Source organism: Blautia hydrogenotrophica DSM 10507 (assembly GCF_034356035.1).
GTDB classification, from domain to species: domain Bacteria; phylum Bacillota; class Clostridia; order Lachnospirales; family Lachnospiraceae; genus Blautia_A; species Blautia_A hydrogenotrophica.
Genome location: NZ_CP136423.1, coordinates 1,671,999 through 1,729,669, shown reverse-complemented (window position 1 = coordinate 1,729,669; position 57,671 = coordinate 1,671,999). Strand labels below are relative to the sequence as shown.

Genomic DNA, 57,671 nt, shown 5'->3' with positions numbered 1-57,671 from the left:
GCACCTGTTCTTTTTCAATACCGGCTCCGTTGTCCGTGATGCGAATCAGAGTTTTTCCCCCATCTTTGATCTCCACAGTCACCGCGGTCGCTCCTGCGTCGATGGCGTTCTCTGTCAGCTCCTTCACCACGGAGGAAGGACGTTCCACCACTTCCCCGGCAGCAATTTTGTCAATGGTGTTCTTATCTAATACAGCTATTTTCCTCATCCGTCATCCCTCATTTACCATCGGTTTTTAATCTTATTCTGCATCCGGTACAAAAAATTCAGAGCATCCATGGGAGTCAGATTGCTTACATCCAGTTCCCGAATCTCCTGGATGATATCGTCATCCTGCACGGTGTCAAACAGAGACATCTGTTCCATATCCACCTGGTCGTAGACGATGGAATCTTTCTTTTTAGGTGCTGTAAGGTCTCTGACTGTAGCCGTGATATCTGAATCTACCAGCTCCTCTACTAGTTCCTTCGCCCGGTCCAGCACAGATTCCGGCACTCCGGCAAGTCTAGCCACTTGAATTCCGTAGCTTCGGTCTGCCCCACCCTTGACGATCTTTCTGAGAAAGACGATATCGTCACCTTTTTCCTTGACTGCCACACAATAATTATTCACGCCGGAAATCTTTCCTTCTAACTCAGTGAGTTCATGGTAATGGGTCGCAAATAAGGTCTTAGCTCCTAAGATTTTGGGATTGCTAATGTGTTCAATCACTGCCCAGGCGATGGAAAGTCCATCGAAGGTACTGGTTCCACGCCCGATCTCATCCAAAATCAATAGACTCTTTGCGGTGGCATTTCTCAGAATATTGGCCACTTCTGTCATCTCCACCATAAACGTACTCTGTCCGCTAGCCAAGTCATCAGAGGCTCCTACCCTGGTAAAAATTCTATCCACAATCCCGATATTCGCCTTGTCCGCCGGCACAAAACTGCCTAGCTGAGCCATCAGTACAATCAATGCGGACTGTCTCATATAGGTGGATTTTCCCGCCATATTCGGTCCCGTGATCACAGAGATTCTTTTCTTATTGTTGTCTAAGTAGGTATCATTGGCGATGAACATGTCGTTCTCAATCATCTGCTCCACCACCGGATGCCGCCCGTTTTTGATATCGATCACTCCCTGCGTATTGATCTTTGGTCGGGTATAGTTGTTTCTCTCGGCCACCAACGCCAGGGATGCCAACACATCTAAAGTAGCCACTGCTTTTGCTGTCTTCTGAATACGAACCACTTCTCTCCCTACTGTGTCTCTGACCTGACAAAACAGCTCGTACTCCAAAGCATACAGTTTATCCTCCGCGCCCAGAATCAGATTTTCCAGTTCTTTTAACTCTGGAGTCACATAGCGTTCTGAGTTAGAGAGTGTCTGCTTGCGGATATAATCCTCTGGCACCTGGTCTTTGAAAGAATTGGTCACTTCCAAGTAATATCCAAACACTCGGTTATATTTGATTTTCATGCTTCGGATACCAGTGCGTTCTCTCTCCCTGGCCTCCAACTGTGTCAACCATTGTTTTCCCTCGGATTTGGAACGCCGGTAGTTGTCAACTTCCTCATTGTATCCATCTTTTATAATGCCACCATCTTTCATAGCCAAAGGCGGCTCTTCCACAATTGCCTTGGATACCAGATTTTCCAATTCTTCCATGGCATCCATCCGTTCGTGAATCTGCATTAACAGCGGCGAGTGAAATTCTCTCAGCAGCTCTCTCAGATAAGGCAGCATTTTCAAAGAAGAACGAAAGGCCACCAGGTCTCTGGGATTGGCAGATTTGTAGCTGATTCTTCCCACCAGTCGTTCCAGATCATAGATAGGGCCTAAGTACTCCCGGAGCTCTTCCCTCAGCAAAGCATTCTGATTCAACTCCTCTATGGCGTCCAGGCGTTCCTCGATTTTTTCCTTGTCGATCAGCGGCTGCTCCACATAACTTCTGAGCATCCGTGCTCCCATGGCGGTTCTGGTCTTATCCAACACCCCCAGCAGGGAACCCCTCTTTTTCTTCTCCCTCAAAGTCTCCACCAATTCCAGATTTCTCCTGGTGGAACTGTCAAGCAACATATATTTATCTGCTGAATAAGGACGTATGGAAGTCATATGGCTCATGGCCGTCTTCTGTGTCTCTGTCAGATACAAAAACAGAGCTCCCGAAGCAATCATGCCGCTGTCATAATCCTTCAGTCCAATTCCCTCTAAGGTTCCCACCTGAAAATGATCTTTCAGTGCCCTCTCACAGGTATCCTGGTCAAAATGCCAGGAGTCCAGCGCATGAATGCAAATTCCCATCCGATTTTTTAAATCGTCAGTATCCAGCCCGCTGACAAAGAAAGAGTCATTGCAGATAATTTCCGCAGGGACGAATTTATTGATCTCATCCAACAGCTTCTGTGCTCGATCTATTTCCGTGACAAAGCAATCCCCTGTTGTGATATCAGCAATCGCACAGCCAAAATGGTTTTCTGTGAACACAATTGACATGATGTAATTGTTCTTCGTCTCATCCAAAGAGACCGTGTCCAAGACAGTTCCCGGTGTCACCACCCGGACAACCTCTCTTTTCACCAATCCCTTTGTCGTCTTTGGATCGCCAACCTGTTCGCAGATCGCTACCTTATATCCTTTTTCAATCAGTTTATTCACATAGGTATCCGCGGCATGATAAGGGACACCACACATGGGTGCCCTCTCCTCTAAACCACAGTCTTTGCCCGTCAGAGTAATCTCTAATTCCTGAGATGCCAGTGTCGCGTCCTCAAAGAACATCTCATAAAAATCCCCCAGACGATAGAATAATATACAGTCTTTGTACTCTTCTTTTGTCTTTACGTATTCCTGCATCATTGGTGATAAAGCCATCAGATCTTTTCTCCTATATAGTAAAATCCTTTGCACTGTTCCAAGCGCACGGTCACAGTCTTTCCAATCAGCTCTTTTTCTCCTGGAAAGTGTACCAGCAAGTTCTGTCCCATCCTCCCAGTGAGAAGCCCTTCCCCGTGGTGGCTTACTTCCTCCACCAGCACTTCTTGGTTGGTTCCCAGAAATCTAGAAGACTCCTGACGTCCTCTCTCTTGAACCAGTTTTAACAGTCTGTCAAACCGCTCCTTTACCACTTCGTCTGGGACTTGATCTTCCATGGCCGCAGCCGGAGTCCCGCTTCTCTTAGAATAGATAAAAGTAAACGCTGTATCATAGCCTACCTGGTCCACGACCTTCAGCGTCTCTTCAAAATCACTCTCCGTCTCCCCGGGAAAACCCACGATCAGATCTGTGGTCAAAGAGATGTCTGGCATGGCAGCACGAATTTTCTCTACCAGTTCCAGATAGCGCTCCTGGTCATACCGCCGATTCATCTCTTTTAAGATTCGGCTGCTCCCGGACTGCAAAGGCAGATGCAGATGCCGGCAGATTTTTTGACTTTTCGCCATCACCTGAATCAGCTCGTCCGAGAGATCTTTCGGGTGGGAAGTCATAAAACGAATACGCTCTAGCCCCTCCACCTGCTCTACCTCTTCCAACAATCTGGCAAAGCTGACCGGCTCGTCTAAGGTCTTTCCATAAGAATTCACATTCTGGCCCAAAAGCATCACTTCCCGCACCCCATCGGCCACCAACTTTTCTATCTCCCGGATGATCGCCTTAGGCTCTCTGCTTCTCTCTCTTCCTCTCACGTAGGGGACAATGCAGTAACTGCAAAAGTTGTTGCAGCCAAACATGATATTGACTCCCGACTTAAACGGATACTTCCGGTCTGTGGGAAGATCTTCCACGATCTGGTCTGTCCCCTCCCAGATATCAATAATCATCCGGTCACTGGCCAACATATTCGCCAACAGCTCTGGAAACTTGTACAGGTTATGCGTTCCGAAAATCAAGTCTACAAAAGAATAGCTCTTCTTGATCTTCTCCACCACATGGGCTTCCTGCATCATACACCCACACAGTGCAATCCTCATGTGGGGATTCTTCTTTTTCAGACGATTCAGATGCCCCAGCCGTCCATAGACGCGCAGATTGGCGTTCTCTCGAACCGTACAGGTGTTATACAGCACGAAATCTGCTTCCTCGCTGTCACTTTTCTCATAGCCGGCCTGTTCTAAAATACCCACCAGTTTTTCAGAATCTCTGGCGTTCATCTGACAGCCAAAGGTATTCACACAGAAGGTCAGTTTTCTCCCCGCCTCCCTAGACAATTTTTCTACTTCTTTTCTGGCAACCTCCAAATATTCATACTGTCTTTTTGTCTCATTCATGTTTTTTCCTCTATTTTTTCTTAGTACAGGAATGCCGCCGACATTCCCACCCTTCTCGTCAATTCCAATCATTTGCCATTATATCAACCTGTCTGCCCGGTTGCAAGTTTTTTCCTCGGTTTTTCTCCTCCCCTGCCCTCCGACTGCAGAAATTCCAGAGGCACTGTGTGCAGTTCCTCGTAGATCTCCTGAAAATCTCTGGCCGACTCGATCTCCTGATCCTCCGCTGTCTCCACCGCGACCGCAGGATTTCCCGTCAGTTCGCTGTAGTATTCCAGAGAGCTGCTTCCCACATAGGTCGGAACCATCTCCTGAGATTTCTCTCTCATCTGGGAAAGTCTGCTCAAAGATCTGGCGATCTTTCGCCCCCTCTTGGAATATCTCAGCAGCAGCGTATTCCGGGAACGTCTACGTACGGTCTCCTTATTCCGAAAATCCAGATACCCCACGCTCTCGTATTCCTGAAAGACATGGAGCAGAGCACGGGTCTCATTTTCACTGGCTGCATGATCGTGGATAGAATGTCTTTGATACCCTTCTGTCGGAAAATTCCCCTGTAAATCCACGCCTCTGGCATTACATTTCCACGTCTCGTGCGGCTGCCGGAGCATTTTTAACATCTGCCGTAAAATCGGATTTCCGATAGCCGTGAATCCTCTTCGGCTGATCTCATAGCCATCGGGATTTACCAGCGGCACGATACAGATACTGGTACCATCCAACAGCTCTTCCACTGGATACTGGCGTTCAATCAACCGGCTACACTCATACGCCTGACAGTATTCCTCGGCCATCTTCACGAGAAATTCTGTGTTCCTCTTCTCTCGACCATAGATTCCGGCGGTACAGATGAGGACTTGCTCTCCTTTGCCGATTTCCAGCATAGGAATCATTCTCTCATCGTGACTTTGTCCAATCAAGCGAAATCGGGTAAAATCACGATAACGCTGGGACAGCTCTCGAAGCTGATAGTAAATAGATTCATAAGTACTGATTTGTAACCCTTCCACCGTCAAAACCTCCCTCAGTTCAAGACTCGCCACGAGTCTTGGCGCGGGATTCGGGTCGGCATTCGCCGACATCATTCATCTCCGAAACCCGGCATATTCTTTGCAGATGAATCTTATAGTATATATGCGGCACATAGGAAAAGTAGAAGAACAAAGTGGGCAGCCTCACTTTGTGCGCCGTCGCACCGCTAACATAACAAAGAGAGCACCCCAACTGTGTGGGATGCCCTGTCTCTCCTCTGAAAATAATCTTCTATTTTCTATCGTTACTCGTTCTCTCTCTTTCTTCTGCGTGTCACCACAAGGCCTCCGGCCAGCACGGAAGCTGCACACAATCCTGCCAGCGGAAGGATTGGAGTCTCGTCCGCAGTCTTGGCATTTTTTGATTTTTTTGCGCTGCTGGAGGTAACTGACTTTTTAGGTGTCAGAGTAGCTTTCTTTGTCGTCGTGGTGCTGATAACCTTAAACGTTTTCGTCGCAGTAGCCTCTTTATCCTCCGCCTTGGATGGATTAGCCGCATCTGCCTCATCCCAGCTGGTGGTATCGTCGCTCCACTCTTTTAACTCATAGTAAGCAATCAGGGTATATTCTCCCTCCGACGCGTTCATCTGCATCGTGCCTTCATACTCTCCCTCGCTGTTCACGACAAGATCATCAACTTTATACGTACTACTTCCCTTCTCTACACTGCATTTTACAGGAACATAAGCGGTATCTCCCACCTTTGGCTCCCTGTCCAGTCCTGCTCCTACTACAGTAAAAGTAGCTTTTGCGCCTTTTTTATAGGATGTTGCCAGCCCTTTAATTACATTCTTGCTCTTCTCTTTTGTAGCATCATAGCTGTCTGTTTGCGCTGGCGTTGTGGTTGGAGTCGTTGTCGGTGTGCCAGTCGGCACAACAGTAGTCATTACGCCGTCTTCAATAATGTATCCCGTACTGTCGTCTGAAACAATGGTTCCAGCATCAATCTGTACTTTATCGTTAGCTTTGGTGTACACAGTGACACCCTCCTCGTCCACCTTGCCGTCGTAAGTAACCCCAATCTTAGCAGCATCCTTCTTCAGATTTCCAGCTACCACAAAGGATTTGCCTTCCGCCAAATAGAGGTTACAGGCTGTCTTGCCGTCCTTGGTGTTTCCACTGATCTTGACATTGCCGGATACCTTCGTCTCCTTCGCTGCAATATCCACATAGACCGCCCCTTTGGCTGCCTTGTTATTCTCAATGGCTCCGCCTGCTAGTACCAGAGTTCCCTTGTTATAAATCGCCGCGCCGGCTGCAGCAGTGTTTCTGTTAATGGAACCGCCTGACATCTGTACGGTACCTTCGTTCTCAATAGCTCCGCCATTTCCTTCTGTGTTGTTGTTACCTTTCAAAATGGCGTTTTCAATGGTGAGTGTGCCTCCTGAGAGAACCTTGACAGACGCAGACTCTTTTGCGTTCTTCGTGTTCGCCGCCGCACCGTCGATAACTACTCCGCCTTTCAGACTGCAGGTTCCCTTCACTTCCAACAGGACTCCGGTGTAACCGCTGTTACGGGCGATCGTCAGGGTCTTTCCTTCTGGAACTTTGATCTCTGTATTCTCAGTAAGAGTGATCTTCTGCTCGACGAAGATCGTAATCTCCTTCTGACTCACAGTCTCAGCTTCTTTTAGAGCATCTTTCAGCTCAACTTCTGTTTTGACTGTATACTCTTTTTTGGTCTCCTCTGCGGGAGTATCTGTGTCTTCTGGATTTTCAGTGGAAGGTACAGTCGGCTCTTGTGTCTGCTCGTCTTCCTCCATTCCAGAATTCTCCTCTATTGTACTCTGCTCTACTGTACCGGCAGAAGAATTCACACTATTTTCTTCTCCGTCCTGTTCAAAACTAGAAGCAGCCTCATCTTCCAGTTCGCTTTCGCCTTCTGTCACGTTTTCTTCGGCATCTTGCTCCTGGGTACTCTCGTCTAGAGTTTCTTCGGCTGCACCATACACCGGCGCACCGCTGACTACCAAGATCGCCGCTAAAGTTAATGCATATAATCTAGCTTTTCTCATCTTACTTTTTCCTCCCCGGATTGTAATTCCATGTAGTCAAAAAATATACGTTTCACATTTTGCATAAGATAATATAGTTACTATACCACAAAATACTCGAAAAGTCTATGGCCGTACCTGTCCGTTTCCATAGATAATATACTTCGTCGTCGTCAATGCCAACAGACCCATGGGACCACGGGCATGAAGCTTCTGAGTACTGATTCCGATCTCCGCGCCGAATCCAAACTCAAAACCGTCGGTAAACCGCGTGGACGCATTCACATAGACTGCCGCCGCATCCACCTGGTCCAAAAACATCTGCGCATTTCGATAGCTCTCTGTGATGATTGCCTCTGAGTGCTTTGTGTTGTAACGGTTGATATGGGCGATAGCTTCCTCCACAGAATTCACAACTTTAATGGAAAGTATATAATCCAGATACTCCGTTCCCCAGTCCTCTTCCGTAGCCTGGATAGCTCCTTTCATCAGTGGCAGAGCCCTCTCGTCAGCTCTCATCTCTACCTGCTTTTCTTTGAGCCTGTCCGCCAAAACCGGAAGAAAAGCATCCTTCACCTTTTCATGCACCAGTAAAGATTCACAGGCATTGCACACACCGACTCTCTGAGTCTTTGCGTTGACCACGATGTCCGCTGCGCTTTGAAGATCTGCACTCTCATCCACATAGATGTGGCAGTTCCCTGTACCGGTCTCAATGACAGGAATTGTACTCTGATTGACCACAGCCTGAATCAGCCCTCTGCCTCCCCTGGGAATTAGCACATCCACATACTGATTCAGCTTCATAAAGGCAGCTGCAGTCTCCCTAGAAGTATCTTCGATCAATTGAATCGCGTCCTTTGTGACCCCACAGTCCTCCAAGGCTTCTTGAATACACTCTACAATCGCCCGGTTGGAACAGAGTGCGTCACTGCCACCTTTTAAGATTACCGCATTGCCCGTCTTGAAACACAGCCCAAACGCATCTGCCGTCACGTTAGGACGTGCTTCATAGATGATTCCCACGACTCCTAAAGGCACTCGCTTCTGACCGATCATAAGTCCGTTAGGACGGCGTTTCATCCCTAAAACTTCTCCTACAGGGTCCTCCAGACCCACAATCTGCTCCAGGCCCTCTGCCATTGCCTCGATTCGCTCAGATGTCAACTGCAAGCGATCAATCAGCCCCACAGACATCCCTTTTTCTCTGCCCGCGGCCACATCGTTCTCATTCGCCCTCAGAATTTTCTGCTGCTCTCTTACTAGAACTTCCGCCACCGTCGCCAACACTTCATTCTTTTTCACCGTCGGCAGATTCCGAAGTTTTGGTTCCGCTGCCTTAGCTTTTGCTCCAATTTCCTCTAACAATCCCATATCTGTCCCTCTATCTCCTATAAATTTTTCTCTCTGTCACCACATACTCCGGCTGGATATCGGTCTCCTCCCACGGCGCTTTTTCCACCATTTGAAAATCAAAAGCGACAGCCACTGTCTTCATATTCGGATGCTTCTCCAGAAATCTGTCGTAAAAACCGCCGCCGTAGCCCACACGGTGACACTGGCAATCAAAAGCAACACCTGGCATAATCATCAGCGGGTCTGTCCAGTCTACGATTTCTCCGCGAGCCGGCTCCGGTATATGAAAATATCCCTCCTCTAGCTGGTCGAAACTCTTCAGTTCGTAGAACACCAAATCTTTTCCCACAACCTTCGGCACCGCAACCTTTTTGCCTCTCTTCCATGCCTCCTCGATCAAAAAGCCCGTCATCACTTCATGATTGTAATCTACATAGGCATAGATCTTATCCGCTTCCTGAAATACAGCCAAAGACTGTACCTGCTCTGTCACTTGTCTGCTCAGCTTTTCGATCTGCTGATCGGTGTGTTCTTTTCTCTTTGCAAAAATCTGTTTTCTAATTACCTTTTTTTCTTCCATACTTCTCTCCCAAATTTACAACTGACCCATCCGCCTGCTGCACGTCGATGTTGTCTAGCTGTCCTCTCAAAGACCTTCGGATTGCGGCGATGTATTCCTGGCGCAATTCTTGTTGCTCTGCTTTTTCCGCTTCCGTCAGACCGACGCTCTTTGCCTTATGCGCCAATGCGTTGATGCGGTCAATGTTCAAGTTGTCCATGTTTTATCCCTCACATATTTTTGATATAGTCCAACAGGTAAAATTCTTCCCTAGGATTCGCTGCGAACAGCGTGCCGTAATCTCTTCCCTCCAGAATTTTGTGCAGCACATGAGGGTCTTCCCCATTAGCAATCACCATATCCGCCCCCGCCGACGTGGCGATTTTTGCTGCTGAAAGTTTCGTGGCCATACCGCCGGTTCCGACCTTACTCCCGGTAGTGGCCTTTCCCATCCGCAGAAAATGTTCATCCAAATTCTCAACCAAATCAATAAATTTGGCACCCGGGGTTGTGCGCGGATCATCAGAGAACAGACCGTCAATATCCGACAGCAGAATTAAAAGATCTGCTCCGATCAATGCCGCCACAATCGCTGACAGCGTATCATTATCCCCAAATTGAATCTCGTATGTAGAAACCGTATCATTCTCGTTTACAATCGGAATCACACCCATTTGCAGCAAGGCCTGAAAAGTATTACGGGCATTGTACCGATTTAAGTCATTGAGCAGTGTGTTTTTCGTCATCAGTATCTGCCCTGACATCTGGTTATATTCCATAAACAGTTTCTGATAAATCATCATTAGCCTAGCCTGACCCACAGCCGCACAGGCCTGAGACTTCCCAAGTTCGGCAGGTTTTCCGCCCAGCCCCAAAGCTGCGCTGCCCACTCCGATCGCCCCAGAGGAAACCAGCACCACATCTTTTCCCTGATTGCGCAGATCACTGAGTTCCCGGACCAGGATCTCTAGCCTGGTCAGATTCAGCTTTCCAGTCTCGGCATGGGTCAAGGAGGAGGTTCCCACCTTCACCACAACTCTTTGTTTTTCTCTCAATGCTTCACGAAAATTCACTTATGTCGCCCCTTTAGTTTTAATCTTCTATAGTGTACAACATTTTTCGTAGTTCGTCTACCCTAATCCTGTATTTTGAGGGCCTCCCGGACAACAGTTCAGCCGCCATAAGGCGGCTGATGGAACTCAACTGGAATAATTTTCTAGAAAGTTATATAAGTCTTCTTCTGAGTCTAAGTACTTGCCCGTCTGAATTTCTTTTTGTAGATTTTCTGGAAGTTGGTCCACCGCAATTTCCGTGGGCTCATAGAGTGTCTCCTTGTCCCCTTTATAGACCTGAACCTTTCCTTCCTCCTCTGTCAGATAGTAAGTCTCATAAGAAGTTCTCGTCTGGCGGATTACCACATGCTGAGGCGAGAAGGCCACGAGACTGTAATTATAATAGGGAGTCTGGCTCTTCTTTAGAAAATCCACCAACTCCTGCCGATTCATCCCCAGCAGATTCGCAGAAGTCACCTTCGTTCTCTGACGCAATTCACCAGAATTTTTGTCATACTCTTCAATGGTGCATTGTGTGTCCGCACCGATCTGATTTTTCACAGTATCCGTTTGAAGGGACTGTTGCTCTTCCAACTGTTTCTCCATATCAATCATCTTCAAACGCATATCAGAAATCTTATAGGTTCCGTAAGACCCCAGAGTCAACAGACATAAAACCATAAAAATACCGATACCATAGAATACTTTTCGCATAGTACTTGCTCCTTTTTTCGTAATGTGGGTGATTTATCTATAGTATCGGCAGTAGTCTTAAATTTATGCAGTTGTCAAAATCTATTTTTAAATCCTTTGTCTTAGCTTCATCTTCGAATCTGTAATTCTTCCAAAGCCTGAGACTGTTTAGCCTCCATCACGGCCGCTTCCTTCGGAGTCATGTGATCATACCCCAGCAAATGTAAAATACTGTGAGCCACCAAAAAACTGAATTCTCTGACTTGGCTATGACCAAATTCCTGTGCCTGCGTTTCCATCCGCGGTATCGAAATCATAATGTCCCCTAGAATCAGTTCTCCCGTGTCCAGATCAAAATAAGAATCCTCCTCTTCCAGAATTTTATAATCACCGGGAGTCGGAAAAGGTATCATGGGAAAAGACAGAACGTCCGTGGGAGCATTGATATCCCGAAACTGCTGATTGACTCTTTGAATCTCCTCGTTGTCTGTCAGTACCAGATTGATTTGCACCTCGTAGGGACAACCTTCCATATCCAGAACTTTCTCAGCCACCAGATTGGCATAGCTGGCACAGTCCACGAAAATCTCTCCCTCATACTCGTTCTCAATGAATATTGTCATAATTTTTCTTCCTCCTAGGAGAGTTTAGTTTTTTCTCATAGGCATCGTAAGCCTGTACGATTTTCTGTACCAACGGATGACGCACCACGTCTTTGCTGGTGAGCTCACAAAAGGAAATTCCCTCTATCTTTTTTAACACTTTCATTGCCACATCCAGACCAGACGTAGTTCCTGACGGAAGATCTTTTTGGGATGCATCCCCGGTCACGATGACCTTTGAACCAAATCCAATTCTAGTTAAAAACATCTTCATCTGAGCTGGCGTGGTGTTCTGAGCCTCATCCAGGATAATATAGGCATTATCCAGCGTCCTGCCTCTCATATAAGCCAGGGGAGCCACTTCAATCAGCCCCCTCTCCATATTCTTTGCAAAACTCTCTGGCCCCATGATCTGGTATAAAGCATCGTACAACGGGCGCAGATAAGGATCCACCTTGCTCTGAAGATCTCCCGGTAAAAATCCCAGCTTTTCCCCCGCCTCAATGGCTGGTCTTGTGAGAATGATACGGTTGACTTCCTCATTGCGAAAAGCGGTGACCGCCATCGCCATTGCCAGATAAGTCTTTCCTGTTCCCGCAGGCCCCACGCCAAAGACAATCATATTCTTTCGTATCTGATCTACATAATTTTTCTGTCCTAAGGTTTTTGGCTTGATCGGGCGCCCCTGAATCGTGTTACAAATCAGATCGCTATCTATCTCTGTCAGAGCACTTTCTTTCTCCTCCATCAACAGCGAGAGAGCATAATTGATATTTTGCTTCGTAATCATATTCCCCCTTTTAGACAGTTCCAAAAGTTGAAGCATCAATCGTTTGGCCTGGTCTGTCCGGAAAGAATTCCCCAGAATCTTCAGCACACCATCCCGCGCAATCAAGGTCACGTTTAAGGTCCGCTCAATAATCTTTAGGTGTTCGTCAAATTGTCCAAATATATTTCTCTCATGTTCAGCCGGCAAATCCACCAATGCTTCCATAATGTTATTGCTCATCTGCAGGTTTCCTTTCTTCTGGCTGCAACCTATGAAAATTTTTCGCCATCTCACAGCCTAGATTTATTCTCTTTTGCTATTTTAACATTATTCTAGAAGATTTCTACCCCTTTTTCCAGAAAATGTGATGATTCCGCTATGTAAGTTTACTCCCCATCAAGATCATCTGCTTTTTCTTCGGCTGCCTGCTCTGGCTGTGACAAGTCTTGAATCTGCACTTTTTTCTTTGCTATCTCTCTCACCGTCAGCTTTCCGCTGCTGATACAAGACTTTTCATTGACTGTGGTTTTCACATTGCTCTGTACAATCTCAATCTCGTCTTGCAGTAGCTTTTCAAAGACATTCTGAAGTCTTTCTGACGCCTTTTGCCTCGCCTCTTTCTCAGAATAGTAACGCGTAACAGTCTGATAAGAGCGGAGGCTTCTACGTTCTAGATAGACTGGAATTGGAAATCCTTTCGTAATACCCAAAGGCAGCCACTGTGTGAAACTATCCTGGTTTTTACCTGCCTTCTGTTCTCTCCCCAGAAAAACTCTCCAATTCCCAAGCCATAGGCCATAGGAATGCTTTTCCTTTTTTTCATATACGCGTTCCTGATACTTCAACGGAAATATATCTTCATATTGCAGTTGATATTCAATCTTCACATCCGCGTCAGAATCCACATACTCATAGCGAACCACCTCCTGGCTGTCATTTTTGATCTCCACCTGACCTCTCACCAGCGTTTCCCCTTTTTTGCACGTGTCTCCGGGCTTTTTTAGGGGAACCCCCTGTCTTGTCACCATGGAGACAATCTTTCCTGTATGCTCCGCCACCAGATCGCTAGGAGCCTGGTCTTCTTTCACAGTTCCCGCCTGAATATCATTCTCCTGAACGGTAATCAAGAGTTTCGTTCCTTCTATCTTTGTGGACACCCAGGTGATATTTTGAAATTCCTCTCGAATAGCCGCAGAGATTTTCGCACAATTCAACCGATTTTTTTGTACCCCCTGAAAGACCTCTAGTTCATCTAAGTATCCCCGAATAGCTGGTGTACTGTTGGTATGATTGCCTGTGATCTGAATCTGCCAGATATGTGTAGAAAATCCATATAACAGACACATGCACAAAACAATCCCCACAAAAAACGCCTTTCTTTTTCTGTTTTTATAAAAAAAGAAAGGCAGTCCATGTTTTTCCAGAATATGAATCTTTGTGTGAGTTTTCCTGCAAATGGGCTGAAGCTTTCGCAGATCTGGAACAGACAGATATGCCTGATACTGGTCTGAAACACAGTCAATATTCCACAAAACCAGCCCATGAAACCCACACAGATGAAAAAAGCGCTGGGCCTTTTCACTTTTTATTGAAAGAAGAACATATCCGCGTAAACAGCTTTCCAGGTAATTTCTCAATGATTTTCCCCCACTTCAACGCTCAAAACTAATTTTGTTGACACAGCCGCTGATTTGCATTTCTTCCTTCGTGTAATAGACAATTTTCAAACCTTTACCCTGTATTTTCATCCGGCCTCTCTTTAACTGCACACAGAGCAAATCCGGCTGATAACTTAAGATACTGCGGTAATTTTCCAGACAGACCTGGTCCCCGGTAACTGTTAAGATGGAATCCTGCCACGCCAAATCCCTGGGGATTTCCAACGAATTGACGACATTTTCTTTCCAACGATGATATCGTTTCCCCATACAATCTCCTGCTCTCCCCAAGAGACTCTTGGCAAAGACTGGCTTTTATTAACTAACATATGTTTCAGGGCCTGTCCTTATGCCTGTCCTCTCACAAGAATCATAGAAAACCAAAGAATCGTATTGCCGCCTAGATTGTACTCCATCCCCTCTGCCTCCACAATATCTGTGACCACGATTCCATGACTTTCCAGGCAGGGGTGCATTCGCCCAGGGTTACAACACGGAGCATCAGGATACGTACAGTGTTCACAGATATCGCAGGACTCTGTGGAAAGAATAAACACTTCATAACCCTCCGCCTGCAAAAACTTTCCGATCTTGTCTGTAATGGATTCATGCGCCATGCGGGTGTCCAAAAGTTCCTGCATATTCATAATATCGCTCACCTCTGCCACTGAGGAGAACAGAAGTCCATGGGAATATGCCAGACAGCGTTCTTTGCATTCCTCCACGGTTCCCACTGCTGGGGGGCAGGCCCAGGTAGTCCCGTATCTGTCACATTCCTGCCGGCAAATCTGTCTGACTCTCTCCTCAAAAGAAAGCTTCTCTGTCCTCACAATCCGGTATTCAAATACCGGAAACTGGGTGATAAATTCATCCAATCCTTCAATCTGCATCTTTTTCCTCCTCTATAGTTGATGATAGTACGGAACAATGTCCTCATAATGCCCGTCTTTCATGAGAAACCCTCCTGGGATACAGCCCAAAGGAAGAAATCCCAGCTTCTCATAGAGATGGCGAGCTCCGGTATTGGTACGAACCACCGCGTTAAACTGTAAAATCCGAAATCCCAGTCTCTTTCCTTGTCTCATACAGTCTGTCACCAATTTTTCTCCGATTCCTTTTCCCCGGTGCGTTGAAGCTACTGCATAACTGGCATTGCAGATATGTCCGCAACGTCCCACATTGTTGGGATGAAGAATATAAAGTCCCACAATTTCTCCTTTCTCTTCAGCGACACCGCAGTAGGACTGTGTTGCAAAGAATTCTTTGCCGCTCTTTCCATCAAGCAGCTCCATTTGCGGAAAGGCAATCCCGTCCTCCACCACTTCATTCCAAATTCTATTCATAGCCACCAAATCTTCCGGCCGATATGCTCTTACAATCATTTCCAAATTGCTCTTACCTCCTAACTTTGTTCATCATCCTTTCTATCATATACGTTTTTTCGGCAAGTTACAATTTATTTTTCTGTAACAGTCCAGCCATACCGTGTACAAGAAGAATAAAACATACTTGTATGTTTTTGCGAGCGGTCATCTGTATAAGCTGAGCGCTTTTCTATGAGAAAAACAGTGGCATCAGCCACGACAAGCACACCGTGCGGTTTTGCGAATGCCTCTGGCTGAACTGTTATATTTTCCTGTCGAAATATCTGAACTCAAATTGACTAACAGCATAAATATGATATAATGTTTTTTAATTTTACATTAAAATTATATAAAGATACAAGGATAGGATGGAAAAGAAAATGAAAATAATCATCGTGGGTTTTGGAAAAGTAGGTTCCACTTTGACAGAACAGCTGTATTCAGAAGGTCATGACGTGGTTGTCGTAGATTTGCTAGAAAAGAAATTGGAGACTGCCGTGAGCGATTATGATGTTATGACCGTACAGGGAAACGGAGCAAGCTACAATGTCCAATTGGAGGCCGGCGTGGAAGAGGCAGATCTCTTGATCGCGGTCACAGCCTCTGATGAACTGAACCTCCTTTGCTGCCTCATTGCCCGAAAAGCAGGACAATGCCATACCATAGCGAGAGTCCGCAACTCCATGTACAACAAAGAAATCAACTTTATCAAAGAACAACTAGGAATTTCAATGATTATCAACCCAGAACTGGCTACCGCAAGGGAAATTGCAAAGCTTCTGCGTTTTCCCTCAGCCATACAGATCGACACATTCGCGAGAGGGCGCGCTGAACTCTTGAAATTTAAACTCCGCCCGGAGTTTGGTCTAGACGGACTGCGAGTGATGGACATCATGGAGAAGTTAAACTGCGATGTCTTAGTCTGCGGCATCGAACGCAAAGAGGAAGTCACCATACCGAATGGAAACTTCGTACTTCGAGATCACGACAACGTCTCCATCATGGCGACGCCTCAAAACGCCAGTAAATTTTTCTCAAAAATCGGTGTAAATACTCATAGAGTAAAAGATACGTTGATTATCGGCGGAGGAAAAATCACCTATTATCTGGCTCACCAACTCTTGGACATGGGAATTCGTGTAAAAGTCATTGAGAACGATAAAGACCGCTGCCTACAGCTAAGTAACTTGCTCCCAAAAGCCAATATTCTCTATGGGGATGGAACTGACGAGACTCTGCTGCTATCAGAAGGGCTTCATAATACTCAATCTGTGGTCAGTCTCACAAACTTTGATGAGGAAAATCTCTTGATTTCCCTGTTTGCGATGAAGCACTCCAATGCCAAAATTATAGCAAAAGTCAACCGTATCACTTTCAATGACATCATTAATGAGCTGGACATCGGCAGTGTCGTCTACCCTAAATATCTGACAGCCAATTACATTCTGAAATATGTACGCGCCACTCAAAACGCCCAGGGAAGTAACGTGGAAACCCTATATAAAATTCTCGACAAGCGTGCAGAAGCCTTAGAGTTTTGTATCCGTGAGAACTCTCCTGTCGTGGGCGTCCCTTTGATGGAACTGAATTTAAAAGACAATCTTTTATTATGCTGTATTAATCACAAAGGAAAAATTATCATTCCCCGTGGCCAGGACTCCATCCAAGTAGGAGACACCGTTATGGTCGTAACTACTAACACAGGCCTGCGCGATATCAGGGATATTCTAAAATAGAAAGAAGCTGACATTATGAACTACTCAATGATTCGATACATCATCGGATGGATACTCATCCTAGAGGCAGCCTTTTTATCCCTTCCTTGCATCGTGGCTGCAATATACCAGGAGACTGACGGCTGGGTCTATGCAGCCGTTTTGCTCGTCTGTCTGACCTGTGGTCTCCTCTTAAAGCGAACGAAAATTCAAACTAAAATTTTTTTCGCCCGGGAAGGACTTGTGACAGTCTCTCTAAGCTGGATTGTTCTCAGTATTTTCGGCTCGCTGCCATTTATCTTCACTGGCGCGATTTCCAACCCAGTGGATGCCTTGTTTGAAACTGTCTCCGGTTTCACTACCACCGGAGCTAGCATCCTGACCGACGTGGAAGCCTTATCCCACTGTAACCTTTTTTGGCGCAGCTTTACCCACTGGATCGGTGGTATGGGAGTTCTAGTTTTTATGCTGGCTTTGTTGCCCTTGACTGGTGGTTCTCACATGAATCTGTTAAAAGCCGAAAGTCCTGGGCCTTCCGTCAGCAAGCTAGCCCCGAAGGTTCAGACCACAGCTAAGATTTTGTACAAGATATATATCGCTATGACGCTCATACAGATTGTCTTTTTGCTAATTGGAAAGATGCCCCTGTTCGATGCTTTGACCACTTCCTTTGGCTCAGCAGGAACTGGTGGTTTTGGAATCAAAAATGACAGTATGGCCAGCTATTCTCCTTACCTGCAAAATGTGGTCACAATCTTCATGATTCTTTTCGGTGTAAATTTTAATTTTTATTTTCTGTTGCTACACAAAAAATTTCGTCAGGCCTTCCATTTTTCTGAAGTCCGGCTCTATATCGGAATCATTTTGGCGGCAACAGCTACCATCGCCCTCAGCCTGGGGAACATTTACGACAACTTCCTAGAGGCTTTACACCACTCTGCTTTCCAAGTGGCATCCATCATCACCACCACTGGCTTCGCGACTACAGACTTCAATCTGTGGCCTGAGGTTTCCAGAACCATTCTGGTGATGCTCATGTTCATCGGTGCCTGTGCAGGCAGTACTGGAGGCGGCATTAAAGTCTCTCGTTTTATCATTCTGATGAAAGCTCTTGTGAAAGAACTTCATCAATATATTCATCCCAAAGGCATAAAGACCATTCACATCGACGGACACACGTTAGGGCACGAGGTACTCCGCTCCGTCAATGTATTCCTCTTCGCCTACGTGCTTATATTCGCTGCCTCCTCGCTGCTTCTGACTTTTGATGGTAAAGATTTGATCACGAACTTCACAGCTGTCGCAGCTACCTTAAACAATGTAGGTCCCGGTCTGGAGCTGGTAGGACCCTCCTCAAATTTTAGCTGCTTTTCCATGTTTTCCAAACTGGTACTGACCTTCGATATGCTGGCCGGCAGACTAGAGATCTTTCCCCTGCTCCTGCTCTTTGTGCGAGATACCTGGAAAAAGTTTTGACGGCTCCTCACGGTAAAATACACTGCGACAATTTTTTCTTATGCAAAGAAGGGTGTGCATCGTCGGTATGCACACCCTTCTTTGTGAATCTTTATTCAAACAGAGGTGTGGAGAAATAGCGCTCCGCGGTATCCGGCAGGATTGTCACCACGGTTTTCCCCTCTCCTAACTCATGTGCCAGCTTTAGCGCCGCAGCTACATTGGTACCGCTGGAAATTCCACACATCAGCCCTTCTTTTCTCGCTAAATCTTTTGCTGTCTGCAAAGCCTCGTCATCTGTCACAATGTAAATGGAATCGTAAATTTCCTGATTTAAGACTTCTGGAACCACTCCATCGCCGATTCCCATTTGAATGTGCGTTCCCACAGTGCCTCCGGCCAAGATCGCTGCATTCTCAGGCTCCACAGCCCAGATGCGAATCTTTGGATTCAACGCCTTTAGAGTCTCTCCAATCCCTGTAATGGTACCTCCAGTGCCGATTCCCGAACAGAACCCGTCGATGGGACCTGCAACCTGTTCTAAGATTTCCAGTCCCGTATGGTGACGGTGTGCCATGGGATTGGCGGGATTTTCAAACTGCTGAGGCACGAAAACTCTGGGATTTTCCCTGGCCATTTTCTTTGCAGTTCTCAGACATTCATCAATACAGTCCCCAATATTCCCAGCATCGTGAATCAAAATCACCTTAGCCCCATAATGTTCCACCAATAATTTTCTTTCGCGGCTGACGGAATCCGGCATGATAATCACGGTCTTATAACCTTTGACAGCCCCTACCAAAGCCAACCCAATTCCTTGATTGCCGCTAGTAGGCTCTACAATAATAGAATCCGGTTTTAGGACTCCCTGTTTTTCTGCCTCACAGATCATATTATAAGCGGTTCTTGTCTTCACCGAACCGCCCACATTCAATCCTTCAAATTTCACCAACACCCTCGCGTCTTTGGGCCCTACCATATGATTCAGTTGAATCATAGGTGTATGCCCAATTGCCTCTAAAACATTCTGATAAATCATAAGTCTTCTCCTGTTTCCATTTGTAATGTCTTATTTATTATATGTCGTCTTTGTCACTTTTGCAAGAAAACACGTAGACAAACTGATCTTTTTTAGACAAATCTTCCCTATAGACAAAATTCAAACCGGAAAACTCTTTCAATTCATTCAAATCCAAAACCTTTCGCTGTGCCATATAGCGAACCATCTCTCCCCTAGCCATCTTTGCCAGCGTACCTTTTTGAATGACCTTATCCCCTCTTACTTCTCCAAAGACACAGGTGAGAATCTGTACTCCCACAGGACAATGCCTCTCAATAGTCTGAACGTATTCCTTGGAAGCCAAATTTACGATGCAATCCTCTTCTTTGGTAAGCTCCTGGCACAATGCATTCCCCCAAAATTCATAAAGATTTTCATACCCTGCTGGTCTTGCTTTTGCCTGCATTTCCAGACGGTATGGCACCACTCCATCCAGAGGACGCAAAAGCCCATAAAACCCTGACAAAATTCTCAAATGTTTTTGTAGATATCCCAGTTGTTCTTCCTCCATCACACTGGGAGCCATGTATTGATACTGAATTCCCTCATAGGAGAGCAGAGCTGGTGTCAGATTTCTGTCTAAATGCATAGTCTGAATGCGCTCATAGTTCAGTCTCGCTATCTTATCATTACATTTCCAAAGTTCTTTCGCTTCCTCATAAGACAAACCCTTCAGGTATTCCAATAGCTGTTTTGTCTTCTCTAAAAATACCGGCTTTGAACTTGCCTCCAGCAAATCTGACTGGCAGATCATCTTCTTGGCAGGCGATATAATGATCTTCATCTTCTCATTTTCCCCTCAAACTCCCGCTGCATGAAAAGTCCTTCCACTGCCTGTTCATATTCTGAAAGTCTCTGGGATTTCTGAATCTTTTTTATGTATTTTTTAGGGTCTTCAAAAAGACTTCCCATAAAACACCACAGCTCTTTCATTCGAAACAGAATGTTGCGGTCCCCGTACAAAACTTCCTGATAAGCCTCATAGATCTGGTCATGGTACTCCCGAAGAGTCTCTTTGTCCAGAACTATCCCTTGAGCGGCCTCTCTCACAAGACCTGGATTCCTCAGCAGCCCACGTCCAATCATCACTCGGTCTACCTGAGGAAATTCTCGCGCGAATCTCTCAATGTCTTGTGCATAGATTAAATCTCCATTGTAACACAAAGGATTTCGGCTGGCCGCCGACGCCTGCAAAAACACAGAAAATCTCACGGGCTTCTTATAATAATCTGTCTGTAATCTTGGATGGACAATCAATTCTTCCATAGGAAAACGATTGTAAATATCCAGCAAAGTTAAAAACTCTTCTTCCTCTTCCACCCCCGCTCTGGTCTTCACTGATATTTTCATATCCAGCTTTTCAAAAATCTCATCTAAAAAACGTTCCAGCTCTTTGGGATAAGCCAAAAAACCGGAACCCCTTCCCTTGGACACCACCGTCTTGGAAGGGCACCCCAGATTCAGATTCACCTCGTCATAGCCTAAGTCCCGCAATTTTTTCGCGGTACTGATGAAATCCTCAGCCTTATTCGTCATAATCTGGGGCACGGCATACAAGCCTTTATTATTTTCCGGTGCGATTTCTTTCAGTTCTTTGCTGTTAAAAGACCTTTTCACATGAGGAACCAAAAAAGGCATAAAATACTTGTCAATTCCAGGAAACAAGTGGGCGTGAATCCGGCGGTAGAGATAGCCGTTAATTCCCTCCATAGGTGCAAAATAATACCTCATCAAAATATTTCCTCTTTTCTCTAAATCTCTTTGCAAAAGCCATATTTTCCAGTATACTGGTGCCTATAAAGCAAAGGAGGCCAAACTATGAAATGTTACGAAATGATCCGCGAAATATACGATCAGTGTAGCGGCAAACCTCACTCTCAAATTTCTGAGATCGAAACCGACGACTTAGACGCCTATGTACAGGGAAAAATCAGCCGTACTTCTACCTGCGAGAAATCTGTGAGAGAGGATGGTTCCATCATCTATGAAATTTTGACAAATGGAATCAAAGAACGGTATATCTTCACAGAATAATCGACATGTTCATATTTGTTTCAAACACACAGACGCCGTCCGGACTCTGAATCTACCTGATTTCAGAGCACAGACGGCATCTAAAGTTGTCTGCCGCTATCCGATCGCCGGTATCTGTCTGGGTTTTAATTCTTTTACCATTTCTTCTCCTAGAACATCCGACAATATCCCACAGTAATCCTCTATGGTCACACTTCCGTCAGGTGTAATCAGCTCATAGTCTGTATGATAGAGATTTACAAACACTCCCGTCTCTTTCAATCCATTTCTCAAGTAAAACTCTTTTCTTCGCCTGCGTTCTTCTGCATTCGGAGCATTTTGATCTTGAACTTCGATCTCGAAAATAAATTTTTTTCCCTCAAACACCTTCAGAAGCTCATGGATAGCCCGTCCGCCATAACCGTTGCTCTGGAATTTAGGATGAATGGCAAAATAGTCTAAGAGAGCCCTTCCTCCCGCTTCCATGGTAATGACCAGGCCAATGAACTCTCCTCCTTCCTCCATGGCCCAAAAGCTCATCAATCCAGCTTCTGCCCGTTCCCGCATAAAATCAAAAGGTTTCTTCTCCAAAGGTGGAAAAGAACCCTCATAAAGCTCACGAAAAGATTCTAAGTATCGATTTCCTTCTGCCAACGCGTTTAAAAACTTCATAATCTACTCCCTTAATTTCTTTATCTCATTTTAATCTTTCTGTCTTATTATAACCCAGTTACTTCCTTCTGTATAGTCTCATTCCCGTCTTCATATATATTAAAAAAAGCATATGGAGAAACAATGAAAATTCCAACTCAGTTAAAACCAATCTCCAAAGTAGCAGCCTACCTGCTTTTTTTCATGGCAGCCTACCTGCTGGGTATGGGAGCGGCCAGTTTGACCTCTTCCAAAACGACAGTCGCCACCTCCTCCGAGGCCAATAGCAATTGGGGACTAAGTTTTCAAGAAGACGGCAAAGCTCCTGTGGGAAATGCTTCCTGCGAAGAACTAAAACAATATCACGCCGCCTACATGGATGACACAGAAGAAAAAGTCATCTACCTTACTTTCGACTGCGGCTACGAAAATGGAAACCTTCCAGCCATCTTAGATGCCCTGAAAAAGCATCAGGCTGTGGGAACTTTTTTCGTGGTAGGCAACTTTTTGGAGACCAGCCCTGATCTGACCAAACGAATGGTGAAAGAAGGACACATCGTCGGCAACCACACTTATCACCATCCTGATATGTCCCAAATCTCCTCTCAGGAATCCTTTTCCAAAGAACTCAAAGACGTAGAAGAACTCTTCCAGGAGATCACCGGGGAAACCATGAGCCACTATTACCGGCCTCCCCAGGGGAAATACAGCACGGAAAACCTGAAAATGGCCAGTCAGATGGGCTACAACACCTTTTTCTGGAGCCTGGCCTATGTGGACTGGCTGCAAGACCAGCAGCCCTCGTCCCAGGAAGCCTTTGACAAACTTCTCAGTCGCATTCATCCTGGAGCCGTCGTCCTTTTACACAGCACTTCCTCCACAAATGCTCAAATTTTAGATGAACTCCTGACCAAGTGGGAAGACATGGGATATCACTTCGCCCCACTCTCCGATCTGGCTGAAAAAATATAACCTCCAAGGCTACTTAGCTCCATGACTGTAAAATCTGTTTCCACTTCTCACAAGTCATTCCTGTCTGGATCTCCCCATCAACAGAAATGTTGGGGGAGGTCCGGCAGTGTCTCAGACAGTTCTGGGTTCGCAGACAGACTTTTCCGTCCTCAGAACTCCCGTTTTTCTGAATTTTCAAGCTTTTTCTTATATACGCCAAAAGCTCCGCCGCATTTTTATTTCTGCACCTCTCTCCGCTGCAAACGATCACTGTGTGTGTGATTTTTTGTTCCTTCAGGCTCGGATACCTTTGAATAATACAGTTTAAAAAGGTCTCTTTCACACAGAATTCCCTCGCCATGCGTTCTTTTAATTCTGCTGGAATATATCCGTATACCTCCTGGATTTCCCGAAACATATCAACAAGACTCTCCTGACTGGCACAGTCATCACGTCCTTTATAGTACTCAAAAATTTCTTCTATAGTCTCCTGCTCTGTCATTTTTGTCTCCTTTCTGGCACCCTTCGCCTTGTCTCTTTCTTAAGTATATGCTAGTATATACTTATTGTCCAATACCAAAGAGAGGAAGATGCCCCATGCACATATTAAAAAAGTTTATCCGATATTACAGCCCCTACAAGGCTGTCTTTTTCTTTGACCTATTCTGCGCGACAGTCATCAGCCTGGTGGATTTGGCTTATCCTCAGATTCTGCGCACTCTGACCAGTACTTTATTCACCCGCGGTAGCGATGCAATCTTAAGTGCTCTGATGCCGATTGCAATTAGCCTTTTCACCATGTATCTCGTACAAAGCCTTTGCAAATATTACGTGAGCTATCAGGGACACATGATGGGTGCCCACATGGAACGGGATATGCGCCAGCAGCTATTTGACCACTACGAAAAACTCTCGTTCTCTTACTACGACCAGAACAACTCGGGCCAGATGATGAGTAAATTGGTCTCCGATCTGTTCGACATTTCAGAGTTTGCCCATCACGGCCCTGAGAACCTGTTCATCTCTCTGATTAAGATTTGCGGTTCTTTTATCTTTTTATTCTTGATTAATTGGAGGCTTGCCATACCGTTGGCTGTCCTGGTACTTTGCATGTTCCTTTTTTCCATGAGCCAAAATCGCCGTATCCAAACTACCTTCATGGAAAACCGAAAAAAAATCGGAGATGTCAACGCAAGCTTGCAGGACACCTTAGCCGGAATCCGCATCGTGCAGTCCTTTGCCAACGAGAAGGTGGAACAGCACAAATTTCAAAAGAGCAACCACAGCTTTCTTCTCTCAAAAGACGCCAACTACCGCTGTATGGGAAGCTTCATGGGATGCAACCTATTCTTTCAGGGAATGATGTATCTGGTCACTCTTGTATACGGAGGCTACTTGATCGCCCACGGTCAGATGCAGGCGGCAGACTTAGCCATGTATGCCCTGTATATCGGAATCTTCATCAACCCTATTCAAATTTTAGTGGAACTGACCGAAATGATGCAAAAAGGTCTTTCCGGTTTCCGTCGATTCGTGGCCGTCATGGAGACAGAACCCGAAATTCAAGATGAGCCAAATGCCCAGACACTTAAAGACGTCAAAGGAAACGTCAGATACGAGAATGTCTCCTTCCACTACAGCGACGATGACACCTTAGTCCTCTGCGATGTTTCCTTCGACATTCCCGCAGGCAGGTCCATCGCCCTTGTAGGTCCTTCTGGAAGCGGCAAGACCACAATCTGCTCTCTTCTGCCCAGGTTTTACGATGTCACTGCCGGCGTAGTCACCATAGACGGGAAAAACGTCAAAAATCTGACTCTGGACAGTCTGAGAAATCAGATCGGCATCGTACAACAGGACGTATACCTCTTCGGCGGTACAATCCGTGACAATATTGCCTATGGAAAACCTAGCGCGTCCATGGATGAGATCATCGAGGCTGCAGAAAAAGCAAACATCCACGAGTTTATCCAAAGCCTCCCGGACGGCTACGACACCTTTGTAGGGGAGCGCGGAACTCGTCTCTCAGGAGGGCAAAAACAGAGAATCTCCATCGCGCGAGTCTTTCTAAAAAATCCTCCAATCTTAATTCTCGATGAAGCTACCAGCGCTTTGGACAACGAAAGTGAGCGCTGGATTCAGAAAAGTCTAGAAGAGCTGTCCAAGAACCGCACCACTATTACCATCGCTCATCGTCTGTCCACGATACGCAACGCTGACGAAATCCTCGTGGTCGCTGACAACAAGATTGCTGAGAGAGGTTCCCACGACGAGCTAATAAAGCGAGGCGGGATCTATGCACATTACTATCAAATGCAGTTTTAATGCCCCTTCAATTAGGAAAGAGCTTTCACGCTTCAGCGTGACAAGGTCTTTCCTGTGACACTAGGAACAAAGTGGACAAGCCCACTTCAGCTCCCCTGCCCCTCGATTTTGAGGGGACGCAGGCTCACTTTGCGCGCCGCCGCAACACCGCTTTGCGGTGAAATTCCTCATTGCGGTGTGTGCATCCTGCCCGGAGGGCTTTTATTGCATAGGGAACGAAATTTCCTTTGCAACAAAAACAGCAGAGAATTGGTATTCTCTGCTGTCTTTTCATACCCGAAATTTCTCTAACCTTTTTTTAATCTCCTCATCCGCTGCATACAGAATAATTTCTACCGGATGAGACAAATCCAGACTAAAGATTCCCAATACGGATTTTCCATCCACCTCATAATCCCCTGCCAGAATCTTCACATCACCCTCATACTTCCCCATAATACGGAGGTATTCCTCTACACGCTCCTGTGTATTCAGCTCAATAAAAAATCTGTCCATACCTTCTCACTTTCTGCCAAACTCAACCAGAACACTTAGAAGTGCGGATTAGCTTTCGTACTGGAAGAACAAATGTCGGAGAGACCGACAGTTCATCGATTCCCATCTTCAAAAACGTCTCCGTCAACTCGGTGTCCGCTCCCAACTCACCACAGATTCCAACCCAACAGCCTTTACTGTGTCCATTGTCAATCACGGTCTGTATCATTCGAAGAATCGCAGGATGGTGAGCGTCATAAAAGCTGTCCAGCTTTGCATTCTGTCTGTCAATTGCCAGCGTGTACTGTGTCAGATCGTTGGTCCCAATACTGAAAAAGTCAACTTCTTCCGCCAGAACATCACTCATCACAGCTGCTGCCGGCGTCTCAATCATGATTCCCTGCTCCACCTCACTGAACTGGACACCCTGTTCCCTTAATTCGCTCTTTACTTCCTCGACGATCTCCTTAATCTTGTGAATCTCTTCTATCGAGATAATCATCGGATACATAATGGCAATATTTCCAAACGCGCTTGCCCGGAACAGAGCACGAAGCTGCGTCTTAAAGATTTCTGGCTGAGTGAGACAGATTCTGATCGCCCGGTAACCCATGGCAGGGTTCTCCTCATGCTCTAAATGAAAATACTCTGCCTGTTTATCTGCCCCGATATCCAGTGTACGGATAATCACTTTTTTTCCTGCCATCATCTCTGCAACTGTCTTGTAAGCCTGGAACTGCTCTTCCTCTGTCGGAAAATGATCTTTTTCCAGATAGAGAAACTCACTGCGAAACAACCCGATACCTTCCGCATCATTTTTCATAACGGCTGCGACATCTGAAATGTTTCCAATATTTGCATACAGCTTAATATGCTTTCCATCAAGCGTGACATCCTCTTTTCCCTTCAGTTCCAGCAGGAGCTGTCTCTCTTCGTCTTCCGCCTGTTTTCTCTTTTTCAATTCCTTCAGAGTCTCTTCATCTGGGTCCAAATACAAAGTACCAGTATAGCCGTCGACCACAGCCATCCTGCCATTCCACTCTTTTCGAATCGGTACTCCAATCAGTGCCGGAATATTCATACTTCTTGCCAGAATTGCCGTATGGGAGTTGGAAGAGCCTTGCTCTGTCACAAAAGCCAAAAGCATATTCTTGTCCAACTGAACCGTCTCACTAGGAGCCAAGTCCTCTGCAATCAAAATTACCGGCTTATTCAACTCACAATTGCCGGAACCGCTGCCTCCTAACACCGCGACGACTCGGTTAGAGATGTCGATGATGTCCGCCGCTCTGGCTTTGAAATATTCGTCCTCCATCTCAGAGAACATCTTTGAAAAGTTGTCTCCTGTCATCGCTACCGCATATTCTGCATTGATTCCCTGTGTCGCGATCATGTTGAGCACCGCATCGTTAAAATCGTCGTCCTCTAACATCATAGCATGCACCTCAAAGACTGCAGCATTGACTTCTCCTACCTCTTGGCATGCCTTTTTATACAACTCTCCTAACTGGCCGATCGCTTCATCCCGGGCTTTTTCATATCGTTTCTGTTCTGCCTCTAGATTTTCCGGTTTGTAGCGTTTGATCTCTTTTTCTTCTTTCTGATAGAAGAAAATTTCTCCGATAGCAATTCCTTTCAAAATAGATTTTCCCTGATATGTCGTCACGTATATTCCCTCCTGCTTCATAAATTCTTCTGGAAGATTTCTCTCATCCGCGGCAACTGCCTCTTATACCTATCTCAGTTATACTCTTTTATTTTACACCATTTGCACAAAATTTCAAAGCAAAAATATCACATTTAGGAACAAATATCTCAGGGAAACTATAACCTTTCATTTTTCTTAGCCAAACTTGGAAATCCAGCTCTTTGAGCCTCTGCCTTGTCGAATTCCGGATTAAAATAATAGAAATTTCTGGACGATATTTTTTCTTTTATTCTTTCTAGCGCTTCTCCAAACCTCTGAAAATGAATAATCTCTCTTGTCCTCAAAAATTTCAACGGCTCGCGAATTTCCGGGTCTGGAATCATTCTTAAAAGATTGTCATATACCGTGCGCGCTTTCTGTTCCGCCGCCAAATCCTCATGCAAATCGGTAATGGGATCACCTTTAGACTGAAACTCCTTTGCAGTAAACGGAAGTCCACTAGCGGCCTGTGGCCAAAGTCCTGTGGTATGATCGATATAATAAGCATCGAATCCAGCAGTTTTTGCCTCTTCAATCGTAAGATTTTTCGTCAGTTGATACACCATGGCACAGATCATCTCCATATGCGCCAACTCTTCAGTCCCTATATCCGTGAGCAAGCCGCTCACCTCTTTTAAAGGCATTGTATATCTCTGTGCCAGGTATCTCATGGATGCCGACAATTCCCCGTCCGGACCTCCGTACTGGCTGATAATCAACTGTGCAGTCTTCGGACAAGTTTTTGATATTTTTATAGGATATTGTAATCTCTTCTCATATACCCACATCTACGCGCAGCCTCCTTCCCAGGGCATCGGCCCTTCTTTCCAACAATAACAATGTGATTTAGGATTTCTCTCGAATATTTTCGTCATACAATCTGTCGTAAGTGGAAAAAACTTTTCAGCAAATTCCTCCATCAACATACTCCGCTTGGACAACACATTTTGTAAGAGCTCCAACCCTTTTTGATCTTCTGGATGAGTGTCCATGTACAGACGAACATCATCTGCCATGAAACTTACCTCCTGAATCTGTCTCATCATCGCCTCTTGCTGCTGTCCTTCAGAATTCTCACCTGCCCTTGCAGGTATATCTGCACATCCCTTCAAAACACTGTGCTGTCCACCCGCTCCCATGGAGTCCGTCTTGAAAAAAGGCATGTTTAATTCCGGAAAAATAGTGCCGATAGACAAAGCTTCGCACGGATTATAGACGGTCTTCCACTCTTGAATCGGAACAGACGCAATCGCCAAATGTCCTTGTATCATAAAAAAACTCCCTTCTCTCGTAAATTTTTGACACAATTAGTATGTCTCAAAAAGTCCGTCTCTTCTCAGGGAGTTTTTTCTATCTATATTTATGTAAAATTTATGTAAAATTTTTATGATCTACTTTTACCAACGGCTCACTATTTTCTTCCCATATATATTATAAAGAAAACTGCCCAGATAATTTTTCAGCAGCTCCCAATACTCCTCGACTTCCACTTGTTTTCCACAGCAGAGGAACTCATAGATAACCCCATTTTCCTTTGTCTTATATCCGGCTTCCCGAAAGCCGTTACACAAATAAAACTTTTTACGTTTTTTCCTCTGCACATTATTTTCGCTCTCTTCATTTACATCTTCAATACTCAGCACAATGCTTTTGCCTTCAAGTCTTCGCCGTAATTTTGCAAGAATCTTGCTCCCATACCCCTTTCCTCTACCTTCGGCCGCGACAGCAAGATAAAACACAAATACGATGTCTTTATGGTACACGCAGTACAACATTCCCACAAACTGGCTGTTATCATAAACTCCAATCAGATCTGCTACCTGCTGACTTGCCTTATGTTTCAGAAAGAAAAACGGTAATCGTTCTTTCTTAGGGAATGCTTCATAGTAAAGTTTTTGGGTTTCTTTTACAATCTGCTTGTCGTTTTTATAATTTCTAAACTCCATTTTTCAAATCTCCTACACATCCGCTCCCTATTTTCTACCGCAGAGCTGCCAAAACGCCACTGAACTGGCTGCTGCCACATTCAAAGAATCTACTCCATGGGACATAGGAATACACACGGTATAATCACAAGCCGCGATTGTCTCGCAAGCCAATCCATCTCCTTCTGTCCCGAGGACAATGGCCAGTCTCGGTGCATCCACCAGTCTAGAATCGTCAACACGCAGAGAATCTTCCCTCAATGCCATCGCCACGGTCTGAAATCCCAGTTCACGCAGATGCGCAATTCCCTGCAAAGGCCAGGAAAACTGCTTGTCCAAAAAAGTCCATGGTATCTGAAAGACAGTCCCCATACTCACCCGGATCGCCCGGCGGTACAAAGGATCGCTGCACGCCTGTGTCAACAAAACACCATCCACATTCAAAGCAGCCGCAGAACGGAATATCGCTCCCACATTCGTGGGATTCACGACATTTTCTAATACTGCTATTCGTCTCGCACCGGCGCATATCTCCCCCACAGAAGGCTGCTTTGGTCGCCGCATCGCACACAGCATCCCCCGTGTGAGGGCAAAGCCGGTAAGCTGTGTCAGCACATGAAACGGTGCCGTGTACACCGGTACGTTCCCGCGGCGAAAAAGCCTTTCCTGCTCCTGACTCTCTACCTGTCTTTGTTCCACCAAAAAAGAAATGGGAACGCAGCCTGCATTCAGAGCACGCTCAATCACCTTCGGACTCTCGGCGATAAAAATTCCTTTTTCCGGCTCATGGCGGTTCAATAGTTGTACTTCTGTGAATCTCGCATAGATATCCAGCTCCGGTGCCAAAAAATCCGTAATCTCAATAATCTCTGGCATAGCTGCCTCCTTTCTGTTCGTTGCTAAAGTGGGCTTCGCCCTCAAATTTAAACAAGAACGATTTATTCTAAGTATTTACCTAACTCAATATAACAGAGATAACAGAATAAAATGCCAATACACAAAACAAAATCCCCAATATCTTCGTATAGATGTTCAGTACTTTGTTTTGCAGCTTCTTTCTTGTGAATAAAATATCTGCATTCAAAATAGAAAAAATCGTAATCAGAGACAAGTAATAAGAGGTATTTCCACTGTTGTCTCTATACAATGCATAACCGTATCCAATCCAGAAAACCGTAAGTGCAACCAGCGATATTATCCGAAATATTTTCATGTCTTTTCTTTCCGTCGTCACACTTTTTTCTCTCTGTACATAAACATTCTCAAATTGTTTCTCTGCCATGTCAAACACTCCTATCCTTCTTTTCTCTACATCCCTAAAAGTTTCATAAACAGCAATGAAGCTGCCAACGTAAAGGCACCCACGGCGAGCGCCCAAAGTGCTTTCTGGTAAGGTCTTTTCCCCTCTTCTCTAGCCTTTTCAATATCGTTCAGACTTTTGCCTTCCATAAAAGCTACAATCTCCTTATAGGTCTGAACATCCATCTCTTTCTTTTTCTTCTCCACAAGTCTCGCGACATAGAGTGCCACGCCTAAAAGGGCCAACCATATCCCCAGACCTGCATAAGATAAAAACTCCACCAACGGCAAAGGCGTGACAGCCACCGCCAGAAGTAGCACCGTATAGATGACACTCAGGCAATTGAAGATCTGCTGATCTTCTCTGTTGATCTGTTCTTTCATGTTTTCCACATCTCCTTTGATTAATTTGTCCAAGGAGACTTCAAATGCTTCACTGAGTAAAACGAGACTGTTGACATCGGGATAGCTTTTGCCGTTTTCCCAATTCGATATTGTCTGTCTAGAAACGTATACTTTCTCAGCCAGAGTTTCCTGAGAGAAGGACCTTTCGTTTCTGTATCTCCTGATCTGTTTCCCCAGTTCCATTTCTGCCTCCTGTAATTCAAATTTTAATCAAAAAAGAGTATTTGTCTATCAAACGGTCTTGACATGGCATGTTTTTGCACGTTTTTTCGATGTCAAAAATCTTTGACACCGAAATTTTAGGCATATTTATTTGTGATAGGGCTCGTTAGAAAGAATTCGGTAGCCCCGGTAAATCTGCTCTAAGAGAATCACCCTCATAAGTTGATGGGGAAAGGTCATCCTCGAAAAACTCAGCCGGCAGTCTGCTCTTTTTAGCAGCTCCTTGTCCAGTCCAATGGAGCCTCCAATGACGAAGATGATATGGCTGACACCGGAAATCCCCAGTCTTCCGATCTTTTCCGAAAATTTCTCGGAGGACAGCATCTCTCCGTCAATAGCCAGAGCGATCACATAGGCATCTTCTCTCAGATATTTAGAGATTCTCTCCCCCTCCTTTTGCCGAATCTGATTTTCCACTGCTTCGCTGGCTCCATCCAATGTTTTCTCATCGGCCACCTCCACGATTTCCAACTTGCAGTAACGATTCAGCCGCTTGCTGTACTCCGCAACCGCATCTTTTAAATACTTTTCTTTGATTTTGCCCACTGTAACCAGTGTTATTTTCATCCGACTGTCTCCTTTTCCCTCTCTCACAATCTTTTACCCGCCAGATACCATGCTCTTAGCGTCAATCCTCAGGCTCCAATACATATTTTCGGTAGATAATATCGCCGGGGATTCCTTTCTTATTGACGCCGTACGCATACAGAACTGTGACACCCTCTTTGAGCTTGATAGGACCAGTATAAATCTTACTATCTTCATCCGGTATCGTTCCGTCGAGAGTATAGTAGATTTTCTCGCATTCCCCCGAAATTTCCACTTTCATGGGCTTTTTATGATAGGTGCCGGACTGAAAATCTGTGTTCAAATCTGGACATATATACTCAGAGTACTCTTCCAAAACATCCGGATTGGTACACATCTGTAACAGTTCCCTAATTGCTTCCACATCCTGATTCTTTTCCATTGCAGACAGCAAGACTCCATATGCCTCTAGATTGTCCGGATGCTCTTTTAAAAACACTGTCAAAATCTTTTCCACAGAAGCATAATCTTCCTGTGCGTCGAAAATCTTAGCCATCATCAAATTTGCATTGGGATTATCCGGCTCCATGGACAGCGCCTGGTCCATGTGGTCCATCGCTTGGTCATAGTCCTCCTGATTATATGCCTTTACCCCAGCCTGATACTGATAAGCATAGGAGTTCATTCTGTAGTATCCCACTCCAAGAAGAATTGTCCCTAAAATGGAAACAACTGCAAATCCACACAGAAAAAAAAGCCTGCGTTTTTTCTGGCGAATTTCTTTTTGCATCTGCTCTTTTTTCCGCTCCTGACAGACTTTCTTTTCTTCTTCATGCTTCTTTTGGGTAATTAGCGTCTCTACCGTATTATATTCCGATACCCAGGGAACCTCCGTGAGACATTTTGGACAAAAGAGTGTTCCCGGTTTCACTTCTTCTCCACAATATGGACACTTCATCTCTATAAATATTCCTCGACATATTTTTCAAATTCTTCCAAGGACATCAGCACCTTTCTGGGCTTCGTCCCTTCCTCCGGGCCCACGACTCCAGCTTCGGCTAGCTGGTCCATAATTCTAGCCGCACGGTTAAAGCCGATTTTAAACATTCTCTGTAGCATTCCAATAGAAGCCTTCTCTTTCTCGATGATAAACTTTCCCGCTTCCACGAAATACCGGTCACGGTCTGCTTCTGAATTCCCAGAACTGCCTACAGCGCCTGAAGAGTTGATAGATTCCGCCACTTTTTCGTCATAGGGACTCCCTGGATTTTTGTCCGCCAAAAACTCCACAACCTTGCTTACTTCCTCGTCTGACACAAAAGCCCCTTGAAGACGAGCCGGCTTTTGATATCCCTGGGGATAGAACAACATGTCCCCTTTTCCCAAAAGCTTTTCTGCCCCGTTCATGTCCAGAATTGTCCTGGAATCAACTCCGGAGGAGACAGAGAAAGCGATTCTCGACGGCATATTTGCCTTGATGAGCCCCGTAATTACGTTCACAGATGGCCTTTGTGTGGCAATAATCAGATGGATTCCCGCTGCACGTGCCAGTTGAGCCAGGCGGCAGATTGCGTCCTCCACCTCACCTGGAGCCACCATCATCAAATCTGCCAGCTCATCCACGATAATTACAATCTGCGGCAAAGGCTTCGGCGGTTCCTCTCCGTTAATTCTCGGTGCATCTTCTATTTTTTTGTTGTACTCCTCTAGATTCCGTACATTGTACTCTGCAAACGTATTGTATCTTTCTGTCATCGAAGATACTGCCCAATTCAACGCACCTGCTGCTTTCTTTGGATCTGTCACTACAGGAATCAGCAAATGAGGCACACCATTATATACACTCAGCTCAACCACTTTCGGGTCAATCATAATCAGTTTTACCTCATCAGGTTTTGCCTTGTACAAAATACTCATAATCAGAGTGTTGATGCAGACGGATTTGCCGGAACCGGTGGCGCCGGCAATCAACAAATGAGGCATTTTTGCGATATCGGCAACCACCGGCATCCCGGCAATATCTTTTCCAGCCGCAAAGGACAGTTTCGATTTGCTCTTTTGAAATGTCTCAGACTGCAGTAGATCTCTGAGCATAACGGCGCTGTTGTGATCGTTGGGAACCTCAATTCCCACCGCTGCTTTTCCCGGAATTGGCGCTTCAATCCGAATATCTGACGCTGCCAGATTCAATTTTATATCATCTGTCAAGCCCACAATCTTACTGACTTTCACTCCTTGCTCCGGCTGTAGTTCATATCTAGTCACTGTCGGTCCACAGCTGACATTTGTAATGGTCACATTAACACCAAAACTTTTCAACGTATCCTGAAGCTTTTTAGCCGTTTTTCGCAGATGGGCATCCGAATCTCCCACAGCACCCCTGCTGCCTTTCTTTAAAAGACTCAGAGGAGGAAATTTATAAACTCTCTCCGGTACAGCTGTCTGGGATTCAATCTCTTTTCGAATATTGTGAATTCCATTTTGAATCTCAGCTTCTGAAGACTTCGGAGGCTTAGAGACCTTCTCCTCACTCCTCTGAAACATCTCCTCTTCTTTTTCCTCCTGAATGCTTTTTTCTTCGGAGATAATCTCCATCATCGGAGTCTTTTTTTCTTTTTTCTGACCTTGGCTGTTCTCCTGAGATAAAGTTTCCTGTTTTTCCTCGTCTCCTCGATAAATTGGGAACTCCATAGCAGAAGTCTCCGTCAAATTCTCATTCTCCACATCCTTCAGCAATGTCTCACTGAGAAATCCGGTCTCTTTTTGGACTGACCTTCCCCTTTTCTCAGACTCGGACTCTCTCTTCTTTTTCAGCTCTTTTTGATATCTCCTGGCTTCGGCCCTTTCCTGACGGGCAGGTGCATCCTCACGGTAACTCTTCACGCCACCCTTGACAGTCTGAAACAATCCTCTCGCAATCTTTTCCACAAAACCAAAAAAAGATCTCTGAGTCATCAAAATTAATGATATCAAAAGAACAACTATTGTTATCACATAGGACCCAATCGTTCCAAAAGCCAAAGTGGTACTCACACAGAGAGCACCGCCCACAACTCCACCTCCGGTCTTATACTGAGATGAGGTATAAAAATACTCCATGATTTCAAAACTGCGTGTATATCCTTCTGTCAAAAGCTGCATAAGATTACAGCAGAATAAAAAAAACAAGATTCCTGCTATAATCTTCTTTTTGACTAGGCGATTTCGGCGGTTTACCATAAAAAATGCCACTCCGACAAAGAGTAGAATTGGAAACACATACGCCATTAGGCCAAAGATTCCAAAAGAAAACTTGCTGATTGCGTCTCCGACCATCCCTCCTACTCCAAAATTGCTGATTAACATGATAATCGAAAGTGCTAAAAAGAGAATCAGTACAATCTCCGTGCTAAAGTTACCTGCGGCAGGTTCCTGTTTCGTCTGTCTTTTTCCTCTGTTGCTGGTTTTCTTTTTTGTCGCTGCCATTCATACTCCTCCTCAACATACTTATCTGACAAAATTTCCGACGATCGCCACAAGCCCTGCCAAAAAACAGTAACAGGCAAAAATCCGAAATCTTTTCTTTCGTACCAGGGAAAGCATGTGCCTGATGCACAAATAGCCCACAGCTCCTGCAACGATAGCCCCGAGCACATAGGCAATACCCAAAGAGATGGTCATAGAAGGACTCACAAAGTTCTTCAGTTCCACAGCCATAGCTCCCAAGGTAGCCGGTATGGACAACAAAAATGAATACTTTAACGCAAATTTTCGGCCCATGCCAAACATCAAAGATGTGGACATCGTAATCCCTAACCGAGAAATTCCTGGAAATACAGAAAGTCCCTGACAAATCCCTATCCACATTGCCCGATCATAGGTAATTTCACCAGGAAGCTTGCCAGTGATCGGAATAAAATCCACCACAAACAAGAGAATACCAGTAATTAGCAAACCAATTCCTGTAAAAAGAAGGCTGTATGCTGCCATTTGAGCCAGATTTCTAGCCGCATATCCTAAAAAGAACGTAGGTATCGTAGACACTAACAACAGTACAACAAATTTGCGATAACTGCTGCGCACAATTCGATGGTAGCTTTGATCCTCCCCGTTTTTTTTGTTCTGAATCAAAATCTGCGCATTGCAAACCACATCGTAGGCCATCCTGCAAAGCTCCAATAGAATCTGTCTGACATCTTTTTGAAAAGCCAAAACTACAGCTACCGTAGTTCCCAGGTGCAGCATCGCCTCCAGGAGAAGTCCCGTATCTGGTTCAAAGCCTGTTAACTGTTGAAAAATCACCAGATGCCCAAAACTGCTCACTGGCAAAAACTCTGTGATACCCTGAATAATTCCCATTAGTATTGAATATAAAAATGACATTTCTCATTCCTTCTCTTCTCATGTATTCTGTTTCCTAACAAATTCCCATATCTTGGAACCCATATTACTCACATTGAGTTTTAGTATAACATATGCAGTTCCATTTAACAAGAAGGGGAAAGTTCAAAAAACAAAAGCGCTGCTTGATCATCTTTTGATGATCGAACAGCGCCTTCTCTATCTCCGTTTGAACACAATTACCGCATATCTATTATGCGTCTTTATTTTTCACATTTCGGCAATCTCGCCTCAATCATGTTGGTGAGATTGTCTGTACACTTCAGCGGGTCTACAAATTTTCCAGCAGCAACAGCTACCAGCTTCGCATCCTTGCAGGCCAAAACTGCGCCATGCACCTCACCAATCACTGCTTCGCGGTACACTGGAACTGTGCAGTCCATCTCTTCTGCGATGTCAGCCTCATCGTCATAAGGCATCTCCACCTCATATACATGAGCGATCTCAGCCGCAACTTCCCAGTTGTTGAACACAACTTCTTCCTCAATCGCATGTTCCACTGCCTGAAGTCTACGCTCTGTGTTGGTGTATGTACCGTCTGCGCTAGCAAATCCGGTTCCCGGAATCACCACGTCTGCTCTTCTCGCAGTCTCGGTCATATGAGTATCGCATACCATCATAAACTCTACATCTTTCAGCAGTTCTGGATTCACATCCTCACCAAATACCAGAAGAGCCTTCACTCCGTCCATAGCCTCAGCACCTGCAGTGATGCCCAAATCAATCAGACCCTGGCTATTGTTCTTTGCTTTGATCTGTAAGATACCGTCTCTGGCTTTTCCGATATGTCCAGAAACAACAGCAATGTCTGCCAGCAGGGTAGCTGCCTCCACAGATACAAGGTTCTGCTGGAATACAATCATCGCTTTCTTAGCATTTGCGTACAGCTCAGCGATTTCTTTGATCTCATCGGTCACTTCCGCTGTTGCCACACTCTTAGCGAACTCTTCATATCCCTCAACACCGGTACCTTTGCCCATATCCGTCAGTACTTTCGCAATGCTCTGCAGATAGGACAGATCGTTTTGTGTATATACAGTCTTGTAAGCAAAAGCAAAATGATCCTGCTCATAGCCTTCCGGATTAATCAGGATGACTTTCGCACCGTTCTTTGCCGCCTGACTCAGTTTCACTCTCATCACCTGAGAATTATTGAAGCCAACTACCAAAATCACCTCTGTAGACAGCAGCTCGTCGATGGTATTTGGAGAAGCGTTCACGCCCAACACTTTCTCAATTCCACTCTCACGGTTGTCAAAGCACAGCGTCTTTGCTCCGATGGACTCTGCCAGCTTCTTCATCACATAGGCTTCCTCGTTGGTGTAGCGGTCTGAGATCGCCACTGCCACTGCGTCTTTTCCATACTTCGCCGCCACTGCCTCTGTCTTCTTCGCAGTCAGAACAAAAGCGTCGTGGTAGTCTACCTCTGTAAACATTCCATCCAGGTCTTTTGCCATCGGGTCTAACAGCTTACCGTCCAAATATGCACAGTCAAAACCAAATTTTCCTTTTCCGCAGAGGATTCCTTTGTTCACAGCACCTTCTTTATCCGGTACCGCTTTAATCAGCAGGTCTCCATAGTTTTCCAATTCCAAGCTACAGCCGACAGAACAATGAGAACAAGTAGTCTGTGTACAGGTGGTATCCAGAGGAACAGACTTCTTGATAGCCATTCTCTCCTGGAGCGCTCCAGTCGGACAATAGCTGGTACACTGACCACAGGAGATACATCCAGTCTCAGCCAGAGGCTGCTCTAAAGCCGGTTTTACCACCGTGTCAAATCCACGTTTTACCAATCCTAAAGCGCCCACACCCATAACTTCATCGCAGACACGTACACAGACACCGCAAAGGATACACTTATTCGGATCTCTCAGAATAAATGGATGCTCATCCTCGTAGTCTACCGTGTTGATATCTCCGCTAAAGCGGTCCGGCTTCACATTGTATTGGTTCGCGTAACTGATTAGCTTACACTCGAAGTAGTCTTTACAACCACATTCCAGACAGCGGGAAGCATCGGCCTGAGCCTTCTCCTCATCGTATCCGAATACTACTTCTGTAAAGTTGTCTTTTCTCTCTTCGGCAGAGAGCTGGTCCATAGCAGGACGACACATTCTCTCACGGTCCTCGAAAGAAGCCGGTGTCAAATCGGTTCTCTGTACATAATATGGTTTCTCGTATTTAATCTGTTCCCCGCGCAGGTAAGCATCCACAACCAGACTTCCTTTCTGCGCATCACCGATGGATTCCACTGCAATAGAAATTTTGTCATTTCCACAGTCGCCGCCAGCAAATACGCCAGGAATCTTCGTCATAAAGGTATCTTTGTCATAGACAATACCGCTCTTTCTGGTCAGGTCTACACCCTCGATGCCTTCCGGATTTACCTTCTGGCCGATCGCCAAAATTACTGTGTCCACATCAATGGTCTTTGTCTCACCTTCTACCGGAATCGGAGCACGTCTGCCGCTGGCATCTGGTTCACCTAATTTCATCACCTGGAGAACCATCTGTTTTGCTTTGCCGTTCTCGTCTGCAATGATTTCCAGAGGATTTGTCAGGTTCAAGAAGATGACTCCTTCTTCCTCTGCCTCCTCAATCTCTACCATATCCGCTGGCATCTCATCTTTGGTTCTACGGTAGATGTTATATACCTTCTTAGCGCCCAGGCGAACTGCTGTACGGCAGGCATCCATCGCAGTATTTCCACCACCGACAATTGCCACATTCTCGCCTAGATCAATCGCCTCATTGCGCACTACTTTTCTCAGGAAGTCGATACCACCAATCACACCTTGCGCGTCCTCGCCCTTGCAGCGAACACCTGTGGACAGCCATGCACCGATACCTAAGCAAACTGCATCATAATCTCTGCGGATGGTCTCAAAAGCAATATCTTTTCCAATCTTTACATTTGGAATCATCGTAACGCCCATTCTCTCGATCAGAGAGATCTCTTCATCCAGAATCTCTTTCGGCAGACGGTATTCCGGGATACCGTAGCGAAGCATACCGCCTAATTTTGGCATTGCCTCATAGATCGTCACTTCATGTCCCATTCTTCTCAAGAAATAAGCCATAGACAGACCGTAAGGTCCACCACCGATCACTGCTACATTCTTTCCGGTCTCAGGAGCGATCTCCGGCATAAATGGGTCCTCACCGAACAGATCGTGATCTGCTGCAAATCGCTTCAGCCATGCGATGGAGATTGGCTCATCCACCAGCCCACGCCGGCAGGCAGTCTCACAAGGATGCGGACATACACGTCCGATTGCACCTGGCAGCGGTATCCGCTCTTTGATCAGTTCAATCGCTTCTCTGTATTTTCCATTGGCAATCAGCCCCACATAGCCCTGACAGTCTGTTCCGGCCGGACATGCCAATTTGCACGGAGGACGGCAATCTCCTCTGTGGTTAGAGAGCAACAGCTCCAGGTTCGTCTTTCTGGACTCGATGACTCTCGGTGTCTTTGTATTTACAATCATATTCGGTGCAATCTGGGTCGCACAGGCTTTGCAAAGCTTCGGGTTTCCTTCCACTTCCACAACGCAGAGACCGCAGGCACCGTAGATCTCAGTTCTCTCATCGTAGCAAAGAGTTGGGATTTCAATGTCATTTTCTCTTGCTACCTCAAGAATAGTCTGTCCCGGAATACCGAAGACTTCTTTTCCATCGATATTCAATCTAAATTTATTCACTGTCTTCCCCTCCTACACTCTCTTTACTGCATCAAATTTACAGGACTCTTCACACTTGCCACACTTGATACATACATTCGGGTCAATAGAATGAACTTTCTTCTTCTCACCGCTGATTGCACCAACCGGACATTTTCTTGCACAGGCACCGCAGCCCTTACAGTTATCTGTAATCTCATAGTGAATCAGAGCCTTACAGGATTTTGCAGTACAGGTGTGGTTGTAAATATGATCTTCATACTCGTTTCTAAAGTAGCGGATGGTCGTCAGCACCGGGTTCGGAGCAGTCTGTCCCAGACCACACATCGCACCGTCTTTAATCTTGCCCGCCAGCTCTTCTAGCAGCTCAATGTCTCCGTCTTTTCCTTCGCCGCGGGTGATTCTCTCCAGAATCTCCAGCATTCTCTTGGTACCGATACGGCAGTAATTACATTTACCGCAGGACTCTTTCTTCGTGAAATCTAGGAAGTAACGGGCCATATCCACCATACAGGTATTCTCGTCCATGACGATCATACCACCGGAGCCAACGATCGCTCCCGTCTTATTGATATCTTCGTAGGTAACAGGGGTGTCGATCAACTGAGCAGGAATACACCCGCCAGACGGACCTCCCATCTGTACCGCCTTGAAGTTTTTATCGTTTTTGATACCTCCGCCGATACCATAGATGACCTCTTTCAACGGAAGTCCCATTGGAACCTCAACCAGACCACCTTTTTTAATCTTTCCTGCCAGTGCAAATACCTTTGTACCTTTACTCTGGGCAGTTCCCATTGCAGCGAATGCTTCTCCGCCATTGGCGAAAATCCACGGTACGTTGGCATAAGTCTCAACGTTATTGATATTCGTAGGAAGCTTCCAGTAACCCTTTGCTGCTGGGAATGGTGGTTTCAGACGAGGCATACCTCTCTCACCTTCCAGAGAAGCAATCAACGCAGTCTCCTCTCCACATACAAAGGCACCGGCACCAGCCTTGATACGGATGTCAAAACTGAAATCGGTTCCGAACAAGTTCTTTCCTAAAAATCCTTTTTCTCTTGCCTGCTCCATTGCAATTTCCAGACGGGCAATCGCCAACGGATACTCTGCACGGCAGTAAATTACACCCTCGGTTGCTCCCGCCGCGAAGCCACCGATAATCATACCTTCCAACAGAGAATGCGGGTCGCCTTCCAAAACGGAACGGTCCATGAACGCACCCGGGTCACCCTCGTCGGCATTACATACCATATATTTCTGTGCACCGGCATTGGATTTGATCGCATTCCATTTAAACCAGGTGGGGAAGCCTGCGCCTCCACGTCCACGCAGACCGGATACCTTTACAACCTCGATGACTTCATCCTGTGTCATCGTAGTGATAACCTTCTTCGCTGCCTCATATCCACCTTTTGCTATGTACTCATCAATCTTCTCCGGGTTGATCAGACCACAGTTTCTCAAAACCACACGTCTTTGCTGGGAAAGGAAGGTCTTATCCTCCTCAGAAATCGTGTACTCTGCCACCGGCTCGCCGCCGATCAAATGTTTTTCCACAACCTCAGCTACCTTTTCCGGCTGAAGCTTTACATATCTCGCCTCTAATTCCCCGTTGTCCTTGTACACGTCCACGATGGGCTCTAGATAACAGGTACCGATACATCCGGTCTTGTCGATCACGACATTGTCCAGCTTTTTCTCAGCTACAAGTCTCTCGAACTCGTTAGAGGTTTTCTTAGCGCCTGTAGCAATACCACAGCTACCTTGTCCTATTACAACTTTCATTTTTTTACCTCCTACGCATTCTTTGCCTTGTAATCATCTAAAATCTTAGTTACAGAAGATTTTGTCAGGTTACCAAAGGTCTCCTCGCCGTCGACAGTCTTCACCATCATCACCGGCGCCAGAGAACAACATCCCAGACAGGCAACCGCATTCAGCGTAAACAGACCGTCCTCCGTGGTCTCTCCATCCTGAATCCCCAAATGTTCACTGACTGCCTCCTGAATCATATCAGCGCCATTTACATGGCAAGCAGTACCTTTACAGAGCATAATCAGATATTTTCCAATTGGCTGCAGACGGAACTGTGCGTAAAAAGTCGCCACGCCATAAATCTTTGCAGGCATGATTCCGGTCCTCTCAGAAATATAGTTGATTGCATCCATAGAGAGATAGCCATAAATATCCTGTGTCTTCTGCAGAATGGTAATAAGGCTTCCCGGTACTTTCGCATACTTTTCCAGTACAGGAGCCAGCTCGGCGAAATTCCCATCGGAACTTGCGCCGCTTTGACATCCACACGTCTTGCTCATCTCTTGTCCCTCCTAAGCATAATCGTTATTATATTATCAATAGAAGAATTATATCACAAAAGAACAAACAAGGGAACTAAAAACCCAAAAATTTTGTTTATTTTATGCGGAAATTCTAGGAAAAACCTCAATAAAATTAACTTTTATAGGTTAGCTTCAACTACCTCCAATTTGTTTCTTTCCACAGTTTTCTTCTGCCCATTTTCTCCAATCATCTGATGAAGCTTTGCCAACGCTTCTTTAATGCCTCCTACTTCATCAATCAGCCCTTCACGGACCGCATCTTCTCCCTCCAACATCGTCCCTACATCCTTGACCAGCTGAGAGGTATCCAGCATCAGCTCCTCCAACCTCTGCTGAGTGATATGGGAATGACCCGCGATAAATGATGTAATTCTATCCTGAATTTTTTCCATATTTCTATAGGTCTGAGCAACACCGATAAACATTCCATTGGAGCGAACTGGATGAATCACCATCGTCGCACTGGGAACCACGAAGGAATAGTCCGCTGAGACCGCCATGGGAACTCCGATAGAATGGCCTCCTCCCAGAACCAGAGACACTGTCGGAACACTAAGTGACGCGATCATCTCCGCAATAGCCAATCCCGCTTCCACATCGCCTCCTACTGTATTTAGCAAGACCAAGAGTCCATCCACATTCTGGTCATCCTCAATCATTGCAAGCTTTGGCAGTACGTGTTCATATTTCGTGGTTTTGCTGTGATTAGGTGCAGATTCATGCCCCTCCACTTCTCCGATAATTGTCAACAAATGTATCCTGTGCTTTCCAGAATTCTCTTCTAGCGTCACCTGTCCCATATCTTTGATCTGCTCATTGACAGCCTGATCTTCTTCCCGTTCTTCTTTTTTGTTTGTCTCTGACATAAAAAATACCTCCAGATTTTCAATATTCTAGAGGTATTATCCACCATATTCCCTATAATTATTCCAAAGGCAAAAAGCACACGGTTTCTTTACTCATCCCAATTGTGCCATACATCGGTCACATCATCGTCATCTTCCAAAAGCTCTAAGGTCTTTTGCAAATCTTTCACAGCTTTCTCCTCTGTCAGTTCCACATAAGTCTGAGGAATCATTGCCACCTGCGCCTCTAGCATCGGCACCCCTTCTTTTTCCAGCGTCTCCCTTACCACACTGAAGTCATCTGGCGCTGTAAGTACCTCATAGCTGTCTTCCTCTTCATTGAAATCTTCTGCTCCCGCATCCAAAGCTGCCATCATCAGATCATCGGCATTCATCTCACAGTCTTCTTTTGCGATGATAATCTGCCCTTTCTTGTCAAACATAAAGGACACACATCCTTGCACGCCGATACTGCCATTCCCCTTTGAAAACGCGCTTCTGACATTTGCCGCGGTGCGGTTTTTATTATCTGTCAGTGCCTCCACGATAATTGCGATTCCATTAGGTCCATAGCCCTCATAAGTAACCGCTTCATAGTTATCCGCTGATGCATCTCCGGCTGCCTTTTTAATTCCACGGTCAATGGTGTCATTGGGCATATTATTCGCTTTCGCCTTCGCGATCACATCTCGCAGCTTGCTGTTATTAGCCGGGTCTGGTCCACCTTCCTTCACCGCAATCACAATCTCACGGCCGATCACCGTGAAAATCTTCCCCTTTTTCGCATCGTTTTTTTCTTTCTTATGCTTAATATTCGCAAATTTTGAATGTCCTGACATTTTTTGTCTCCTTTATTTCTTCTCTTCCAAAGGCGTCTGAGCCGCGGAAGGTAATTTTCTCGCTTTTACTTTTTGTATTGTGTTGTTCTCCACGGACAGAATCTCAAAGCGATAGCCGTTGGCAATCACTTCCTTGTCCTTGATCGTGGGAATGTGATCCAGCATATAAGTCAGATACCCATTCAAAGTCTCCATCTCCTGGTCTCCAAATTCCATGCCCAGCTCCTCTTCTAACTCTTCTAGCCGAGTAAAACCGTCGATGATCACACTCTGATCAAGCTGAGGCTGAATATTTGCCTCCTCCTCATCGTACTCATCATGGATTTCTCCCACGATTTCTTCCAGAATGTCCTCCATAGCCACCAGTCCTTCTGTCTGGCCATATTCATCTACCACCACTACCATGTGCGTCTTTCTGGCTTGCATTCCCTGCAAAATCTGATTAATTCCCCGGGTCTCAGGGATAAAAACCACTGACCGAATCAACCCCGGAAGCTCTCGCAGTGGTCTTTCGCCTGCTCTCTCGCTTTTGGTGATGATAGGTACCACATCTCTGAAATTTAAAACTCCCAGAATATTATCCAAATCCTCCACATACACCGGATAGCGTGAGTACCCCTCTTCTAGCATGATCTCTATAGCATCGTTTAAGGTCATCTGCGCGTCCAATGCTGTAATATTCATCCTCGGAGTCATGATATCTTTTGCTTCCTTCTCACTGAAACTAATCAGATTCTGAATCATCTCTGCTTCAGATTCCTCGATGACTCCCTGTTCATGGGCCTCGCCCACCATGGAGATAATCTCTTCCTCCGTCACGTCCCCTTGTACTTTCTTCGCGTCAAGACCAAGAAGTCTTGTCAGCCCAGCCGATATACCGGAAATGAGGCTAGTCAGCGGTGTCAAAATTGTAATCACCAGACTGACAATACCTAAAAACAGATAAGACACTCTCTTTGGATAAAAAGTACTCACTTTTTTAAAAGACAAAATTCCAAGAGATGCCAACAGAATCACCGATACTACAATCACAACAGCATATGCAATTCTCTGGTCTATGTAAGGCACAAGAAGCTCTGCAAAAGAGTGCACGCCAAAAGTGCCGTAACACACCCCCAAAAGTGTAGTGGACGCCAAAATCGAACTAATCAGCCGTCCAGGATTCTGCATAATTTTCCATAGCTTCGCCGCTTTGCGGTTTCCTCCCAGGGCTTCTTTCTCCACATCCGTTTGGTTCATACGTTGAATGGCCGCTCCAAAGCCATACAAGATGCCATTCAGCAATATGAACAACACGAACAGAAAACACCCCCAGAGAGGTCGACTGCTATCATCCATATATCTCTCCTCAAATTCTTCGTAAGCAGTCAGGCTGTGTGTGCCAATCTCCTGCATACTTAGACATGAAAGTAAGAGATCCTCACACATTTCACTGGCTCAAATCTCTCATTTTCTCTGTCCATTCCATTTTATTTCGCCATCCCTTAGATCTCTTGGGATTTCACTTATAAAACTATATCATTTTCCCGCCTGTTCGTCAAGATTCTCTCATACAATCCTGCTATGTAGTCAGCTCTAGACTGATCTCCAGGGCGTGATTCACCTTATCTAGCATTGCCTGGTCCAAATGACATACCTTGTCTTTCAGCCTACGCTTGTCAATCGTACGAAGCTGTTCCAGAAGAATCACGGAATCTTTGACGATATCGTACTCCGTCGAATCTATCTCAATATGAGTCGGCAGTTTCGCTTTGTTCATCTTCGATGTAATCGCCGCACAGATCACTGTGGGACTGTGTTTATTTCCCACATCGTTTTGAACAATCAAAACCGGCCGGATGCCCCCTTGCTCACTTCCCACTACTGGCCGCAGATCTGCATAATAGATATCCCCTCTTTTAATAATCACACAATTCACACTCCGATTCCTAGGTTTTTGCAATGAGAACAGGAAGCAGCTTCCCAGCTTTAAGATTCCCCCCTGTCTTCTCATCAGCTATAGTATTCCCATATTCTTCTGATGTATACGAATTGCGTTGTCTTTGCCCCTTTTTGCTCTTACAGCTCTTCTATCTCCTTGTGATTCTGAATATAGACTCTCGGAACCCGTGATCCAATATCACAGACAAATTCATAGGGGAACCTGCCTGAGAGCCTTGCCAACTCTTCCACAGACAAAAATGCCTGATGATCCCACCCAATCAGTGTAACCTCGTCGTGCTGACGCACCTGAGGGATATCCGTCACATCCACCATGAACTGGTCCATACAGACTCTTCCTAAAATCGGAGCCTTCTGTCCATGTACTAAAATCCAGCCCTTGTTTGAAAGACTTCTGGGATATCCATCCGCGTAACCCACAGGAATTGTGGCAATTTTCGTCTCCTTCTCTGTCACATAAGTTCCCCCGTAACTGACCGCACAGCCAGCCGGCACAGTCTTCACGTAAGCAATTTGAGCTTTCCATTCCATTGCCGGTCTTAAAAAAAGCTTTTCTCTCTCCACTTCATCCGACGGATAGATACCGTACATAATGATGCCAGCCCTGACCAAATCTAAGTATGCTCTCGGTACACACATAATTCCCGCACTGTTGGCACAGTGGCGAATCGGCACAGTCACCCCTTCCTGCGAAAGCCATTGGCAAAACTGTTCATACTGTCTAAGCTGCTCTGCCGTATACGTCAAATCTGCCTCGTCCGCCTTCGCAAAATGGGTAAACAGTCCTTCAATCTCCAAAAAATCCAATTTCTGGATTTTTTGGATTTCTCTGACGCTCTCTTTTTGAACTGGAAAGCCAATTCTAGCCATCCCTGTATCCAACGCCAGATGAATATGTACGGTCTTTCCTTGGCGTGCCGCTTCTTGAGACAGTCTCTTAGCCGTGCTGTACTGAAAGACAGTCGGACGAATCTCTTCTCTTACCAGCAAAGCATCATCTTCCTGAAATGTGTACCCCAATACCAAGATTGGTTTATGTATTCCCGCTTCCCGCAGCTGCCCCGCCTCCTGTGCGGTAGCGGTGGCGAAGCCCCAGACATACTCATAGCTCTCCACAGTTTTCGCAATAGCGAGTGCTCCATGCCCGTACCCATCAGCCTTAATCACGGCCATCATCTTAGTCTCCTTAGGAAGCTTCCGGTGCATTTCCTCAAAATTTTGCGCAATCGCGTCCAGCGATATAGATACCTTTGTTCGACTGTTTTTCTCCATTTTTATCAACTCCTCGTTTGAAAACTTCAGGCAAGGCTCCAATGATATCCTGTGCCGTCATGCTTCTGTCTCCTTTTCTGCCACAAGCCACATCTCCTGCGCATCCATGCAGGTACACTGCCAGTGCTGCCATATGCGCTGGGTCCTCTCCCACCGCTAACAAAGCAGCTGTAATACCTGTCAACACGTCTCCGCTTCCTGCCGTGGCCATCCCTGAGTTTCCGCTTAAATTCACCCACGATCTCCCGTCCGGAACAGCTATCACCGTCCGCGCATCTTTGAGCACGCAGATTACCTGATGCCTTTTCGCAAATTCATCGGCTGAGTGAAACGGTTCTCTTTGAATCTCTTCCAACGTTTTACCCGTCATTCTCGACATCTCCATCAGATGCGGCGTGAACACACAAGTCTTCGGCAGCTTCTTCGCCCAGTGGGGATTTTTACCAAAAAGATTCAGAGCATCTGCGTCCAGCACCAAAGGTTTCGCACAATTTTCCAGTAAAAATTGCAACAGACTACACTCTTGAGGGCCTTGACCAAGTCCTGGACCGGCCGCTACCACATCGCACCACTCCAAATCCTCTTTAAGCATCTGAAAATCTGCCTGTCCCTCAGCATAAGTAGACAACAGTGCCTCCGGTAACAAAGTCTGCAAAATCTCCCTGTTCTCCTGTGCAGTATGAATCTTTACCATTCCTGCCCCGCTGCGCAGACAAGCGCTTGCACATAGATAGGCCGCTCCCGCCATCTGCCTAGAACCTGCCAGAAACAGTACTTTTCCAAAGCTTCCCTTGTTTCCGTTCTCTGCTCTTTTCGGCAGCAGACACCTCACATCCTGCCATTCCACCGCGTGCGTGTACGCCTCGGGAGTCTCATTTTTTCTCTCATAGATGCCGATGTCGGCCACACACGTCTCACCAGCCCATTCACATCCCGGATAGAGACAGAGCCCTTTTTTGAGAAACGCAAAAGTCACCGTCTCATCAGCCCTCACCGCGTGGCCCAGAATGCGGCCACTGTCTGAACACAGCCCAGAGGGGACATCCACCGCAACCTTACGTGCAAAAGTCTGATTGATCTGTTTTATCGCTTCTAGATAAAATCCAGTCACATTCCTAGACAGGCCCACCCCAAAAATTGCATCCACAATAGTAGTATATTCATTCCAGGATGGGTTATTAACCAAAGAAACACAATATTTTTTCGCAATCTCCAATTGCTGCCTTAATTCTGGGGAATATCGCTGTTCTTCTCCTAGACAGCACACGTTTACGTCGTAGCCTTTCAGATGAAGAATTCGCCCCACAGCCACACCATCTGCGCCATTGTTGCCAGTTCCACAGACTACCAAAACACACTTCAAAGTCTCGGCTTTTTTCTCCAACGCATCAACCACCGCAAGAGCAGCTCTCTCCATCAATATCAACGATGGCATCTTCATCTCTTCTATCGCATATTGATCCAATTCTTTTGCCTGAACACTACTTACAACTGTCTTCATCCGTCCTGCCTCCTTTTCACCGCAGGTCATCTACTGTAATATACCCGCAGCAACTTTTCATAAAATTCCCCTCACAGGAAAAGCTGCTGCAGGCCTCTCTCACATTTGTGACACCATACAGCAGCTTATTCTTATTTCTCTTTGTGGTCTCTCGTATATTTGCTCAAATTATAAGAAAGCGTCATCAGGCTCTCTGACAGATGTACATTCTCCACAATGACATCTTCCGGCACATCCAAATCAATATGAGCAAAATTCCATATCGCTTTGATCCCATTTTTCACTAATATTTCCGCCATATCTGCTGCCCGATTCTTAGGAAGTGTTAAAACTGCAATCTCCACTTTTTTTTCTTTTAAGAAAAAGGGCAAGTCACTGATCATCTTGATCTCAATTCCACGAACTCCCATACCTTCCAGCACCGGATTAATATCAAAAATCCCGACCAGTTCAAATCCCCGCTTTTCAAAGTCTACATAGTTCGCAAGAGCCTGTCCCAAGTTACCGGCACCTAAGATAATCATCGGATGCAGTATGTCCAAACCTAAGATTTTTCCAATCTCGGTGTACAAATATTTCACGTTATATCCATACCCCTGCTGTCCAAACCCGCCAAAATTATTTAGATCCTGCCGGATCTGAGAAGCCGTCACCTTCATCTTTTTACTCAGGTCATTGGAAGATATACGCTCCACACCCTCTTCAATCAACTCACCTAAATATCGGTAATATCTTGGCAATCGTTTGATCACTGCTTTGGAAATTTCTTTTTCTTCCACCAGTCATCCCTCCTTACGATATAGAACAATTATATATAGCTGACAAAATATTGTCAATCCTATCCCGCAATTTCGTTAAATATTTTGTAACTATTCAGCCATGCGACTGATAAGAACAAAAATCCGGAGCAAGCTTGCTTGCAGAGGAGATTTGCCCTTATCAGGCATATGGCGCTTAGCCATAAGCGAGGATTTCGCCGCATATGCGGCGATATAAGCTGCACAGCAGCTAATCTGAGCTGTTATGGCTGAATAGTTACAATATTTTAAGCCGCACACCTCAGATGTTCTCCTAAGTATATTGTGTTTTCTGTTTTTTTCGCTATAATGATACTGTATGTTACGTAAAAATTGGAGGTTTACTATGATTTTAGCATGTCAAAACATTCATAAAGCTTTCGGTGAGAATCTCATTCTCGAAAATGCCTCTTTTCATATAGAAGAGCGGGAGAAAGCCGCCCTGATCGGAAACAATGGCGCTGGAAAAACTACTCTTTTGCGCCTCATCATAAGAGAACTGCCGACAGATTCCGGGGAAGTCATCCTTGCCAAAGACAAAACTCTAGGGTATCTAGCACAGTACCAGGAGGTCGCTACAGATCTTACTGTCTATGATGAGCTTCTGACCACCAAGCAATATATTTTGGACTTAGAAGACCAGATACGCCAGTTAGAACGACACATGAAACATGCCACAGGCAGCGAATTAGAAAGCATGATGGACACCTATACCCGTCTCACCCACAGTTTTGAACTGGAAAACGGCTATGCCTACCGCAGTGAGATTACAGGTGTCTTAAAGGGATTGGGATTTGAAGAAGCCGACTTTCAAAAACAGGTTACCACACTCTCAGGTGGGCAAAAAACCCGGGTAGCTCTCGGTAAACTGCTTCTGAGCCAACCTGATATTCTCCTGTTGGATGAGCCCACCAACCACCTGGATATGGACTCTATAAGGTGGTTAGAGACGTATCTTTTGAACTATCCCGGAGCAGTGCTCATTGTCTCCCATGACCGCTATTTTCTAGATAGAGTTGTCACGAAAGTCGTAGAGATCGAAAACGCTCAGATACGCACTTACATGGGAAACTATTCGGACTACAGTGAAAAAAAGGCCCAGATTCGAGACGCCCAGTACAAGGCATACCTAAATCAACAGCAGGAAATTCGTCACCAGAAAGCAGTCATCGCCAAGCTGCGTTCCTTTAACCGTGAGAAATCCATCCGCCGCGCTGAGAGTCGCGAAAAAATGCTGGATAAAATTCAGGTCTTAGACAAGCCTGTCATGGAACAAGAGCGAATGCGTATCCAACTGGAACCTCGGACGATCAGCGGGAATGATGTGTTGGCCGTGGAAGGTTTGACCAAATCCTTTCCCGGACAAAAACTTTTCTCAGAACTCTCTTTTGAGATCAAGCGAGGAGAAAGAGTCGCTCTCATCGGCAGCAATGGCACCGGAAAGACCACGATACTAAAAATTATCAATGGACTAGTAAGCGCCGACGCTGGAAAAATCAACCTGGGCTCAAAAGTACAAATTGGATATTATGACCAGGAGCACCATGTACTGCACTCGGAAAAATCCATATTTCAAGAAATTTCTGACACCTATCCGACTCTGACTGAGACGCAGATTCGCAACATGCTAGCCGCGTTTTTGTTTACTGGAGATGACGTCTTCAAACCTATCTCCTCTTTGTCAGGTGGGGAAAAAGGACGAGTATCCCTGGCAAAATTAATGCTGTCCGAGGCCAACTTTTTGATTTTGGATGAGCCGACAAACCATCTGGACATCGCCTCCAAAGAAATTTTAGAGGAAGCTTTGAATAGTTATACAGGTACCGTTTTTTGTGTGTCTCATGACCGGTATTTTATCAATCAGACGGCCACCCGCATTTTAGATTTAACCAATCAAAGCCTTGTCAATTACATAGGAAACTATGATTACTATCTGGAAAAGCAAGAAGAACTGACACAAAAATACGCTCCCGCCTTCACCCAGCAGACAGCCACAAAAGAAATCTCTCAGACCAAGCTCAGCTGGCAGCAGAAAAAAGAAGAGCAGGCCAGACAGAGAAAATTGGAAAACGAGCTGAAAAAAACGGAGCAAAGAATTGAAGAACTGGAAACCAGGGATCAGGAGATTGATGAGACTTTGGCGCTGCCGGAAGTCTGTACCAACGTAGCCGAATGTCTGAAGCTGAGCAGAGAAAAAGAAAAAATAGCCCAGGAGTTGGAGATTTTATACGAACGCTGGGAAGAACTTGCCCAGTAAAGAGAAAATGGTAAGACTACTTTCGCTTTCAGGCGCAGCAAATTCTTTCCTGTCACAATGAGACCTCAAAAGGCCATCTGTCTATGAATGAAGTTGACAGATGGCCTTTTCCATATCAAAATTTCTTTTTATTCCGCCAGCAGTTTTTCCAGTTCTCCCCTCACCGCCTGGATAAATGCCTCACTGTTCAGCACCACCGGATTTTCCAGAGTGGTAATCAGCGCCAAATCCTTAGTCATCCGTCCTGACTCGATGGTGGCGATGGTCGCCTGTTCCAGTTTGCCGGCAAAGTCGGATAAAACATGATTTCCATCCAGCTCGCCTCGCTTTCTCAGAGCCCCTGTCCAGGCAAAAATTGTCGCCACAGAGTTTGTGGAAGTCTCTTCCCCTTTCAGATGTCTGTAATAATGGCGCTGAACTGTCCCGTGAGCAGCCTCATACTCGTAATATCCATGAGGTGAAACCAGCACAGAAGTCATCATCGCCAGAGAACCAAAAGCTGAAGAGACCATATCGCTCATCACGTCCCCGTCATAATTTTTGCAGGCCCAGATAAATCCACCTTTCGCCTTCATCACGCGGGCCACAATATCATCGATCAGACTGTAGAAATAAGTAAGCCCTTGTGCCCGGAATTTTTCCTTGAATTCTTTCTCATAAATCTCCTCAAAAATATTCTTAAAACGTGCATCGTAAGTCTTTGAGATCGTATCCTTACAGCCGAACCACAAGTCTTGCTTCGTATCCAACGCATAAGAAAAGCAACTTCTGGCAAAACTCTCCACGGAGGCATCCAGATTGTGCATTCCCATCAGTACTCCGGAGTTTTTAAATTCCTGAATCAGCATTCTTTTCTCAGAACCGTCCTCCCCGGTAAACACAAGCTCTGCTTTTCCCGGTTTTTCAATAGAAAGCTCTGTATTTTTATAGATATCTCCATACGCATGACGTGCGATTGTAATCGGCTTCTCCCAATTCTTTACACAAGGTTCAATCCCTTTTACTACAATTGGAGTCCGAAACACGGTCCCATCCAAAATCGCCCGAATCGTGCCGTTAGGGCTTTTCCACATTTTCTTAAGCTGATACTCATCCATCCTGGCGTGATTTGGCGTGATCGTCGCGCATTTTACAGCTACTCCATATTTCTTTGTAGCTTCTGCTGCCTGTACAGTGATCTGATCGTCGGTCTCATCCCGCTTTTTTAAACCCAAATCATAGTATTCTGTATTCAGCTCCACAAAAGGAAAAAGCAACTCTTCTTTGATCTTCTGCCAAAGAATCCGAGTCATCTCATCTCCATCCATCTCCACCAACGGAGTCTGCATCTTAATTTTATCCATCTTCCGCGTATCCTCCTTTATTTTATCCAGCCGGCAAGACCGTCAAAACCTCACCAGATTTTTCACTGACTCTTATTGTATCCGAGAATCGGACATTCGTCAATTTTTTCCTCAGCGTTCCAAAAACTTTTTCAAGTTGAATACCCCTCTGCCCTGCTGATTGTGAGACAGTCCCATATCATCTACACTCTCCAACAGTATTTTTTTCACCTGCACATTCGTCAAATCCGGATGCTTTTCCAGAAGCAGCGCGATTGCTCCCGAGATCAAAGGCGTGGACATCGAAGTCCCACTCTTTATTCCATAACCATTTTTGGAGCCAGGTGTACAAGCGACGATATGACTCCCAGGAGCCACTAAATCCGGCTTGCAGACACATTCAAAAGTCGGTCCACGCCCTGAAATTCCGCTTTTTCCCAGAAGCAGATCACTAGAACCCACCGTTATAATTTTCCGGCTGCTGCCCGGAGATGTCACACTGCCTGGATTTGGACCTCTGTTTCCCGCAGCAGCCACCACAATCAGTCCACTGTCCCAGGCTCTCTCCACCCCTTGTATCAGCACATCATTCTGGGAGGTATGATCGTAGGTGGTTCCCACAGAGATATTCACAATGCGAATCCCATATTCTTCCTTATTGCGAATCACCCAGTCCAGCGCTTTTAATACATCCTCTTTTCTTCCATTGCCATTCCGGTCTAGAACTTTCATTCCAATCAAAAGACAGCCCGGCGCAACTCCTCTGTATTTCCCACCAGATGCCTCTCCACTCCCCGCCAAAATGCCACAGACATGCGTTCCGTGACCATTGTCATCATAGGGAAATTCCCTCTGGTTAATATAGTCATAAAAGGCGACAATACGCCTACTCAAATCCATATGAGGATAAATTCCCGTATCCAGCACAGCTACACAGACACCTTTGCCTGTATAACTCAGATTTTCCATATTGCCACATCCTCAATTTCCGTCTCTCTTTACTATATGAAAAATCACGTCCCATGTTTCGTTTTCAAATAAGTATAAGCTGCGGATTGCTCCGTGCATCGCACTCCCTTATCCCCTCAATCTTAAGAGGTACAGTCCCACTTTGCGCGCAACCGCAAAGCGGTAAAATCCCTCATTGCGGCGTGCGCATCCACAGCGGAGCGTTAATGTGATAGGAAATGACTTTCACGCATTAGCGTGACAAGGTCTTTCCTATCACATTAAAAATCGGAAGCGCACAGAGACTTTCCTGACATCGCTTCCGACTAAAAATCATTTATTCTTTTTTTCCTGAGAGGGCTGCTTTATCACAGAATCCATAAATTTCGAAAATTCCATGCTGTCCCCTCTTTCAAAATCCTCTTTTTTTACCCAATAGACCACATCTTCAGCCTGAAAAAAATATCCATCCTCCATCTCACGGTAGTCTCTCACCTGTTTATAAGAGATCGAACGGTAATTGTCTCCCCATCCATATTGGAATCCTTTTTTGTAAAAATAAAAATTCGCTTTGATCATCTGGTCTTTTTTGTCTTTCAAAATCTTTCTGGTATGATGGTAAGGCTGTAGCACAATCAACACCATCGACGCCACAACAGCCACCGCCAAAACTATGCTGATGGATTTCGCTGAAATTCCAAAGAAAGCCACATTCTGCCCTTCGCTAGTACTTGACCAGTACAACAAAACCAAAGACGCCACCAAAGCCACCACTGCGGCGATAAAAAACATTCTCCTTGTCTTTTCATTTGCCAGCTTTTGCATCCTCAGGACATCTTTCTTTTGATAGACCGTCCGCACCTTATATAACGCTGTCATCTTTTGTTCCTCCGTTTCCCCTTGATGGTGATATTACCATCATATCACTTTGAGCAAAATTTCTCAACTATTTCCAAAATAGATACTTTTCTCACCGAAGTACAATCCTCCTTGGATTTTCTACAAAAATTTCTCTGGCATAGTCCTCCCCCATCTTCTTTATGACATAGTCCACACAAGGTTTGATAATGGGTCTGCGTATGTCAATTCTATGGGCATCCGTGCCTACAAAATGCAGCAAATCCTCTTTCATCAGTTTCTTACAAAAGCGTTTGACATTTCTTCCACCATCTCCGATAATGCTGCCTGCGTTTACCTGTATAAAAGCCCCCATATCCACAATTTCTTCCAAAAAATCCCAGTCTGCACAGACATCCGTATATCTCTCTATATGGGCGATAATCGGAAGGTACCCGTTTCTCAACAAATCATCCAAGCTCTCCTTGACATATTCCGTGCTCACATCATAGCGATACTCCGCAAGAACATACCTGGAGCTAGCCATACAGGGCCTTTCTTTCGCGCGCAACATTCTCACCATTCCGTCGTCCACATGGTATTCACAGCCAAGAAACAGCTGAATGCCTATCTTTTTTCCGATTTCCCTCAGCCGCAAAAACTGTTTGAGAATCTGCTCCATAGAAGTCTCAAACATGTCTCGACGAAAATGGGGGGTCACAATAATATAGCGGACCCCCTGTCTGTATTCCATTTTCAACATTTTTATTGCCTCATCCATATCTCTAGCCCCATCATCTACATAAGGCACAAGATGGCAATGTATATCAAACAGTCCTCGCATTTTTATCCTTCCTAACCAGTTTTAATCATACAGCCAAAGTAATCATAGCCTAGTTCTTTGAGGATTTCAAGGCTTTCCACAGAATTCTCACATTAAATAATAATGCATACCAGTCCGCCTTTGCTGTCATTGACAATTTTCTGCATAGTATCTTGAAGCTTCACCTGGCTCTCTTCACTGATCGCTGCGATTTTCGTGCGGATTCCATCCTCCACCAACTGCTCAATGGATTTTCCAAAAATATTTGTCTCCCAAATACTCTCTCCCCGCGACTCACTCTCCTGAATATAAGAAATCAAGTCCTTCGCCTGTTCCTCCGTTCCCACAATCGGCGCGATCTCCGTCTCGATATTTGCTTTTATCATGTGAATAGAGGGACTTTTCGACTTCATCTTCACCCCATATTTATTTCCTTGTTTAATCACAGACGGTTCCTCCATCTGAATCTCTTCTAACTTCGGAATCACAACACCATAGCCACAGCCTCTGACTGCTTCCATTGCCGACTGCACCTGACTGTACTCTTCTTTCATTTTCGCGAATTCTTTCATCGTGTGTACCAATTCATACTCGCTTTCCATAGGAATCCCTGTCATCTGGCTTAACATCTGATAATAAAATTCTTCCTTGATCTGTACACGTACCTTGACAACTCCTGTGGCCAAGTCCACCTTTTCCAACAGAGTCTCCTGTACGTATGGACCTTCTAGCTGAACGGTCTCCTGTGAAATATCCCGAATTTTATGCATTTTCTCCATCAGACTGCGAATCTGGTTCAACAACTGATTTTTTAATTCCTGGTCCGATGGAAGCATCTCCACCCACTTCGGTATAAAAAATTGAATTTGACAAACTGGAAATTCATAGAGTACCTTTTCTAAAATCCGCACCACATCTTCCCTGCGCAGTTGTTCACAGTTGGCTGTCACCGTACAAACCTGATATTTTTCTTCGATCTGCCGGGCCAGCTTTAAAGTATCTTCCTGGTATGGTTTCTGGGAATTCACCAAAACCAAAAACGGCTTGCCCTGTTTTTTCAGCTCCTGGATCGTCCTCTCCTCTGCCGGGATATAATTCTCCCTGGGGATCTCCCCAAATGACCCATCCTTTGTGACCACGAGACCAATCGTGGAATGTTCTTGAATCACCTTTTGAGTCCCAGTCTCCGCAGCTTCATGGAATGGAATTTCTTTGGCAGCCCAAGGTGTCTTCACCATGCGTTCTTTGCCCTCTTCCATATTTCCCGCTGCATCCTGAACCAAAAAACCGACACAATCAATGAGTCTAACTTTCACCTGAGTATCCTGACTTAAGGTAACACTCACCGCATCTTTCGGTATGAATTTAGGCTCCACAGTGGTAATCAGCTTTCCTGAACCGCTCAAAGGCAACTGGTCCTGCACTTCTTTTCTCTGTTCTTCCTCTAGTACTGGCAATGCCATCTGTTCCATAAAGCGCCGGATAAAAGTAGATTTTCCAGTACGGACAGGGCCGACAACCCCTATGTAAATCTCGCCTTTTGTGCGGGCTTGTATATCTTTGTACACTTGAAAATTGTCCATAATAAATCCCCCTTGCACATCCTGCAATACGATGTATTGCTATAGTTTATGCAAAGGGGAATCCCATTATTCCTAAATCGACGGGTCCCGGAAAATATAGTAGTCATCCACATTGCCAAGACATTCATAGCCATAGTTCAAAAATATCTGCACCTTTGACGAATCTCTCAGCTCAGGTACCAAGTATTTCCAGCCTCCCTTTTTTCCACAGTAGATGACCATTTTTACATTTACATCTGGAGCCATTATGTTTTCATAAAGTG

At 45.5% G+C, this 57,671-nt stretch carries 55 protein-coding genes (2 of these 55 cut by a window edge); 6 read left to right on the top strand and 49 right to left on the bottom strand.

Annotation, left to right across the window (positions count from 1 at the left end):
* The 16 genes from mutL to BLHYD_RS07965 all read right to left on the bottom strand — a co-directional run.
* On the bottom strand, positions 1–208 hold the 5' end (the start) of the coding sequence (mutL, locus tag BLHYD_RS08040; protein ID WP_005945561.1) for a DNA mismatch repair endonuclease MutL. 1,826 nt of this gene lie to the left of the window's left edge; 208 of the gene's 2,034 nt are visible here — the first part of the coding sequence; the start codon lies at positions 206–208; the stop codon falls past the left edge of the window.
* 14 nt (positions 209–222) lie between these two features.
* Positions 223–2,856, bottom strand: a complete 2,634-nt coding sequence (mutS, locus tag BLHYD_RS08035; protein WP_005945559.1) for a DNA mismatch repair protein MutS — start codon at positions 2,854–2,856, stop codon at positions 223–225.
* Positions 2,856–4,250 carry a tRNA (N6-isopentenyl adenosine(37)-C2)-methylthiotransferase MiaB gene (gene miaB, locus BLHYD_RS08030; protein WP_242648367.1) on the bottom strand — a complete coding sequence of 465 codons (1,395 nt, stop codon included), beginning with the start codon at positions 4,248–4,250 and terminating at the stop codon, positions 2,856–2,858. Before miaB ends, mutS begins: the two co-directional genes overlap by 1 nt.
* 83 nt (positions 4,251–4,333) lie before the next feature.
* Entirely contained in the window at positions 4,334–5,260 is a 927-nt protein-coding gene (locus tag BLHYD_RS08025) for a M14 family zinc carboxypeptidase (protein WP_021844765.1), read from the bottom strand.
* A gap of 266 nt (positions 5,261–5,526) precedes the next feature.
* Complete coding sequence (locus tag BLHYD_RS08020) at positions 5,527–7,296, bottom strand: LPXTG cell wall anchor domain-containing protein (RefSeq protein ID WP_260784510.1); 1,770 nt, start codon at positions 7,294–7,296, stop codon at positions 5,527–5,529.
* Positions 7,297–7,401: 105 nt separating this feature from the next.
* Positions 7,402–8,649: a glutamate-5-semialdehyde dehydrogenase gene (locus tag BLHYD_RS08015; RefSeq protein ID WP_005945550.1), complete on the bottom strand. Its 1,248-nt coding sequence runs from the start codon at positions 8,647–8,649 to the stop codon at positions 7,402–7,404.
* A gap of 10 nt (positions 8,650–8,659) precedes the next feature.
* Positions 8,660–9,211, bottom strand: a complete 552-nt coding sequence (locus BLHYD_RS08010) for a 5-formyltetrahydrofolate cyclo-ligase (protein ID WP_005945548.1) — start codon at positions 9,209–9,211, stop codon at positions 8,660–8,662.
* A complete protein-coding gene (locus BLHYD_RS08005; protein WP_005945546.1) occupies positions 9,189–9,410 on the bottom strand; it encodes a DUF896 domain-containing protein in 222 nt (73 codons plus the stop codon). The genes BLHYD_RS08010 and BLHYD_RS08005 overlap by 23 nt, the downstream gene beginning before the upstream one ends.
* Before the next feature lie 10 nt (positions 9,411–9,420).
* Positions 9,421–10,263, bottom strand: a complete 843-nt coding sequence (gene proB, locus BLHYD_RS08000) for a glutamate 5-kinase (RefSeq protein WP_005945544.1) — start codon at positions 10,261–10,263, stop codon at positions 9,421–9,423.
* Positions 10,264–10,389: 126 nt separating this feature from the next.
* Entirely contained in the window at positions 10,390–10,956 is a 567-nt protein-coding gene (locus BLHYD_RS07995; protein WP_005945542.1) for a hypothetical protein, read from the bottom strand.
* 107 nt (positions 10,957–11,063) lie between these two features.
* Positions 11,064–11,558: an rRNA maturation RNase YbeY gene (gene ybeY, locus BLHYD_RS07990; RefSeq protein ID WP_005945540.1), complete on the bottom strand. Its 495-nt coding sequence runs from the start codon at positions 11,556–11,558 to the stop codon at positions 11,064–11,066.
* On the bottom strand, positions 11,542–12,546 hold the full coding sequence (locus BLHYD_RS07985; protein ID WP_021844762.1) for a PhoH family protein: 1,005 nt from the start codon (positions 12,544–12,546) through the stop codon (positions 11,542–11,544). The genes ybeY and BLHYD_RS07985 overlap by 17 nt, the downstream gene beginning before the upstream one ends.
* A 146-nt stretch (positions 12,547–12,692) precedes the next feature.
* On the bottom strand, positions 12,693–13,943 hold the full coding sequence (locus BLHYD_RS07980) for a sporulation protein YqfD (protein ID WP_005945538.1): 1,251 nt from the start codon (positions 13,941–13,943) through the stop codon (positions 12,693–12,695).
* A 15-nt stretch (positions 13,944–13,958) separates the two neighbouring features.
* The gene (locus BLHYD_RS07975) at positions 13,959–14,234 is read right to left on the bottom strand and encodes a YabP/YqfC family sporulation protein (protein WP_005945537.1); all 276 of its coding nucleotides are present in this window, start codon (positions 14,232–14,234) and stop codon (positions 13,959–13,961) included.
* Between the two features lie 77 nt (positions 14,235–14,311).
* A complete protein-coding gene (locus tag BLHYD_RS07970) occupies positions 14,312–14,854 on the bottom strand; it encodes a DUF2284 domain-containing protein (RefSeq protein ID WP_005945536.1) in 543 nt (180 codons plus the stop codon).
* A 12-nt stretch (positions 14,855–14,866) separates the two neighbouring features.
* Positions 14,867–15,346 carry a GNAT family N-acetyltransferase gene (locus BLHYD_RS07965; RefSeq protein ID WP_005945535.1) on the bottom strand — a complete coding sequence of 160 codons (480 nt, stop codon included), beginning with the start codon at positions 15,344–15,346 and terminating at the stop codon, positions 14,867–14,869.
* 362 nt (positions 15,347–15,708) lie between these two features.
* Here BLHYD_RS07965 and trkA point away from each other — a divergent pair, with 362 nt between their 5' ends.
* The gene (gene trkA / locus BLHYD_RS07960; protein WP_040350272.1) at positions 15,709–17,064 is read left to right on the top strand and encodes a Trk system potassium transporter TrkA; all 1,356 of its coding nucleotides are present in this window, start codon (positions 15,709–15,711) and stop codon (positions 17,062–17,064) included.
* A gap of 15 nt (positions 17,065–17,079) precedes the next feature.
* Positions 17,080–18,519 (top strand): TrkH family potassium uptake protein, encoded by a 1,440-nt coding sequence (locus BLHYD_RS07955; protein ID WP_040350271.1) that lies wholly within the window; start codon positions 17,080–17,082, stop codon positions 18,517–18,519.
* 91 nt (positions 18,520–18,610) lie between these two features.
* Here the strand turns inward: BLHYD_RS07955 and cysK are convergent, their stop codons facing one another.
* Genes cysK through BLHYD_RS07940 form a run of 3 tightly spaced genes read right to left on the bottom strand, consistent with a single transcriptional unit; the run spans position 18,611 to position 21,289 of the window.
* Positions 18,611–19,537 carry a cysteine synthase A gene (cysK, locus tag BLHYD_RS07950; RefSeq protein ID WP_005945527.1) on the bottom strand — a complete coding sequence of 309 codons (927 nt, stop codon included), beginning with the start codon at positions 19,535–19,537 and terminating at the stop codon, positions 18,611–18,613.
* 37 nt (positions 19,538–19,574) lie between these two features.
* On the bottom strand, positions 19,575–20,342 hold the full coding sequence (yaaA, locus tag BLHYD_RS07945) for a peroxide stress protein YaaA (protein WP_005945525.1): 768 nt from the start codon (positions 20,340–20,342) through the stop codon (positions 19,575–19,577).
* A complete protein-coding gene (locus BLHYD_RS07940; RefSeq protein WP_005945523.1) occupies positions 20,339–21,289 on the bottom strand; it encodes a tRNA dihydrouridine synthase in 951 nt (316 codons plus the stop codon). The genes yaaA and BLHYD_RS07940 overlap by 4 nt, the downstream gene beginning before the upstream one ends.
* Positions 21,290–21,376: 87 nt before the next feature.
* Here BLHYD_RS07940 and BLHYD_RS07935 point away from each other — a divergent pair, with 87 nt between their 5' ends.
* Positions 21,377–21,592, top strand: a complete 216-nt coding sequence (locus tag BLHYD_RS07935; RefSeq protein WP_005945521.1) for a hypothetical protein — start codon at positions 21,377–21,379, stop codon at positions 21,590–21,592.
* 96 nt (positions 21,593–21,688) lie between these two features.
* Here BLHYD_RS07935 and BLHYD_RS07930 read toward each other — a convergent pair whose 3' ends face one another.
* The gene (locus BLHYD_RS07930) at positions 21,689–22,243 is read right to left on the bottom strand and encodes a GNAT family N-acetyltransferase (protein WP_005945519.1); all 555 of its coding nucleotides are present in this window, start codon (positions 22,241–22,243) and stop codon (positions 21,689–21,691) included.
* Between the two features lie 123 nt (positions 22,244–22,366).
* Between BLHYD_RS07930 and BLHYD_RS07925 the strand changes: the two genes are divergently transcribed.
* Positions 22,367–23,194, top strand: a complete 828-nt coding sequence (locus BLHYD_RS07925) for a polysaccharide deacetylase family protein (protein ID WP_005945517.1) — start codon at positions 22,367–22,369, stop codon at positions 23,192–23,194.
* A gap of 13 nt (positions 23,195–23,207) precedes the next feature.
* Here BLHYD_RS07925 and BLHYD_RS07920 read toward each other — a convergent pair whose 3' ends face one another.
* Positions 23,208–23,675, bottom strand: a complete 468-nt coding sequence (locus BLHYD_RS07920) for an NADH-quinone oxidoreductase subunit NuoE family protein (protein WP_005945515.1) — start codon at positions 23,673–23,675, stop codon at positions 23,208–23,210.
* Between the two features lie 95 nt (positions 23,676–23,770).
* Between BLHYD_RS07920 and BLHYD_RS07915 the strand changes: the two genes are divergently transcribed.
* Positions 23,771–25,498, top strand: coding sequence for an ABC transporter ATP-binding protein (locus tag BLHYD_RS07915; protein ID WP_005945513.1), 1,728 nt, complete (start codon positions 23,771–23,773; stop codon positions 25,496–25,498).
* Positions 25,499–25,768: 270 nt separating this feature from the next.
* Here BLHYD_RS07915 and BLHYD_RS07910 read toward each other — a convergent pair whose 3' ends face one another.
* The 22 genes from BLHYD_RS07910 to BLHYD_RS07805 form a co-directional block, all read right to left on the bottom strand.
* A complete protein-coding gene (locus tag BLHYD_RS07910; RefSeq protein ID WP_005945509.1) occupies positions 25,769–25,993 on the bottom strand; it encodes an HPr family phosphocarrier protein in 225 nt (74 codons plus the stop codon).
* 22 nt (positions 25,994–26,015) lie between these two features.
* Positions 26,016–27,659 carry a phosphoenolpyruvate--protein phosphotransferase gene (gene ptsP, locus BLHYD_RS07905; protein WP_005945507.1) on the bottom strand — a complete coding sequence of 548 codons (1,644 nt, stop codon included), beginning with the start codon at positions 27,657–27,659 and terminating at the stop codon, positions 26,016–26,018.
* 137 nt (positions 27,660–27,796) lie between these two features.
* Entirely contained in the window at positions 27,797–28,447 is a 651-nt protein-coding gene (locus BLHYD_RS07900; protein WP_005945505.1) for a manganese catalase family protein, read from the bottom strand.
* Positions 28,448–28,930, bottom strand: a complete 483-nt coding sequence (locus tag BLHYD_RS07895; RefSeq protein WP_005945503.1) for a spore coat protein CotJB — start codon at positions 28,928–28,930, stop codon at positions 28,448–28,450. It lies immediately after the preceding gene.
* 126 nt (positions 28,931–29,056) lie between these two features.
* Entirely contained in the window at positions 29,057–29,605 is a 549-nt protein-coding gene (locus tag BLHYD_RS07890) for a GNAT family N-acetyltransferase (protein ID WP_005945499.1), read from the bottom strand.
* 27 nt (positions 29,606–29,632) lie between these two features.
* Positions 29,633–30,460 carry a TrmH family RNA methyltransferase gene (locus BLHYD_RS07885; RefSeq protein ID WP_040350270.1) on the bottom strand — a complete coding sequence of 276 codons (828 nt, stop codon included), beginning with the start codon at positions 30,458–30,460 and terminating at the stop codon, positions 29,633–29,635.
* Positions 30,461–30,539: 79 nt separating this feature from the next.
* On the bottom strand, positions 30,540–30,866 hold the full coding sequence (locus BLHYD_RS07880; RefSeq protein WP_005945496.1) for a hypothetical protein: 327 nt from the start codon (positions 30,864–30,866) through the stop codon (positions 30,540–30,542).
* Between the two features lie 26 nt (positions 30,867–30,892).
* On the bottom strand, positions 30,893–31,471 hold the full coding sequence (locus tag BLHYD_RS07875; RefSeq protein ID WP_005945494.1) for a helix-turn-helix domain-containing protein: 579 nt from the start codon (positions 31,469–31,471) through the stop codon (positions 30,893–30,895).
* A 126-nt stretch (positions 31,472–31,597) separates the two neighbouring features.
* Positions 31,598–32,077 (bottom strand): 23S rRNA (pseudouridine(1915)-N(3))-methyltransferase RlmH, encoded by a 480-nt coding sequence (rlmH, locus tag BLHYD_RS07870; RefSeq protein WP_005945492.1) that lies wholly within the window; start codon positions 32,075–32,077, stop codon positions 31,598–31,600.
* A gap of 61 nt (positions 32,078–32,138) precedes the next feature.
* Entirely contained in the window at positions 32,139–32,996 is an 858-nt protein-coding gene (locus BLHYD_RS07865; protein WP_005945490.1) for a chitobiase/beta-hexosaminidase C-terminal domain-containing protein, read from the bottom strand.
* A 2-nt stretch (positions 32,997–32,998) separates the two neighbouring features.
* On the bottom strand, positions 32,999–35,503 hold the full coding sequence (locus BLHYD_RS07860) for a DNA translocase FtsK (RefSeq protein WP_005945488.1): 2,505 nt from the start codon (positions 35,501–35,503) through the stop codon (positions 32,999–33,001).
* A 21-nt stretch (positions 35,504–35,524) separates the two neighbouring features.
* Complete coding sequence (locus BLHYD_RS07855; RefSeq protein WP_021844751.1) at positions 35,525–36,400, bottom strand: undecaprenyl-diphosphate phosphatase; 876 nt, start codon at positions 36,398–36,400, stop codon at positions 35,525–35,527.
* Between the two features lie 221 nt (positions 36,401–36,621).
* Positions 36,622–40,122 carry an FAD-dependent oxidoreductase gene (locus BLHYD_RS07850; protein WP_260784511.1) on the bottom strand — a complete coding sequence of 1,167 codons (3,501 nt, stop codon included), beginning with the start codon at positions 40,120–40,122 and terminating at the stop codon, positions 36,622–36,624.
* A 12-nt stretch (positions 40,123–40,134) separates the two neighbouring features.
* Positions 40,135–41,889, bottom strand: a complete 1,755-nt coding sequence (locus BLHYD_RS07845) for an NADH-ubiquinone oxidoreductase-F iron-sulfur binding region domain-containing protein (RefSeq protein WP_005945451.1) — start codon at positions 41,887–41,889, stop codon at positions 40,135–40,137.
* Positions 41,890–41,900: 11 nt separating this feature from the next.
* Positions 41,901–42,419, bottom strand: coding sequence for an NADH-quinone oxidoreductase subunit NuoE (nuoE, locus tag BLHYD_RS07840; RefSeq protein WP_005945448.1), 519 nt, complete (start codon positions 42,417–42,419; stop codon positions 41,901–41,903).
* Positions 42,420–42,562: 143 nt separating this feature from the next.
* Positions 42,563–43,309 (bottom strand): ClpP family protease, encoded by a 747-nt coding sequence (locus BLHYD_RS07835; protein ID WP_005945444.1) that lies wholly within the window; start codon positions 43,307–43,309, stop codon positions 42,563–42,565.
* Between the two features lie 89 nt (positions 43,310–43,398).
* A complete protein-coding gene (locus BLHYD_RS07830; RefSeq protein ID WP_005945442.1) occupies positions 43,399–44,127 on the bottom strand; it encodes a YebC/PmpR family DNA-binding transcriptional regulator in 729 nt (242 codons plus the stop codon).
* A gap of 12 nt (positions 44,128–44,139) precedes the next feature.
* Positions 44,140–45,465, bottom strand: a complete 1,326-nt coding sequence (locus BLHYD_RS07825; RefSeq protein WP_242648366.1) for a hemolysin family protein — start codon at positions 45,463–45,465, stop codon at positions 44,140–44,142.
* Positions 45,466–45,688: 223 nt separating this feature from the next.
* Positions 45,689–46,036 (bottom strand): type II toxin-antitoxin system PemK/MazF family toxin, encoded by a 348-nt coding sequence (locus BLHYD_RS07820; RefSeq protein ID WP_040350350.1) that lies wholly within the window; start codon positions 46,034–46,036, stop codon positions 45,689–45,691.
* A 149-nt stretch (positions 46,037–46,185) separates the two neighbouring features.
* Complete coding sequence (gene alr, locus BLHYD_RS07815) at positions 46,186–47,340, bottom strand: alanine racemase (protein WP_005945434.1); 1,155 nt, start codon at positions 47,338–47,340, stop codon at positions 46,186–46,188.
* Positions 47,279–48,841 (bottom strand): NAD(P)H-hydrate dehydratase, encoded by a 1,563-nt coding sequence (locus tag BLHYD_RS07810; protein ID WP_081447102.1) that lies wholly within the window; start codon positions 48,839–48,841, stop codon positions 47,279–47,281. The genes alr and BLHYD_RS07810 overlap by 62 nt, the downstream gene beginning before the upstream one ends.
* 131 nt (positions 48,842–48,972) lie before the next feature.
* Positions 48,973–49,620 (bottom strand): redox-sensing transcriptional repressor Rex, encoded by a 648-nt coding sequence (locus BLHYD_RS07805; protein WP_005945428.1) that lies wholly within the window; start codon positions 49,618–49,620, stop codon positions 48,973–48,975.
* A gap of 364 nt (positions 49,621–49,984) precedes the next feature.
* Between BLHYD_RS07805 and BLHYD_RS07800 the strand changes: the two genes are divergently transcribed.
* Entirely contained in the window at positions 49,985–51,895 is a 1,911-nt protein-coding gene (locus BLHYD_RS07800; RefSeq protein ID WP_040350266.1) for an ABC-F family ATP-binding cassette domain-containing protein, read from the top strand.
* 128 nt (positions 51,896–52,023) lie between these two features.
* Here the strand turns inward: BLHYD_RS07800 and BLHYD_RS07795 are convergent, their stop codons facing one another.
* The 6 genes from BLHYD_RS07795 to BLHYD_RS07770 form a co-directional block, all read right to left on the bottom strand.
* The gene (locus BLHYD_RS07795) at positions 52,024–53,238 is read right to left on the bottom strand and encodes an NADP-dependent isocitrate dehydrogenase (protein ID WP_005945422.1); all 1,215 of its coding nucleotides are present in this window, start codon (positions 53,236–53,238) and stop codon (positions 52,024–52,026) included.
* 111 nt (positions 53,239–53,349) lie between these two features.
* Positions 53,350–54,186: a S8 family peptidase gene (locus BLHYD_RS07790; RefSeq protein WP_005945419.1), complete on the bottom strand. Its 837-nt coding sequence runs from the start codon at positions 54,184–54,186 to the stop codon at positions 53,350–53,352.
* A gap of 312 nt (positions 54,187–54,498) precedes the next feature.
* On the bottom strand, positions 54,499–55,044 hold the full coding sequence (locus BLHYD_RS07785) for a YcxB family protein (protein ID WP_005945416.1): 546 nt from the start codon (positions 55,042–55,044) through the stop codon (positions 54,499–54,501).
* A gap of 91 nt (positions 55,045–55,135) precedes the next feature.
* Positions 55,136–55,846 carry a CpsB/CapC family capsule biosynthesis tyrosine phosphatase gene (locus BLHYD_RS07780; protein ID WP_005945414.1) on the bottom strand — a complete coding sequence of 237 codons (711 nt, stop codon included), beginning with the start codon at positions 55,844–55,846 and terminating at the stop codon, positions 55,136–55,138.
* 92 nt (positions 55,847–55,938) lie between these two features.
* Positions 55,939–57,408, bottom strand: a complete 1,470-nt coding sequence (gene spoIVA / locus BLHYD_RS07775; protein ID WP_005945411.1) for a stage IV sporulation protein A — start codon at positions 57,406–57,408, stop codon at positions 55,939–55,941.
* Positions 57,409–57,480: 72 nt separating this feature from the next.
* Positions 57,481–57,671: the 3' portion of a hypothetical protein gene (locus BLHYD_RS07770; protein ID WP_005945408.1), read on the bottom strand. The gene runs 580 nt beyond the window's last position; only the last 191 of its 771 coding nucleotides appear in the window; the start codon falls outside the window, past its right edge — the gene reads right to left on this strand; its stop codon occupies positions 57,481–57,483.

Excerpts from the sequence above, each read along its gene's own strand:
- yaaA (WP_005945525.1), bottom strand. The coding sequence starts at position 20,342 with ATGAAGATCATTATATCGCCTGCCAAGAAGATGATCTGCCAGTCAGAT.
- BLHYD_RS07955 (WP_040350271.1), top strand. The coding sequence starts at position 17,080 with ATGAACTACTCAATGATTCGATACATCATCGGATGGATACTCATCCTA.
- BLHYD_RS07790 (WP_005945419.1), bottom strand. The coding sequence starts at position 54,186 with ATGGAAAATCTGAGTTATACAGGCAAAGGTGTCTGTGTAGCTGTGCTG.
- BLHYD_RS07965 (WP_005945535.1), bottom strand. The coding sequence starts at position 15,346 with ATGATTGTAAGAGCATATCGGCCGGAAGATTTGGTGGCTATGAATAGA.
- BLHYD_RS07890 (WP_005945499.1), bottom strand. The coding sequence starts at position 29,605 with ATGGAGTTTAGAAATTATAAAAACGACAAGCAGATTGTAAAAGAAACC.
- ybeY (WP_005945540.1), bottom strand. The coding sequence starts at position 11,558 with ATGACAATATTCATTGAGAACGAGTATGAGGGAGAGATTTTCGTGGAC.
- BLHYD_RS07910 (WP_005945509.1), bottom strand. The coding sequence starts at position 25,993 with ATGGACAGATTTTTTATTGAGCTGAATACACAGGAGCGTGTAGAGGAA.
- cysK (WP_005945527.1), bottom strand. The coding sequence starts at position 19,537 with ATGATTTATCAGAATGTTTTAGAGGCAATTGGGCATACACCTATGATT.
- BLHYD_RS07795 (WP_005945422.1), bottom strand. The coding sequence starts at position 53,238 with ATGGATAAAATTAAGATGCAGACTCCGTTGGTGGAGATGGATGGAGAT.
- BLHYD_RS07785 (WP_005945416.1), bottom strand. The coding sequence starts at position 55,044 with ATGACAGCGTTATATAAGGTGCGGACGGTCTATCAAAAGAAAGATGTC.
- BLHYD_RS07830 (WP_005945442.1), bottom strand. The coding sequence starts at position 44,127 with ATGTCAGGACATTCAAAATTTGCGAATATTAAGCATAAGAAAGAAAAA.
- trkA (WP_040350272.1), top strand. The coding sequence starts at position 15,709 with ATGAAAATAATCATCGTGGGTTTTGGAAAAGTAGGTTCCACTTTGACA.
- BLHYD_RS07860 (WP_005945488.1), bottom strand. The coding sequence starts at position 35,503 with ATGGCAGCGACAAAAAAGAAAACCAGCAACAGAGGAAAAAGACAGACG.
- BLHYD_RS08020 (WP_260784510.1), bottom strand. The coding sequence starts at position 7,296 with ATGAGAAAAGCTAGATTATATGCATTAACTTTAGCGGCGATCTTGGTA.
- BLHYD_RS07940 (WP_005945523.1), bottom strand. The coding sequence starts at position 21,289 with ATGAGGTATTATTTTGCACCTATGGAGGGAATTAACGGCTATCTCTAC.
- BLHYD_RS07865 (WP_005945490.1), bottom strand. The coding sequence starts at position 32,996 with ATGAAGTGTCCATATTGTGGAGAAGAAGTGAAACCGGGAACACTCTTT.
- BLHYD_RS07930 (WP_005945519.1), bottom strand. The coding sequence starts at position 22,243 with ATGAAGTTTTTAAACGCGTTGGCAGAAGGAAATCGATACTTAGAATCT.
- BLHYD_RS07985 (WP_021844762.1), bottom strand. The coding sequence starts at position 12,546 with ATGAGCAATAACATTATGGAAGCATTGGTGGATTTGCCGGCTGAACAT.
- BLHYD_RS08010 (WP_005945548.1), bottom strand. The coding sequence starts at position 9,211 with ATGGAAGAAAAAAAGGTAATTAGAAAACAGATTTTTGCAAAGAGAAAA.
- ptsP (WP_005945507.1), bottom strand. The coding sequence starts at position 27,659 with ATGAAGCAGGAGGGAATATACGTGACGACATATCAGGGAAAATCTATT.
- BLHYD_RS07995 (WP_005945542.1), bottom strand. The coding sequence starts at position 10,956 with ATGCGAAAAGTATTCTATGGTATCGGTATTTTTATGGTTTTATGTCTG.
- miaB (WP_242648367.1), bottom strand. The coding sequence starts at position 4,250 with ATGAATGAGACAAAAAGACAGTATGAATATTTGGAGGTTGCCAGAAAA.
- BLHYD_RS07915 (WP_005945513.1), top strand. The coding sequence starts at position 23,771 with ATGCACATATTAAAAAAGTTTATCCGATATTACAGCCCCTACAAGGCT.
- spoIVA (WP_005945411.1), bottom strand. The coding sequence starts at position 57,408 with ATGGACAATTTTCAAGTGTACAAAGATATACAAGCCCGCACAAAAGGC.
- BLHYD_RS07885 (WP_040350270.1), bottom strand. The coding sequence starts at position 30,460 with ATGCCAGAGATTATTGAGATTACGGATTTTTTGGCACCGGAGCTGGAT.
- BLHYD_RS07895 (WP_005945503.1), bottom strand. The coding sequence starts at position 28,930 with ATGATACAAGGACATTTGGCGATTGCGTCTGTTCCGATTCAAGAGTGG.
- BLHYD_RS07845 (WP_005945451.1), bottom strand. The coding sequence starts at position 41,889 with ATGAAAGTTGTAATAGGACAAGGTAGCTGTGGTATTGCTACAGGCGCT.
- BLHYD_RS07935 (WP_005945521.1), top strand. The coding sequence starts at position 21,377 with ATGAAATGTTACGAAATGATCCGCGAAATATACGATCAGTGTAGCGGC.
- BLHYD_RS07900 (WP_005945505.1), bottom strand. The coding sequence starts at position 28,447 with ATGTGGGTATATGAGAAGAGATTACAATATCCTATAAAAATATCAAAA.
- mutS (WP_005945559.1), bottom strand. The coding sequence starts at position 2,856 with ATGGCTTTATCACCAATGATGCAGGAATACGTAAAGACAAAAGAAGAG.
- BLHYD_RS07855 (WP_021844751.1), bottom strand. The coding sequence starts at position 36,400 with ATGTCATTTTTATATTCAATACTAATGGGAATTATTCAGGGTATCACA.
- BLHYD_RS08015 (WP_005945550.1), bottom strand. The coding sequence starts at position 8,649 with ATGGGATTGTTAGAGGAAATTGGAGCAAAAGCTAAGGCAGCGGAACCA.
- nuoE (WP_005945448.1), bottom strand. The coding sequence starts at position 42,419 with ATGAGCAAGACGTGTGGATGTCAAAGCGGCGCAAGTTCCGATGGGAAT.
- BLHYD_RS07880 (WP_005945496.1), bottom strand. The coding sequence starts at position 30,866 with ATGGCAGAGAAACAATTTGAGAATGTTTATGTACAGAGAGAAAAAAGT.
- BLHYD_RS07875 (WP_005945494.1), bottom strand. The coding sequence starts at position 31,471 with ATGGAACTGGGGAAACAGATCAGGAGATACAGAAACGAAAGGTCCTTC.
- BLHYD_RS08005 (WP_005945546.1), bottom strand. The coding sequence starts at position 9,410 with ATGGACAACTTGAACATTGACCGCATCAACGCATTGGCGCATAAGGCA.
- alr (WP_005945434.1), bottom strand. The coding sequence starts at position 47,340 with ATGGAGAAAAACAGTCGAACAAAGGTATCTATATCGCTGGACGCGATT.
- BLHYD_RS07975 (WP_005945537.1), bottom strand. The coding sequence starts at position 14,234 with ATGGGGAAACGATATCATCGTTGGAAAGAAAATGTCGTCAATTCGTTG.
- BLHYD_RS07970 (WP_005945536.1), bottom strand. The coding sequence starts at position 14,854 with ATGCAGATTGAAGGATTGGATGAATTTATCACCCAGTTTCCGGTATTT.
- BLHYD_RS07835 (WP_005945444.1), bottom strand. The coding sequence starts at position 43,309 with ATGTCAGAGACAAACAAAAAAGAAGAACGGGAAGAAGATCAGGCTGTC.
- BLHYD_RS07925 (WP_005945517.1), top strand. The coding sequence starts at position 22,367 with ATGAAAATTCCAACTCAGTTAAAACCAATCTCCAAAGTAGCAGCCTAC.
- BLHYD_RS07780 (WP_005945414.1), bottom strand. The coding sequence starts at position 55,846 with ATGCGAGGACTGTTTGATATACATTGCCATCTTGTGCCTTATGTAGAT.
- BLHYD_RS07800 (WP_040350266.1), top strand. The coding sequence starts at position 49,985 with ATGATTTTAGCATGTCAAAACATTCATAAAGCTTTCGGTGAGAATCTC.
- BLHYD_RS07920 (WP_005945515.1), bottom strand. The coding sequence starts at position 23,675 with ATGACAGAGCAGGAGACTATAGAAGAAATTTTTGAGTACTATAAAGGA.
- BLHYD_RS07825 (WP_242648366.1), bottom strand. The coding sequence starts at position 45,465 with ATGGATGATAGCAGTCGACCTCTCTGGGGGTGTTTTCTGTTCGTGTTG.
- rlmH (WP_005945492.1), bottom strand. The coding sequence starts at position 32,077 with ATGAAAATAACACTGGTTACAGTGGGCAAAATCAAAGAAAAGTATTTA.
- BLHYD_RS07810 (WP_081447102.1), bottom strand. The coding sequence starts at position 48,841 with ATGAAGACAGTTGTAAGTAGTGTTCAGGCAAAAGAATTGGATCAATAT.